This is a genomic window from Paractinoplanes globisporus DSM 43857, assembly GCF_000379645.1.
Lineage (GTDB): Bacteria > Actinomycetota > Actinomycetes > Mycobacteriales > Micromonosporaceae > Actinoplanes > Actinoplanes globisporus.
This window is the reverse complement of the sequence record NZ_KB903320.1, coordinates 1-55,778: the sequence shown is the minus strand read 5'-3', so window position 1 is coordinate 55,778 and position 55,778 is coordinate 1. Positions and strand designations below refer to the sequence as shown.

56 protein-coding genes and 2 riboswitches (1 of these 58 running past the window's edge) are annotated in these 55,778 nt (G+C 71.1%); of the genes, 33 read left to right on the top strand and 23 right to left on the bottom strand.

The window, feature by feature from the left end; genetic code table 11:
- The 4 genes in view from ligD (A3CQ_RS0133570) to A3CQ_RS57945 are tightly spaced (at most 34 nt apart) and all read left to right on the top strand, a layout consistent with a single transcriptional unit that may run on beyond the window.
- A protein-coding gene (ligD, locus tag A3CQ_RS0133570; RefSeq protein ID WP_026206498.1) for a non-homologous end-joining DNA ligase crosses the window boundary here: on the top strand, positions 1–918 show its 3' portion. 33 nt of this gene lie to the left of the window's left edge; only the last 918 of its 951 coding nucleotides appear in the window; its start codon lies beyond the left edge, outside the window; its stop codon occupies positions 916–918.
- Positions 908–1,813, top strand: coding sequence for a non-homologous end-joining DNA ligase (gene ligD / locus A3CQ_RS0133565; protein WP_020515333.1), 906 nt, complete (start codon positions 908–910; stop codon positions 1,811–1,813). Before ligD (A3CQ_RS0133570) ends, ligD (A3CQ_RS0133565) begins: the two co-directional genes overlap by 11 nt.
- A 34-nt stretch (positions 1,814–1,847) precedes the next feature.
- Positions 1,848–2,192: a PadR family transcriptional regulator gene (locus tag A3CQ_RS0133560; protein ID WP_020515332.1), complete on the top strand. Its 345-nt coding sequence runs from the start codon at positions 1,848–1,850 to the stop codon at positions 2,190–2,192.
- Positions 2,189–2,701: an HAAS signaling domain-containing protein gene (locus A3CQ_RS57945; RefSeq protein ID WP_020515331.1), complete on the top strand. Its 513-nt coding sequence runs from the start codon at positions 2,189–2,191 to the stop codon at positions 2,699–2,701. Before A3CQ_RS0133560 ends, A3CQ_RS57945 begins: the two co-directional genes overlap by 4 nt.
- A gap of 3 nt (positions 2,702–2,704) precedes the next feature.
- On the opposite strand, the gene A3CQ_RS0133550 is transcribed toward A3CQ_RS57945, so the two are convergent.
- Positions 2,705–4,366, bottom strand: a complete 1,662-nt coding sequence (locus tag A3CQ_RS0133550; protein WP_020515330.1) for a DNA repair helicase XPB — start codon at positions 4,364–4,366, stop codon at positions 2,705–2,707.
- 44 nt (positions 4,367–4,410) lie between these two features.
- The gene (locus A3CQ_RS0133545; RefSeq protein ID WP_020515329.1) at positions 4,411–6,840 is read right to left on the bottom strand and encodes a helicase-associated domain-containing protein; all 2,430 of its coding nucleotides are present in this window, start codon (positions 6,838–6,840) and stop codon (positions 4,411–4,413) included.
- Positions 6,841–6,935: 95 nt separating this feature from the next.
- Between A3CQ_RS0133545 and A3CQ_RS0133540 the strand changes: the two genes are divergently transcribed.
- From A3CQ_RS0133540 to A3CQ_RS0133530, 3 genes are all read left to right on the top strand, one after another.
- Positions 6,936–7,124 carry a hypothetical protein gene (locus A3CQ_RS0133540; protein ID WP_020515328.1) on the top strand — a complete coding sequence of 63 codons (189 nt, stop codon included), beginning with the start codon at positions 6,936–6,938 and terminating at the stop codon, positions 7,122–7,124.
- A complete protein-coding gene (locus A3CQ_RS0133535; RefSeq protein WP_020515327.1) occupies positions 7,124–7,735 on the top strand; it encodes an HAD family hydrolase in 612 nt (203 codons plus the stop codon). Before A3CQ_RS0133540 ends, A3CQ_RS0133535 begins: the two co-directional genes overlap by 1 nt.
- 63 nt (positions 7,736–7,798) lie before the next feature.
- Positions 7,799–8,185, top strand: coding sequence for a cold-shock protein (locus tag A3CQ_RS0133530; protein ID WP_026206497.1), 387 nt, complete (start codon positions 7,799–7,801; stop codon positions 8,183–8,185).
- On the opposite strand, the gene A3CQ_RS0133525 is transcribed toward A3CQ_RS0133530, so the two are convergent.
- Genes A3CQ_RS0133525 through A3CQ_RS0133515 form a run of 3 tightly spaced genes read right to left on the bottom strand, consistent with a single transcriptional unit; the run spans position 8,182 to position 11,637 of the window.
- Positions 8,182–9,051, bottom strand: a complete 870-nt coding sequence (locus A3CQ_RS0133525) for a 1,4-dihydroxy-6-naphtoate synthase (protein ID WP_370657633.1) — start codon at positions 9,049–9,051, stop codon at positions 8,182–8,184. The two genes, A3CQ_RS0133530 and A3CQ_RS0133525, sit on opposite strands and share 4 nt — an antisense overlap.
- 14 nt (positions 9,052–9,065) lie before the next feature.
- Positions 9,066–9,692, bottom strand: a complete 627-nt coding sequence (locus tag A3CQ_RS0133520) for a futalosine hydrolase (protein ID WP_020515324.1) — start codon at positions 9,690–9,692, stop codon at positions 9,066–9,068.
- Between the two features lie 19 nt (positions 9,693–9,711).
- Complete coding sequence (locus tag A3CQ_RS0133515; protein WP_020515323.1) at positions 9,712–11,637, bottom strand: MFS transporter; 1,926 nt, start codon at positions 11,635–11,637, stop codon at positions 9,712–9,714.
- A gap of 104 nt (positions 11,638–11,741) precedes the next feature.
- Here A3CQ_RS0133515 and A3CQ_RS0133510 point away from each other — a divergent pair, with 104 nt between their 5' ends.
- Positions 11,742–12,563 carry a DUF3027 domain-containing protein gene (locus A3CQ_RS0133510; protein WP_026206495.1) on the top strand — a complete coding sequence of 274 codons (822 nt, stop codon included), beginning with the start codon at positions 11,742–11,744 and terminating at the stop codon, positions 12,561–12,563.
- On the opposite strand, the gene A3CQ_RS0133505 is transcribed toward A3CQ_RS0133510, so the two are convergent.
- Entirely contained in the window at positions 12,560–12,763 is a 204-nt protein-coding gene (locus A3CQ_RS0133505) for a DUF2530 domain-containing protein (protein WP_051115436.1), read from the bottom strand. The genes A3CQ_RS0133510 and A3CQ_RS0133505 overlap by 4 nt on opposite strands.
- Before the next feature lie 165 nt (positions 12,764–12,928).
- Here A3CQ_RS0133505 and A3CQ_RS0133500 point away from each other — a divergent pair, with 165 nt between their 5' ends.
- The 3 genes from A3CQ_RS0133500 to A3CQ_RS0133490 all read left to right on the top strand — a co-directional run bounded on the left by A3CQ_RS0133500 (position 12,929) and on the right by A3CQ_RS0133490 (position 16,437).
- Complete coding sequence (locus tag A3CQ_RS0133500; RefSeq protein WP_020515320.1) at positions 12,929–14,374, top strand: NCS2 family permease; 1,446 nt, start codon at positions 12,929–12,931, stop codon at positions 14,372–14,374.
- 97 nt (positions 14,375–14,471) lie between these two features.
- Positions 14,472–14,918 carry a MarR family winged helix-turn-helix transcriptional regulator gene (locus tag A3CQ_RS0133495; protein ID WP_020515319.1) on the top strand — a complete coding sequence of 149 codons (447 nt, stop codon included), beginning with the start codon at positions 14,472–14,474 and terminating at the stop codon, positions 14,916–14,918.
- A 67-nt stretch (positions 14,919–14,985) separates the two neighbouring features.
- Entirely contained in the window at positions 14,986–16,437 is a 1,452-nt protein-coding gene (locus tag A3CQ_RS0133490; RefSeq protein WP_084699344.1) for an MFS transporter, read from the top strand.
- Here A3CQ_RS0133490 and A3CQ_RS0133485 read toward each other — a convergent pair.
- Positions 16,418–19,099: a DEAD/DEAH box helicase gene (locus tag A3CQ_RS0133485; protein WP_020515317.1), complete on the bottom strand. Its 2,682-nt coding sequence runs from the start codon at positions 19,097–19,099 to the stop codon at positions 16,418–16,420. The genes A3CQ_RS0133490 and A3CQ_RS0133485 overlap by 20 nt on opposite strands.
- A gap of 102 nt (positions 19,100–19,201) precedes the next feature.
- Here A3CQ_RS0133485 and A3CQ_RS0133480 point away from each other — a divergent pair, with 102 nt between their 5' ends.
- On the top strand, positions 19,202–19,657 hold the full coding sequence (locus tag A3CQ_RS0133480) for a hypothetical protein (protein ID WP_040433496.1): 456 nt from the start codon (positions 19,202–19,204) through the stop codon (positions 19,655–19,657).
- On the opposite strand, the gene A3CQ_RS0133475 is transcribed toward A3CQ_RS0133480, so the two are convergent.
- On the bottom strand, positions 19,654–19,992 hold the full coding sequence (locus A3CQ_RS0133475) for a cupin domain-containing protein (RefSeq protein WP_020515315.1): 339 nt from the start codon (positions 19,990–19,992) through the stop codon (positions 19,654–19,656). The two genes, A3CQ_RS0133480 and A3CQ_RS0133475, sit on opposite strands and share 4 nt — an antisense overlap.
- A gap of 60 nt (positions 19,993–20,052) precedes the next feature.
- On the opposite strand from A3CQ_RS0133475, the gene A3CQ_RS0133470 reads away from it, so the two are divergent.
- Entirely contained in the window at positions 20,053–20,655 is a 603-nt protein-coding gene (locus tag A3CQ_RS0133470) for a TetR/AcrR family transcriptional regulator (RefSeq protein ID WP_040433494.1), read from the top strand.
- Here the strand turns inward: A3CQ_RS0133470 and thpR are convergent.
- From thpR to A3CQ_RS0133445, 5 genes are all read right to left on the bottom strand, one after another.
- Positions 20,625–21,053 (bottom strand): RNA 2',3'-cyclic phosphodiesterase, encoded by a 429-nt coding sequence (gene thpR / locus A3CQ_RS59585; RefSeq protein ID WP_245577443.1) that lies wholly within the window; start codon positions 21,051–21,053, stop codon positions 20,625–20,627. The genes A3CQ_RS0133470 and thpR overlap by 31 nt on opposite strands.
- A gap of 47 nt (positions 21,054–21,100) precedes the next feature.
- The gene (sepH, locus tag A3CQ_RS0133460) at positions 21,101–22,171 is read right to left on the bottom strand and encodes a septation protein SepH (protein ID WP_020515312.1); all 1,071 of its coding nucleotides are present in this window, start codon (positions 22,169–22,171) and stop codon (positions 21,101–21,103) included.
- 99 nt (positions 22,172–22,270) lie between these two features.
- Positions 22,271–23,122: a dioxygenase family protein gene (locus tag A3CQ_RS0133455; RefSeq protein ID WP_020515311.1), complete on the bottom strand. Its 852-nt coding sequence runs from the start codon at positions 23,120–23,122 to the stop codon at positions 22,271–22,273.
- A gap of 33 nt (positions 23,123–23,155) precedes the next feature.
- A complete protein-coding gene (serC, locus tag A3CQ_RS0133450) occupies positions 23,156–24,283 on the bottom strand; it encodes a phosphoserine transaminase (RefSeq protein ID WP_020515310.1) in 1,128 nt (375 codons plus the stop codon).
- Positions 24,280–25,386, bottom strand: a complete 1,107-nt coding sequence (locus A3CQ_RS0133445; protein WP_026206493.1) for a citrate synthase 2 — start codon at positions 25,384–25,386, stop codon at positions 24,280–24,282. Before A3CQ_RS0133445 ends, serC begins: the two co-directional genes overlap by 4 nt.
- Positions 25,387–25,588: 202 nt before the next feature.
- Between A3CQ_RS0133445 and pdxH the strand changes: the two genes are divergently transcribed.
- The 7 genes from pdxH to A3CQ_RS0133410 are packed head-to-tail and all read left to right on the top strand — an operon-like array spanning position 25,589 to position 31,371.
- Positions 25,589–26,215, top strand: a complete 627-nt coding sequence (pdxH, locus tag A3CQ_RS0133440; protein ID WP_020515308.1) for a pyridoxamine 5'-phosphate oxidase — start codon at positions 25,589–25,591, stop codon at positions 26,213–26,215.
- Positions 26,212–27,501: an MFS transporter gene (locus tag A3CQ_RS0133435; RefSeq protein WP_020515307.1), complete on the top strand. Its 1,290-nt coding sequence runs from the start codon at positions 26,212–26,214 to the stop codon at positions 27,499–27,501. The genes pdxH and A3CQ_RS0133435 overlap by 4 nt, the downstream gene beginning before the upstream one ends.
- A 19-nt stretch (positions 27,502–27,520) precedes the next feature.
- Positions 27,521–28,441, top strand: coding sequence for an aldose 1-epimerase family protein (locus A3CQ_RS0133430; RefSeq protein ID WP_020515306.1), 921 nt, complete (start codon positions 27,521–27,523; stop codon positions 28,439–28,441).
- On the top strand, positions 28,441–29,061 hold the full coding sequence (locus A3CQ_RS0133425; protein ID WP_020515305.1) for a nitroreductase family protein: 621 nt from the start codon (positions 28,441–28,443) through the stop codon (positions 29,059–29,061). Before A3CQ_RS0133430 ends, A3CQ_RS0133425 begins: the two co-directional genes overlap by 1 nt.
- 55 nt (positions 29,062–29,116) lie before the next feature.
- Positions 29,117–29,413 carry a type II toxin-antitoxin system VapB family antitoxin gene (locus A3CQ_RS0133420; RefSeq protein WP_014687530.1) on the top strand — a complete coding sequence of 99 codons (297 nt, stop codon included), beginning with the start codon at positions 29,117–29,119 and terminating at the stop codon, positions 29,411–29,413.
- Positions 29,414–29,421: 8 nt separating this feature from the next.
- On the top strand, positions 29,422–30,588 hold the full coding sequence (locus tag A3CQ_RS0133415) for an acyl-CoA dehydrogenase family protein (protein ID WP_026206491.1): 1,167 nt from the start codon (positions 29,422–29,424) through the stop codon (positions 30,586–30,588).
- 39 nt (positions 30,589–30,627) lie between these two features.
- Entirely contained in the window at positions 30,628–31,371 is a 744-nt protein-coding gene (locus A3CQ_RS0133410) for a DUF4230 domain-containing protein (protein ID WP_020515303.1), read from the top strand.
- A 52-nt stretch (positions 31,372–31,423) separates the two neighbouring features.
- Here A3CQ_RS0133410 and A3CQ_RS0133405 read toward each other — a convergent pair whose 3' ends face one another.
- Positions 31,424–31,606, bottom strand: coding sequence for a PspC domain-containing protein (locus tag A3CQ_RS0133405; protein WP_026206490.1), 183 nt, complete (start codon positions 31,604–31,606; stop codon positions 31,424–31,426).
- A 180-nt stretch (positions 31,607–31,786) separates the two neighbouring features.
- Between A3CQ_RS0133405 and A3CQ_RS0133400 the strand changes: the two genes are divergently transcribed.
- The 6 genes from A3CQ_RS0133400 (at position 31,787) to A3CQ_RS0133375 (ending at position 41,031) form a co-directional block, all read left to right on the top strand.
- The gene (locus tag A3CQ_RS0133400) at positions 31,787–33,637 is read left to right on the top strand and encodes a CDP-alcohol phosphatidyltransferase family protein (protein WP_020515301.1); all 1,851 of its coding nucleotides are present in this window, start codon (positions 31,787–31,789) and stop codon (positions 33,635–33,637) included.
- Positions 33,634–35,787, top strand: a complete 2,154-nt coding sequence (locus A3CQ_RS0133395; RefSeq protein ID WP_020515300.1) for a bifunctional glycosyltransferase/CDP-glycerol:glycerophosphate glycerophosphotransferase — start codon at positions 33,634–33,636, stop codon at positions 35,785–35,787. The genes A3CQ_RS0133400 and A3CQ_RS0133395 overlap by 4 nt, the downstream gene beginning before the upstream one ends.
- Positions 35,788–35,931: 144 nt before the next feature.
- Positions 35,932–37,230 (top strand): ABC transporter ATP-binding protein, encoded by a 1,299-nt coding sequence (locus tag A3CQ_RS0133390; protein ID WP_020515299.1) that lies wholly within the window; start codon positions 35,932–35,934, stop codon positions 37,228–37,230.
- A gap of 84 nt (positions 37,231–37,314) precedes the next feature.
- Positions 37,315–37,773 carry an ATP-binding protein gene (locus A3CQ_RS0133385; RefSeq protein WP_020515298.1) on the top strand — a complete coding sequence of 153 codons (459 nt, stop codon included), beginning with the start codon at positions 37,315–37,317 and terminating at the stop codon, positions 37,771–37,773.
- Positions 37,774–37,864: 91 nt separating this feature from the next.
- Complete coding sequence (locus A3CQ_RS0133380; protein WP_026206489.1) at positions 37,865–38,605, top strand: beta-phosphoglucomutase family hydrolase; 741 nt, start codon at positions 37,865–37,867, stop codon at positions 38,603–38,605.
- A gap of 59 nt (positions 38,606–38,664) precedes the next feature.
- On the top strand, positions 38,665–41,031 hold the full coding sequence (locus A3CQ_RS0133375) for a glycoside hydrolase family 65 protein (protein WP_026206488.1): 2,367 nt from the start codon (positions 38,665–38,667) through the stop codon (positions 41,029–41,031).
- A 56-nt stretch (positions 41,032–41,087) separates the two neighbouring features.
- Here the strand turns inward: A3CQ_RS0133375 and A3CQ_RS0133370 are convergent, their stop codons facing one another.
- The gene (locus A3CQ_RS0133370) at positions 41,088–42,134 is read right to left on the bottom strand and encodes a coiled-coil domain-containing protein (RefSeq protein ID WP_020515295.1); all 1,047 of its coding nucleotides are present in this window, start codon (positions 42,132–42,134) and stop codon (positions 41,088–41,090) included.
- Positions 42,135–42,139: 5 nt separating this feature from the next.
- A riboswitch (cyclic di-AMP (ydaO/yuaA leader) is annotated at positions 42,140–42,273 on the bottom strand.
- A gap of 207 nt (positions 42,274–42,480) precedes the next feature.
- Positions 42,481–42,615: riboswitch (cyclic di-AMP (ydaO/yuaA leader) on the top strand.
- Positions 42,616–42,618: 3 nt separating this feature from the next.
- Between A3CQ_RS0133370 and A3CQ_RS0133365 the strand changes: the two genes are divergently transcribed.
- The gene (locus A3CQ_RS0133365) at positions 42,619–43,629 is read left to right on the top strand and encodes a coiled-coil domain-containing protein (RefSeq protein ID WP_051115428.1); all 1,011 of its coding nucleotides are present in this window, start codon (positions 42,619–42,621) and stop codon (positions 43,627–43,629) included.
- A 21-nt stretch (positions 43,630–43,650) separates the two neighbouring features.
- Here the strand turns inward: A3CQ_RS0133365 and A3CQ_RS0133360 are convergent, their stop codons facing one another.
- Together A3CQ_RS0133360 and A3CQ_RS0133355 are read right to left on the bottom strand one after the other, a co-directional pair.
- Entirely contained in the window at positions 43,651–44,427 is a 777-nt protein-coding gene (locus A3CQ_RS0133360; protein ID WP_020515293.1) for an ABC transporter ATP-binding protein, read from the bottom strand.
- Positions 44,420–45,316: an ABC transporter permease gene (locus tag A3CQ_RS0133355; protein WP_020515292.1), complete on the bottom strand. Its 897-nt coding sequence runs from the start codon at positions 45,314–45,316 to the stop codon at positions 44,420–44,422. Before A3CQ_RS0133355 ends, A3CQ_RS0133360 begins: the two co-directional genes overlap by 8 nt.
- Positions 45,317–45,495: 179 nt before the next feature.
- Between A3CQ_RS0133355 and A3CQ_RS0133350 the strand changes: the two genes are divergently transcribed.
- Together A3CQ_RS0133350 and A3CQ_RS0133345 are read left to right on the top strand one after the other, a co-directional pair.
- The gene (locus A3CQ_RS0133350; RefSeq protein WP_040433473.1) at positions 45,496–46,095 is read left to right on the top strand and encodes a TetR/AcrR family transcriptional regulator; all 600 of its coding nucleotides are present in this window, start codon (positions 45,496–45,498) and stop codon (positions 46,093–46,095) included.
- A gap of 117 nt (positions 46,096–46,212) precedes the next feature.
- On the top strand, positions 46,213–46,560 hold the full coding sequence (locus tag A3CQ_RS0133345) for an Atu4866 domain-containing protein (protein WP_020515290.1): 348 nt from the start codon (positions 46,213–46,215) through the stop codon (positions 46,558–46,560).
- A 7-nt stretch (positions 46,561–46,567) separates the two neighbouring features.
- Here A3CQ_RS0133345 and A3CQ_RS54965 read toward each other — a convergent pair whose 3' ends face one another.
- Complete coding sequence (locus tag A3CQ_RS54965; RefSeq protein ID WP_020515289.1) at positions 46,568–47,800, bottom strand: MFS transporter; 1,233 nt, start codon at positions 47,798–47,800, stop codon at positions 46,568–46,570.
- A 73-nt stretch (positions 47,801–47,873) separates the two neighbouring features.
- Between A3CQ_RS54965 and A3CQ_RS0133335 the strand changes: the two genes are divergently transcribed.
- Entirely contained in the window at positions 47,874–48,881 is a 1,008-nt protein-coding gene (locus A3CQ_RS0133335; RefSeq protein WP_020515288.1) for a LacI family DNA-binding transcriptional regulator, read from the top strand.
- Positions 48,882–48,922: 41 nt separating this feature from the next.
- Complete coding sequence (locus tag A3CQ_RS0133330; RefSeq protein ID WP_020515287.1) at positions 48,923–49,474, top strand: hypothetical protein; 552 nt, start codon at positions 48,923–48,925, stop codon at positions 49,472–49,474.
- 13 nt (positions 49,475–49,487) lie between these two features.
- Here A3CQ_RS0133330 and A3CQ_RS64275 read toward each other — a convergent pair whose 3' ends face one another.
- The 3 genes from A3CQ_RS64275 to A3CQ_RS0133310 form a co-directional block, all read right to left on the bottom strand.
- Positions 49,488–49,793: a helix-turn-helix domain-containing protein gene (locus tag A3CQ_RS64275; RefSeq protein ID WP_084699342.1), complete on the bottom strand. Its 306-nt coding sequence runs from the start codon at positions 49,791–49,793 to the stop codon at positions 49,488–49,490.
- 118 nt (positions 49,794–49,911) lie between these two features.
- Positions 49,912–51,447: a diguanylate cyclase gene (locus A3CQ_RS0133315; RefSeq protein WP_020515284.1), complete on the bottom strand. Its 1,536-nt coding sequence runs from the start codon at positions 51,445–51,447 to the stop codon at positions 49,912–49,914.
- Positions 51,448–51,529: 82 nt separating this feature from the next.
- Positions 51,530–52,243 carry a TetR/AcrR family transcriptional regulator gene (locus A3CQ_RS0133310; RefSeq protein ID WP_026206484.1) on the bottom strand — a complete coding sequence of 238 codons (714 nt, stop codon included), beginning with the start codon at positions 52,241–52,243 and terminating at the stop codon, positions 51,530–51,532.
- A gap of 84 nt (positions 52,244–52,327) precedes the next feature.
- On the opposite strand from A3CQ_RS0133310, the gene A3CQ_RS0133305 reads away from it, so the two are divergent.
- Positions 52,328–53,986 (top strand): MFS transporter, encoded by a 1,659-nt coding sequence (locus A3CQ_RS0133305; RefSeq protein WP_020515282.1) that lies wholly within the window; start codon positions 52,328–52,330, stop codon positions 53,984–53,986.
- Here A3CQ_RS0133305 and A3CQ_RS0133300 read toward each other — a convergent pair.
- Positions 53,983–54,390, bottom strand: coding sequence for a rhodanese-like domain-containing protein (locus A3CQ_RS0133300; protein ID WP_020515281.1), 408 nt, complete (start codon positions 54,388–54,390; stop codon positions 53,983–53,985). The two genes, A3CQ_RS0133305 and A3CQ_RS0133300, sit on opposite strands and share 4 nt — an antisense overlap.
- The gene (locus A3CQ_RS0133295) at positions 54,384–54,845 is read right to left on the bottom strand and encodes a cysteine dioxygenase (RefSeq protein ID WP_020515280.1); all 462 of its coding nucleotides are present in this window, start codon (positions 54,843–54,845) and stop codon (positions 54,384–54,386) included. The genes A3CQ_RS0133300 and A3CQ_RS0133295 overlap by 7 nt, the downstream gene beginning before the upstream one ends.
- A 354-nt stretch (positions 54,846–55,199) precedes the next feature.
- Between A3CQ_RS0133295 and A3CQ_RS0133290 the strand changes: the two genes are divergently transcribed.
- The coding region (locus A3CQ_RS0133290; protein WP_020515279.1) for a hypothetical protein at positions 55,200–55,778 on the top strand (579 nt) is incomplete at its 3' end.

Genomic DNA, 55,778 nt, shown 5'->3' with positions numbered 1-55,778 from the left:
ACCACCGGCGCGCTGCCGGTCGGGCCGGGCTGGAGCTACGAGTTCAAGTGGGACGGGGTGCGCGTTCTCGCCCTGTTCGCCGGCGGTCCGCCGGAGTTGTTCGCGCGCTCCGGAGCGGTGGTGACTGCCGCCTACCCGGAAATCGCCGACCTGCACCTTCCGGAGGGGACCCTGCTCGACGGCGAGATGGTGGTGCTCGACCAGAACGGGCGGCCGTCGTTCACGGCGCTGGCCGAGCGCATGCACGTCCGCGAGCGGGGGCGGGCGGCGCGACTGGCCGCGAGCCTGCCGGTCACGTACATGATCTTTGATCTTCTCTATCACGACGGCATGGATCTCACCGGGCTGCCGTACCTGGCCCGCCGGGAGCGGCTGGAGGAGCTCGACCTGGCCGGGCCACGCTGGATGGTGCCACCCTCGTTCGGCGACGGGGCGGCGACCGAGGCCGCGGCCCGGGAGAACAGCCTCGAGGGTGTGGTCGCCAAGCGCACCGACTCGGTCTACCTGCCCGGCACCCGCTCGCCCGACTGGATCAAGGTGAAGTTCGACCGCACCGGCGACTACGTGATCGGCGGCTGGCGTACGGGGGCGCGCAAGCTCGGCGGCCTGCTCGTGGGGGTGCCGACCGCGGACGGGCTGGCGTTCCGCGGGCGCGTCGGGGGTGGCATCGGCGCGGTGGCCGAGAAGGCGCTGCTCTCCCGGCTGGAACCGCTGGCCCGCAAGGACTCGCCGTTCGCGCCGGGCGCGGTGCCGCGGGAGGACGCGAAGGGCGCCCACTGGGTGGACCCGTCGCTGGTGGTCGAGGTCCGCTACGGCAACCGGACCCCGGACGGACGGTTGCGCTTCCCGCGCTTCCTGCGGTTACGTGACGACAAGACGCCCGAGGAATGCGCGGAGGAGGACCTGGATGCCTCGTGACCGGTTTCCCGTCTCGATCGATGGCCGTGATCTCGAGCTGTCCAACCTCGACAAGCTGATGTACCCGGCCGCGGGATTCACCAAGGGCGAGGTCATCGACTACTACACCCGGGTCGGGCCCGTGATCCTGCCGCACCTGGCCGACCGGGCCGTGACCCGCATCCGCTACCCGAACGGGGTCGAGGGCGCCCACTTCTTCGAGAAGAACAAACCGGGGGGTACGCCCGACTGGGTGCGCCTGGAGACGTTGCCGGTGCCGGGCTCGACGATGAGCCGGGAGACGATCGATTTCGTGGTCGTGGACGACCTGCCCACTCTGGTCTGGCTCGCGAACCTGGCCGCGCTCGAGCTGCACACCCCGCAGTGGCGGGTCGGGGCCGATCCCGACCTGCTGGTGGTCGACCTGGACCCGGGGGCGCCGGCCGGGCTGCGGGAGTGCAGCGCGGTGGCGGTGCTGATGCGCGACCGGCTGGCCGAGGACGGGGTGGCGGCGTACCCGAAGACCTCGGGGAAGAAAGGCATGCAGCTGTGCTGCCCGATCTCCGGGACGCAGAACGCGGAGATCGTCTCGGGGTACGCGAAACGGGTCGCCGAGGAGCTGGCCGCGATGGTTCCCGGGTCGATCACCGCGAAGATGGCGAAGGCGGTACGGCCCGGCAAGATCTTCATCGACTGGAGCCAGAACGCGGCGGCCAAGACGACCGTCACGCCGTACTCGCTGCGGGCGCAGGAGTATCCGACCGTGTCGACGCCGCTGACCTGGGACGAGGTGGAGGCGGTCGGCACCGGGGAGGCCGAGCCGCACCATTACCGGGCGGGCGAGGTGCTCGACCGGATCGAGGAGCACGGCGACCTGCTGGCCGATCTGCTGACCCCGGGGCCGGTGCTGCCCTAGCGCCTACCTTGCGTCGCAAGGTACCGTGTCAGGCATGCCAGACGACGGTCAGTTGGCGACCAGCCTGCGCCGCGGGACGCTCGAGTTCTGCGTGCTCGCCATGGTCGAGCTCGAGGACCGCTACGGCACCGAGATCGTCCGCCGCCTCGGCGACGAGCCCGGGCTGGCCGCGAGCGAGGGCACGATCTATCCGCTGCTTTCGCGCCTGCGCCGGGTCGGCTGGCTCGACAGCAAATGGGCCGAGTCACCGTCCGGGCCGCCCCGGCGCTACTACGGGCTCACCGCCGCCGGGCGGGCCGCGCTCGAGCACTTCCGCACCGAATGGGTTTCGTTTCGACAGACCGTCGACCGTCTCGTGGGAACCGGTGAGGCCGCATGATTACCCAGCACACCGACGTCGTCACCGAGTACCTGCGCGAGATCGACCTGCGCCTGACCGGGCTGCCCGTGCTGCAGCGCCGCGAGCTGCTCGCCGATCTGGCCGCCCACATCGAGAACGAGCGGGTCGAGCGCAACCTGCGGGGCGAGGCCGAGCTGATCGAGGTGCTCGAGCGGCTCGGCAGCCCCGAGTTGGTGGCCGCGGCGGCCTACGCCGAGGCCGGGCCGCTGCCCCCGGTCGTGGGGCCGCCTATGCCGCCGCCGCTCCCGCCACCGGCGCCGCCGCGCGAGCGGGCGTCGTGGGTCGTGCCGGTGGTCGGGGCCGGGGTCATCTTCCTGCTGATCGTGATGGCGCTCTGCGCGGGTTTCCTCGGTTTCTCGCGCGCCGGGAGCTCGCAGGCGCCGGCGATCGAGACGGCAAAGCCGGCCCCGCCGGCGCCGACGGCCAGTTTCGGCGTGCCGGCGCCGACGGCCAGTTTCGCCCCGCCGGCCCCGACCGCTACGCGGTAGCCGTCAGTCGATCTGGGGGAGCGGCGGCCCGAGCACGTCGTCCGCGTCCACGATGGTGTACGCGTACCCCTGCTCGGCCAGGAAGCGCTGCCGATGGGCCGCGTACTCGGTGTCGATCGTGTCGCGCGAGACCACCGTGTAGAAGTGCGCCTGCCGCCCGTCTGCCTTGGGCCGCAGCACCCGGCCCAGCCGCTGCGCCTCCTCCTGCCGGGAGCCGAACGTGCCGGACACCTGGATCGCCACCGCCGCCTCGGGCAGGTCGATCGAGAAGTTGCCGACCTTGGAGATCACCAGCGTCTTCAGGGAGCCGTCGCGGAACGCGTCGAACAGCCGCTCGCGCTCCTTGTTCGTCGTCGAGCCCTGAAGGATCGGGGCGTCCAGGTACTCGCCGAGCTCATGGAGCTGGTCGATGTACGCCCCGATGACGAGGATCTGCTCGCCGGGGTGCTTGTCGACCAGGGCGCGTACGACCGGCAGCTTGGTGCGCGCGGTGGCGGCGACCCGGTAGCGCTCCTCGGCGTCGGTCACGGCGTACGTCATCCGCTCGGCCTCGGTGAGCGTGACCCGCACCTCGACGCACTCGGCCGGCGCGATCCAGCCCTGGGCCTCGATGTCCTTCCACGGCGCGTCGTAGCGTTTCGGGCCGATCAGCGAGAAGACGTCGCCCTCGCGGCCGTCCTCGCGCACCAGCGTCGCGGTGAGGCCGAGCCGGCGGCGGGCCTGCAGGTCGGCGGTGAACCGGAAGATCGGCGCGGGCAGCAGGTGCACCTCGTCGTAGATGACCAGGCCCCAGTCGCGGGCGCCGAACAGGTCGAGGTGGGTGAACGCCCCGCCGCGGCGGGCCGTGAGCACCTGGTACGTCGCGATGGTGACCGGGCGGATCTCCTTGCGCTCGCCCGAATACTCCCCGATCTCCTCCTCGGTCAATGAGGTACGAGCGACCAGCTCGCGTTTCCACTGCCGGCCGGCCACGGTGTTCGTTACCAAGATCAAGGTCGTGGCGGAAGCCGTTGCCATCGCGGCCGCGCCGACGAGCGTCTTCCCGGCGCCACAGGGCAGCACGACCACGCCGGAGCCGCCGGCCCAGAAACCGTCGACCGCCTCCTGCTGGTAGGAGCGCAACGTCCATCCCTCCTGCCTGAGGGAGATGTCGTGCGCCTCACCGTCGACGTAACCGGCCAGGTCCTCCGCGGGCCAGCCGAGCTTGAGCAGGGCCTGCTTGAGGCGGCCACGCTCGGACGGGTGCACCAGGATGGTCTCGTCGTCGACCCGGGCGCCGAGCATGCCGGCCAGCTTCTTCGATTTCGCCACCTCGACCAGCACGATCTTGTCGAGGCCGCGCAGGACGAGCCCGTGGACCGGGTCGTTGAGCAGCTGGAGCCGGCCGTAGCGATCCATCGTCTCGGCCACGTCGACCAGCAGCGCGTTGGGCACCGGGTAACGCGAGAAGCGGATCAGCGAGTCGACCACGCTCTCGGCGTCGTGGCCGGCCGCCCGCGCGTTCCACAGGCCGAGCGGGGTCAGCCGGTAGGTGTGCACGTGCTCGGGGGAGCGCTCGAGCTCGGCGAACGGCGCGATCGCCATCCGGCACGCCCGCGCGTCCGGATGGTCGACCTCAAGCAGGAGAGTCTTGTCCGACTGCACGATCAGTGGTCCGCCGCTCACGGAAGCCCCTTAGCAATAGACGACCCTCCAGTCTGCCACGGCCGTCACTCCTCCTCGGGCACCGCCGCCGTGATCCGGTGCAGGGCGAAGGTGTGCAGCGTCTCGGTGCGCTCGTCCTCGGCCCGCAGATAACCGGCGCTCAGCGAGACCGGGCGCACCAGGCGGGAGAGCGTCGCGCCGTGCGAGTCGACGTAGCCCACCCAGACCCGGGCCCTCTCGCGGACCGCCTGCTGGAGGACGGCCATCGCCTCGCCGTGCCGCTGCACCGAGCTCAGGCCGGTCGTGCTCTGGCCGTTCGCGGCGCGCACGGTGACCGGGGCCCGGCGGGCGGCCCGGGTGGCGATGTCGCCCCGGCGGATCTGCTCGACCACCCCGGCCAGTCGGGGTCCGGCGAGGACGGGGGGTCCGGCCTGGTCGGCAAGTCGCGCCGCCAAGGAGGTACGGGTCGGAGCACGGCGAACCTTGGGCCGGGCGAGCACGGCCGCCCCGCCCGCGTCCTCGGCGACCGGGGCGAAGCCCGCATCGCGCAGTTGGGACAGCAGCCGGCTCGTCGGAGACGGGCTCACCAGCACGGTCGGCGCGATCTGGCGCAGCGCCAGCGGGATCAGCCGCTTGTCGGCGAGCACCTCGGCGATCAGCGCCTCGTCGTCGCTGCGCAGGTAGGACCCGGCCGAGCCGGTACGCAGGCCACCGTGCCGGCGGGCGGCGTCGTCGATCATGTACGTCAGGGTCTGCGGCACCGGGGTGCGCGAACGGCGCTTGAACAGCGCGTGCAGGTCGTTCGCCGTGTATCCGACGTCGAGCGCCCGGCGCACGCTGGCCGGCGTCACCCGGAACACGCTCGCGCCGCCCGCCGACTCGGGCTCGGCCACGACGTCGAGCTCGGCCGCGAGCTCGGGCTCGGGCGGCCCGGGCACCACCACCGAGAGATCGGCCTGCACCAGCACGTGATCGACCGGGGCCGGCAGCAGGCCGTCGAGCAGGCGGACCGAGTCGCTGGTCTGCTGCGCCGCCGCGGCACGCACCCCGAGCGGGTCACTCTCGTCGCCCTCGTCCGGGTCTTCCAAAATCAACCGGGCGTACGAGGTCAGCGCGCCGATCGCCGTCACGCCCAGCAGCGCGCCCCCGGCCAGCGCATCGCGGTGCGACGCCTCCCGGCCGCGGGCGCGTCTCGGCGCCTGCCACGACAGCAGCTCGAGCACCTCGTCGGCGCTGGGCGCGGCGCCCGGTGCGAGGTCGGCCAGCACGAGCAGCGCCTCCCGCCGGGCCTGCGGCGCGCCGGCCCGCTCGGCCTCGGGAGCCAGCGCGTTGATCGGCCGGTCCCGGTCGTCGCGGCCGCCGACCAGCCCGGGCAGGCGGGTCATCGACAGCCAGGCGCGGACCAGCGTGTGCCAGCGCTGGGCGATGCTCAGCGCCCGCCACAGGTCGTACGCCCCGGTGGGCAGGAAGATCTCGTCGACCGGGGCGCCGGCCCGGCTCACCGTCACCGAGCGGGACGAGCCGTGCGCGTCGGCCTCGCCGAGCAGGCCCGCCGCGTACACGATCTCCAGCAGAAGCGCCGCGCCCGGCTCGTCGAGGCCGGCCGAGCGGCTCAGCCGGCGCAGATCGCGCACGCCGAGGCCGCCGGCCCGCAGCACCGGAGCCGGCTCGGCGGCGAGCGCCTCGAGAAGTGCCTCCGCGCTGCGGACCGCCTCCATGACCTGCCCGGTGCCGGCCGAGTCGACCGATTTCGGGTCGCGCGGCGTCGTCTCGGGCAGCGGCGGGAACGGGCGCAGCTCGCCGAGCGGCCCGGTCTCCCGGCGCAGCAGTATGCCCACCTCGCGGGGGAGCTCGACCAGCTCGCCGTCCGGCCGTGGGGCGCGACCGGCCTCGGTGATCGGCACGAGCACGTGCTGCTCGACCAGCCAGCGCACCGGCTCGGCCATGGTGTCGCGGCTCAGCGCGCCGATCGGCGGCCCGGCGGCCAGCCGGTCGAGCACGGCGCGGGCGGCGGGCGCGGCGGCCAGCACGGTGCGGCGCAGCCGGGCCTTGTCGGCGACGAGCGCGGCGGTCTGCGGCTCGAGATAGTCGGCGGGACGGCCGAGGCCGGCCGGGTACGGCGAGGTGACCTCGTCGACGGCGCCGGTGACCTGCAACGCGTCCTCGGTGCCGTGCAGCAGGAAGCGCACCCGCAGCCGGTCGACCGCGACCCGCACGTCGTCGGCCTGCACCCCGGCGGCCAGCTCGAGGATCGCCGCCATCGAGGTCAGCGCCGTCTCGGCCGAGCGGCTGAGCCGGGCCGCGTCGAGAATCCGCAGGGTGAACTCGTCCAGGCCGTCGAGGCAGCGGGCGACCGACCCGCGGGACTGGGCGCGCACGGCCAGCGCCGAGATGTCGGCGGGCAGGGGCACGACGAGGTCGGGGCGCAGCTGAATGAGCGCGCCCAGCGCCTCGTCGCTGAGCGCACGGAGCTGATCGGCGAATGTGGTGGCCATCGTTCTCAACGCTAGCCGCCGTGGGACGATATTGAAGTGTCCGGGGATCTCCGGACGCCGCATCCGTACCAGTAGTGACACTGAAGGGGACATTCGTGGCCGCACAGAACAAGAAGCCGGGAACCGCCGCGCGCGAGGTGGCCAGGCCGGGTCCGGACCACGGCCCGCACGCCGTGTCGGAACTCGTGTCCGACCGGGCCGCGGCGCCCTCGCCGTTCGGTGATGACCAGACCTTCCCGCTTCCGCTCGAGCGCCTCACGTACATCTCGGCCGACAAGTTCTAGTGCGGCCGGCGGTCGGTTTCGACCTGGACATGACCCTGATCGACTCCCGGCCGGGGATCCACGCGGCATACCTCGCCCTGACCGCCCGGACCGGCGTCTTCGTCGACGCCGACCTGGCGATCACGCGACTCGGGCCGCCGCTGCGGGCCGAGCTGGCCGAATGGTTCCCGGCCGAGGACGTCGAGGAGGCGGTGACCACCTACCGGGCGCTCTACCCGGACTACGCGATCACACCGAGCGTGCCCACCCCGGGCGCCGTCGCGGCGCTGGCCGCCGTACGCGAGCTCGGCCTGCGGGTGATCGTGGTCACCTCGAAGCTGGGCCGGTTGGCCCACCTGCATCTCGACCATCTCGGCATGGTCGCGGACGGGGTGGCCGGCGACCTGTTCGCCGAGGGCAAGGCGGCCGCGCTGACCGAGCACGGCGTCCGCTGGTACGTGGGCGATCACGTGGCGGATATGGTTGCGGCCCGCACCGCGGGGGTACCCGGAATCGGCGTGGCCACGGGCCCGTGCTCGGCCGGCGAGCTGAGCGCGGCGGGCGCGGCGCACGTGCTACCGGATCTCACGGGCTTCCCGGCCCTGCTCCGCCAGATTGCAGTTGGGTACTAGCCCATGGCTTCAGTAGCCTTTGCGGTGAGCGGTTGTTTCCATTGAGTGAAGTTGAGGTCAGCGGTGCCCACGGGTCGAGTGAAGTGGTACGACGCGGCGAAGGGATTCGGGTTCGTCACCAGTGATGAGGGCGGTGACGTGTTCCTGCCCAAGGGTGCGCTGCCGGCCGGGGTGGCCGAGCTGAAAACCGGCCAGCGGATCGAGTTCGGCGTCGTGGACAGCCGCAAGGGCGCCCAGGCCATGGGCGTCAAGCTGATCGATGCGCCGCCCTCGCTGGCCGAGCTGCGCCGGCGCCCGGCCGACCAGCTGCACAGCATGATCGAAGACATGATCAAGGTGCTCGAGCAGCAGGTGCAGCCGGGCCTGTCCCGCGGCCGGTACCCCGACAAGAAGACGTCGGCCACGATCGCGCAGGTCGTGCACGCGGTCGCCCGCGAGTTCGAAAGCTAGATAAACGGTTTCACCTGAGGCGTCAGACCCGCCGCCGCCGAACGCTGCAACAGGGCGTCGGCGGCGGCGAGTCCGTCTCGGCCCAGGTCCAGGGTGAACTCGTTCACGTACAGGTCGATGTGCTGCTGGACGACCTCGGGCTCCATCTCCTGCGCATTGGCGAGGATGAAGTCGCGGCTGGCGTCGGGGTTGGCCCAGGCCATGCTCACCGACGTGCGGATCCATTCGGTGGCCGCGGCCGGGTCGACCACGCCCTTCTTGGCGAGGATCGCGCCGAGCGGGATCGGCAGGCCGGTGTCGCCCTCCCACCACTCGCCGAGGTCGGCCAGCGAGACCAGGCCGTGGCGCTGGTAGGTGAAGCGGGCCTCGTGGATGACCAGGCCGGCGTCGAACCGGCCCGCGGCCACGCCCGGCATGATCTCGTGGAACGGCACGACCTCGATGCGGGCCGGGCTCCGGTCGGCGGCCCAGAGGCGGAACAACAGGTACGCCGTGGTGCGGTCGCCGGGGACCGCCACCGTGGCGCCAGTCAGCTCCTGCGACGCGTCACGCGCCAGCACCAGCGGGCCGCAGCCGCGACCGAGCGCGCCGCCGGTCGGCAGCAGCTCGTAGTCGTCGAGCAGCCAGGGCAGCGCCGCGTAGCTCACCTTGACCAGATCGAACTCGCCGCGCTCGGCCGCCGTGTTGGTGACGTCGACGTCCGCGAAGGTCAGATCGACCTCGGGCGCGCCGGGGATGAGCCCGTGCACGAGGGCGTGAAAGACGAACGTGTCGTTGGGGCACGGCGACGCCGCGAGGGAAAGAGCCACGAAGTTCAAACTAGACCCGTCACCCGAGGCCCGCGCGTCGCGACAGCTGTCTACCATCCCACATGGTGAAGTTATCCACAGGCTGTCCACAGGGCGGCGGAAGCTGTGGACAACGCGGCGAAGGCCTCCTTGAGTCGCCAGGCGGCCCGGTCCCGCGGCCCGATCGGGTTGGAGATCGTGCGCAACTCGGCGAAGGGCAGACCGGCCGCGGCGACGGCCACCCCGAAGCCCTCCATCGCCTCGGCGACCGCCCCCGGGAACCGGGTCGCGAGCAGGTCGGCGGTCGCGCCCGTGCCGGTTACCGTGGCCAGCGTGAGCACATCCCCGACGACTGCTCCGGGCAGCGCGGCGGAGAGGCCCTTGAACAGCAGCGGGTCGGCCGGCAGCACGCTGGTGCCGAAGCCCAGCTCCTCGACCGGCAGGAAGCCGTCGGGCGACTCGGCACCGAGGTCGGCGGCGATGCTGCGGGCGCCGAGCACCGTCGCGCCGACCGGGGCCCGGCCGACAAAGCCGCCCGCGATGCCGGCGCTGATCACCGCGCGGTAGCGGCCCGTGGCGAGCAGCCTCGCCGTCCCGGCGGCGGCCGCCGCCGGACCGACGCCAACCGGCTCGACGACGACGTGCCCGCGGTCGGCCCCGGCGCGCACAGCCTCGGCCTCGGCGGCTACGGCGGTGACCACCAGCAGCGGGTACGTCATCAGCGGCGGTCCTCGGTGGTCAACGGTCGTCGTCCTCGGGGAGGTCGGACGCGCCTGGACTGGCGGCCGAGGTGGGGCGATAGACGTGGTAGCCCGGCGGCGCGAGGGCGGGGTCGGGCCTGGCCGGTTCGGGCGCCGGCGGGGGAGTCGCGGCGCGCGGGGCGGGCGGCGGAGCCGCGGGTTTCGGTGCCGGCGGCGTTTCTTTCCGGCGGCCGAATCCCCACTTCCGGCCCGCCCGCTTGCCCTCGCCGGATTTTTCGGAAATATCTGGAATGGCGGCTTCGCGCCGAGGGGGAGGAGTGCCGGTGTCGACGCGGGTGTGGTCGGCCTGGGCGGTGCGGCCGTCGGCGCTGGGATCGTCGCGGTTGCGGGTGGCTCCGCGGCCGTCGGCGGGGCTCGCGGCCCGGCGAGCGGGTGGCCGGGTCGCGGTGCGGGTGCCGCCGGCGGGTGGGTTCGGCTTGTTGCGGACGGGGACGGTGGGTGCCCCGGGCCACGGGTCGGTCGGCTCGGCGCCCGACGGGTCGGTGGTGGTCTCGGAATCGGCGGGCGTCTCGGTGGCGTCGGCCTCGGCGTCGGTTAGGTCGCCGGCTCGGCCGCTCAGGTGTTCGTTGTGCAGGCGGGCGGCCACCCAGCCCGCGCGCAGTGCCATGACGACCGCCAGGAGGGCCGCGATCGCCACGCCTAGGCGGCCGGGGAGCGGGATGATGCCGATCGCGCCGCCGGCCACCCAGGCGATCATCAGGACGGTTTCGGAGTGGGCGAAGGCGCTGGCGCGCAGCCGCTCGGGCACGCGCTCCTGGATGCTCGCGTCGATGGCCAGCTTGGAGATGCCGCTGAAGATGGCGGTGACCAGGGCGAGCAGCGCGACCGTCGCGAGGCTGTAGAAGATCGCGGCGAGCACGGCGACGCCGGCCGTGATGGTCAGGCCGGCCGACTGCAGCGCCAGCGGGCGGCGGATGCGCAGGCGGGTGCCGGCCGCGGTGGACAGGAACGTGCCGACGGCGAGCGCGCCGCCGACCACGCCGACCGCGCCCTGCCGGCCGACGTCGTGGCCGAGCAGGGTGGTGTCCAGCTGGTTCGCCATGATCACGAAGGCGAAGAACAGCAGCAGGAAGCCGTAGAGCAGGCGCAGGCTGGCACTGCCGATCAGAGTGGAGATCACCAGCTTGCCGGAGAGCGGGCGGTCGCCGTTGCGGCCCAGGCCCAGCGCTGTCCGCCAGGGCCGGGGGACCGCCTCGGGCGGGTCGGAGTCGGCGCGGGGCGGCAGGCGCAGCGAGATCACCATGCCGACCACGAAGATGATCGTCGCGACCCGTAGCGGCCACTGCGGACCGATCTTGAAGGCGAGCAGGCCGAGCGGCGCGACCACCGCCCCGGCGAAGGTGCCGTAGACGCTGGCCCGGGCGCCGACCTGGGACAGGCCGACCCCCTCGGGCAGCAGCCTTGGCACGGCCGCCGAGCGGGCTACGCCGTACGCCCGAGAAAGAGCGAGCACCCCGAAAGCCGCCGGATAGAGGCCCCAGCCGAAGAGGTGATCGGAGATCACGTAGGCCAGGAAGGCCCGGCCGAGCATGGTGGCGGCCAGGGCGTAGCGGCGGCCGTGCCGGAAGTGGTCGAGCAGCGGGCCGACCACGGGCGCCAGCAGCGCGAACGGGACCATCGTGATGAGCAGGTAGAGCGCGACCTTGCCGCGGGCCTCGCCGAGCGGCACGTTGAAGAAGATCGTGCCGGCCAGCCCGATCGCGATGAGCGTGTCGCCGGCGCAGGAGACCGCGTGCAGGTCGAAGAGGCGGATCATGCCGATCTCGTTGGCGGCGCCCCGGGCCCGCGCTGTGCCGACCCGGCGGGTCGCCCAGGCTCCGCCGCGCACGGAACCGCGCACCATCAGTCGGGCGGCCTTGATCCCGGTGCCGACGGTGCGTCCGATCGTGGGAAGCAGCGGCATAGGGTCCATCCTGACTGATCCGGGCTACCAGCGTCCTCCCCGGCACACGTGGAATTCGGGGGAGTCGCTGCGGCTCACGAGTCGCGGTAAGGGACAATGGATACGTGACGACCAGGACGACCGCGCGCGCCCCCCGCCTTGACCAGGTTTGTGCCGATGCTGTCGGGGTGGCTCGTGGTGCGATCACCGAGGTCGACGCGGCCGACATCGGTGAGCACCTCGAGGCCGTGGCCGAGGGCGACCGGGTCGTGACCCACTTCTTCGAGAGCCACCTCGCGGGCTATCGGGGCTGGCGCTGGGCGGTCACGGTGACCCGGGTCCCGCGTAGCCGGCACGTCACGATCTGTGAGACGGTGCTGCTGCCCGGCCCCGACGCGCTGCTCGCACCGACCTGGGTCCCGTGGAACGAGCGGCTTCAGCCCGGCGACCTCGGTGTGGGCGATCTCATGCCCACGGCGCCCGACGACGATCGCCTCGCCCAGGGGTACGTGCTGAGCGACGACTCCGCGGTCGAGGAGGTCAGCTGGGAGCTCGGTCTCGGCCGGTCCCGGGTGATGTCCCGCGAGGGCCGCATCGACACCGCCCAGCGGTGGTACGACGGCGACGCCGGCCCCGAGGCCGCGATCACGGTCGCCGCGCCGCGCAACGCCCGCTGCGGCACCTGCGGCTTCTACCTCCCGCTCGCCGGTTCGCTGCGCGCGATGTTCGGCGTCTGCGGCAACCTGTACGCCCCCGACGACGGCAGGGCGGTCAGCGCCGACCACGGTTGCGGCGCCCACTCCGAGGCCTTGCTCGGCACGGCGGAGCAGCCGGTCGAGGAGTTGCCGACGGTCTACGACGACAGCGAGGTCGAGTCGGTCGCGGTGAGCCGCGGTCACGGCTCGGTGGAGGACGAGGAGCCGGCCGAGGACTACGGCCACAGCTAGTTTTCGCGGAACGCCGCGTGCGTGATCGAGCGGCGGCGACGCCGGTTACGGTCGTGCACGATCATCGTGATCAGGCCGGGTATGCCCACGAGGAAGCCGGCTATGCAGGTGTCGAGCCAGGTGTCCGGACCGTTCGCCAGCCAGACGATCAGGCCGGCGATCGCGAAGGCGGCGAGGCCGGCGACCGCGAACGGGACCATCGGCGGGTCGAGCGGTTCGACCCGGGGCTTCGGCTGAGTCACATCCCACAGGGTACGTCCGCGGAGATCATCCGTGGGTCCGGGTGGCGTTCGGGCTTTTGCGCAGGTCATTGCTTCTGAGAGCATGCGCGCGTCGTAGTTTCCGACCTTTCCGGAGGAGCCTGCATGTCGACCGCTACTACCGATGCGGGCGTACGCAACGCTTTCGACCGATATTTCGAGATATCTGCGCGCGGATCGAACCTCAGTCGCGAGATCCGCGGCGGGTTCGCCACGTTCTTCACGATGGCCTACATCGTCGTTCTCAACCCGCTGATCCTCGGCGGGGGCGCGGACGGCGACGGCGGGAAGCTGCCGATCGCGGCGCTCGCCGCCGGCACCGCCCTGGTCGCCGGTGTGATGACCATCCTGATGGGCGTGGTGGCCCGGTTCCCGCTCGCGCTGGCGGCCGGGCTCGGCGTCAACGCGCTGGTCGCGTACGAGATCGCGCCGGAGATGACCTGGGCCGACGCCATGGGCCTGGTGGTGATCGAGGGTGTGCTGATCACGATCCTCGTGCTGACCGGCCTGCGCACGCTGGTCTTCCGGGCGGTGCCGACCCAGCTCAAGACCGCGATCGGCGTCGGCATCGGCCTGTTCCTGATGATCATCGGGCTGGTCGACGCCGGGTTCGTGCACCGCGTGCCGGACGCCGCGAACACCACGGTCCCGGTCGAGATGGGCCTCGGCGGAGCGCTGCTGACCTGGCCGTCGATGGTCTTCGTGGTCGGCCTGCTGTTCACGCTGGTGCTGTTCGTGCGCAAGGTGAAGGGCGCGATCCTGATCGGCATCCTGGTCAGCACGATCCTGGCGATCATCGTGGAGGCGATCGCCGGCGTGGGCTCCTCGGCCACCAACCCGCACGGCTGGTCGCTCAACGTGCCCAAGCTGCCGGAAAAGATCGTGAGCAAGCCCGATCTCTCGCTGATCGGCCACTTCAACGTGCTCGACTCCTGGTCGACGGCCGGCTGGCTGGTCTGCGTGATGTTCGTCTTCACGCTGCTGATCACCGACTTCTTCGACACCATGGGCACGATGGTCGCGATCGGCCAGGAGGCCGGGCTGCTCGACGAGTCCGGGGTGCCGCCGCGCACCCGGGAGATCCTGCTGGTCGACTCGCTCGCCGCGGCGGCGGGCGGCGCGGCCAGTGTGTCCAGCAACACGTCGTACATCGAGAGCGCGGCCGGCGTCGGCGAGGGCGCCCGCACCGGCGTCGCCAACCTGGTCACTGGCGTGCTGTTCCTGCTGGCCATGTTCCTGGCGCCGCTGGTGCAGGTGGTGCCGTTCGAGGCGGCGTCGACCGCGCTGGTGGTGGTCGGCTTCCTGATGATGACCGCGGTGCGGCAGATCGACTGGACCGACTACGCCATCGCGGTGCCGGCGTTCCTGACGATCACGATCATGCCGTTCACGTACTCGATCTCCAACGGCATCGGGGCCGGGGTCATCTCGTACGTGCTGCTCAAGGTCGCCGTCGGCAAGGCGCGGGAGATCCACCCCATCCTGTACGGGGTGGCGGCGCTGTTTGTCCTGTACTTCCTGCGTGGTCCCCTGGAAACCTGGATCCTGTGAGGTCGTGCCGGGCCCGCTCGCGGCGGGCCCGGTGACGGCGGTCATACGCGTTTTCGATGGTCGTTAGCCAAGCTCATTAGCTAGGCTAAGAATCGTGATGGAGTGGCCGGTGGCTGCGGAGCGAGGGACAGCGGACGAGCTGGCCAGGGCGCTGCGTGACGCCATTCAGCGGCTCAACCGGCGGGTCCGGCAGACCCGCCCGGTCGGCGATCTCACCTACGGCCAGCTCTCCGCCCTGACCAGCCTCCAACTGGCCGGCGCTCTGACCCCGCGCGAGCTCGCCGATGTCGAACGGGTCCAGCCTCCGACGATGACCAAGATCGTCGGAAAGCTGGAGGCGCGCGGGCTCGTGGTCCGCACCCCGCACCCGACCGACGGGCGGCAGGTCATCCTGGCGCCCACCGAGCAGGGCCGGGCGATGTACGCCCAGTTCGAGAAGCTGCGCAACGAGTGGCTGGCCGACCAGCTGGCCGCGCTCAGCGAAGAGGATCGGGACGTGCTCGTCCGGGCTGCGCAGATCCTGCAGCAGGTCGCCCGCGCCTGACCCTTTCCGGTCGCCGCGCTTCATCACGTGACGATGACGCGTACGACCGAGAAGGAGGCGCAGCCTAGTGCGGGCAGTGCTGAGTACCACGTTCCGGTCCCTGAGGGTTCGCAACTACCGGCTCTTCTCCACCGGCCAGCTCGTGAAGCTGGTCGGCGTGTGGATGATGTTCACCGCTCAGGACTGGTTGGTGCTCGACCTCTCCGGGAACTCGCCCGGCGCGCTCGGCACGGTCGCTTCCCTCCAGTTCCTCCCGGTGCTGGCACTCACCCTCTACAGCGGCCGGCTCGCCGACCGCTACGACAAGCGCAAGCTGCTGGTCGCCGCGAATGCCGTCTTTGCCGTCACCGCGGTCGTCTTCGCCGTGCTGGTCGCGGCCGGCGTCGTGCGCCTCTGGCACGTCTTCCTCTTCGCGGGCCTGCTCGGCATCGCCAACGCCATCGAGACCCCGGTCCGGCAGGCGTTCGTCTCCGAGCTGGTCGAGCATCGGCTGCTGCCGAACGCGCTGGCCCTGTCGGCCGCGACCTTCAACGTGGCACGCATCGGGGGCCCGGCCCTGGCCGGCGTGGCGCTGGCCGTCTTCAACACCGGGCCGGTCTTCCTGATCGCCACGGTGCTCGCGATCGCGCCGGTCTTCAGCTACACCCGGATGCGCCCGGCCGACCTGTACCGCAAGGACGCGGTGGCCAACAAGGACGCCCGGGTGGCGGACGGCCTGCACTACGTGCGCAAGCGGCCCGACCTGCTGCTGCCGATCTCGCTGATGGCGGTCGTCGGCATGATCGGCTTCAACTTCCCGGTCACGCTGGCCGCGCTCGCGAAAATCAACTTCCACGCCGGGCCGTCCTCGTTCGGCCTGCTCACCACGACGCTCGCGGCCGGCGCGCTCGTCGGCGCGCTGGCCGGCAGCGCGCGGCGGGCCCGGCCCGGGGTCTACCTGGTGCTCGGGTCGGCGATCGCTTTCGGTCTGCTGGAGTTCGCGGTCGGCTTCGCCCCGAGCTTCCTGGTGGCCATGCTGGTGCTGCTGCCGACCGGGTTCTTCTCGATCTTCCTGGCCCAGGCGGCCAACCACCGCGTGCAGATGGGCGTCGCCGGCGAGTACCGCGGCCGGGTGATGGCCCTCTACGTGCTGGTCTTCCTCGGGACGACACCGATCGGGGCGTCCCTGGTCGGCTGGTGGGGGCAGCATTTCGGGGTGCCGTCCAGCATCTGGGGCGCGGGGCTGGTGTGCTTCGTGGCCGGGGTGGTGGCGCTCGTCTGGCAGCTGAGGGTCAGTGGCGACCGGCTCGTGCTGCGGCTGCGGCCCTGGCCGCGGGTGCAGCTGGTGCGCCGGAGCCGCGAGGAGGCGCCGGCCGAGGATGTCTCGGTCGTCGCCATCGACGAGCCGCCGGTCGACGCGGTCGCCGGCGGCGGTGTGCCGATCCCGGCCACGGGTGAGGTCGCCGACGAGATCGAGGCCGCCGCGTCGCGCCGGGAGACCGGCCGGCCGTCGCCGGCGCTCAGCTCGCGGGCGCTGTGACCGGGCGCTGCGCCGCCGCTATCTCCAGGGCGGCGCGGCGCGGATCGGCGTCCCAGCGGCTGGCGAAGGCGTCGACCAACCGCCATCCGGCGAGGTGCAGGGCACGCTGGCGGTCGAGGTGCGCGTCGGCGCCGTCGGGATGCGGCCCGCACAGGACGCCGATCGGCTCCTCGCCGGTCCCCACGCACAGGTCGACCACCCACGGGCCGACCCGATAGCCGGCCCGCACGACGACCTCCAGGTGCGCAAGCTCGGCCGCGAGCTCCTCTATCCACTGGCCGGATAAATCGGAAACGTTCGATGACGCGGGCCGTGCGGCGGACGCGTAGTCCAGATAGTCACCGAGCAGGCCGTCGGCGGTGTCCAGGGCCGTGACTACGACCAGGCGCCGCCGGGCTCGGGTGATCATCACGTTGAAGAGGTGGGGGTCGGTGACGAAGCGCCGCCGGCCGGCCGGGTCGCCCGGCAGAAGCCCGAGCGAGACGACCACGACCTCGGCCTCGCTGCCCTGGAAGGCGTGCACCGTGCCGACCCGCAGGCCCAGCTCCTCGATCCGCTCCACGGGGTAGGCCGCCACCAGCGCCGCCTCCAGGGCCTCGGCCTGCGCCCGGAACGGGGAGATCACGCCGATCCCGCGCCGGTCCTCGGCGACCAGGTCGCCGACGACCTTCAGGACCGCGTCGACCTCGGCGGCAAGCGTCGCCACCGGAACCGTCACCACGTCGATGGCATCCGTGGCCTCAAGAGATGGTGTACGAGTCATCACCGCGATCCGGTCGGCGTAGAAGCGATGAGCCGAGAAGCCGATCAGGTGCGGCGCGCTGCGGTGATGCTCGGTCAGCCAGGTAGCCGGCGCCGACCCGGCGGCCAGGTCGTAGGTGCTCACCCGGCGCACGTCCAGCCGTTCGTCGGCGCCGTGCCGGTCGAGCACCTCGGCCACGTCGACATCGCTCACGAACGACACGAACCGCAGCTGCCGCGGATCCCCGACGATCAGCGCCCGGCGCGCCCGGGCCAGCACGGGGGCCGCCCGCACCTGGTCCACGTGCGACGCCTCGTCGATCACCACGAGGTCGAACATCCCGGGCGCGGCCGGCAGGAGGTCCTCCACGTCGGCCACCGTGCCGATCCACAGCGGCAGGGCCCGCACCAGCGGCGGCGCGTCCAGCTGGGCGAGCAGCTCGCGGCGGCGATTGCGACCGGCCCGCAGGGCGGCGGCCAGGGAGGACGCGCCGCGCCGGGCCTCGCGGTCCCATCGCTTCTCGCCGCGGGCGGCGTTGCGCATGGCGGTCCCGACCGCGTCGGCGAGCGCCGCCTCGGCCGCGTGCAGGGCGATCCAGCGCGGGCCCAGGTCGGTGCCGCCGGTCGCGGCGAGGTGGGCGGCGGCACGCTGCGCGGTGGCCGCCGCGATCGCGTCGGTCACGGTTTCCTCGGGTACGCCCCGGCGTGCGCGCAGCCGCCGTCGTGCCCACCAGCCCGCGAGGCCGCGCCGGGTCAGTCGCGCCGGGTCGAAGTGGAGGGCGAAGGCGCCCGGCACGTCCGCGGCCAGCGCCGGCAGTCGCGGTTCCCACTCCGGCAACCGCGCCGCCGCGTACTCCCGATCGAGCGAACTGCGAATGCCGGCGCGCTCCCGGCGTACGGAATCCTGGGAATGACGGACGGCCGCGAGGTCCGCTCGGAGCTCTCGCTCGCCCACGCCCTGTTCGGCGCCCGCCGTGAGCTCGGCCGCAAGGCTCTCCCGCCGGCCGGCGTCGCCGAAGAGCACCGGAGTCGGTCCCGGATAGCGGGCCAGCAGCGCCGCCAGCACCTCGGCCGCATGCGGGGACTGCGTCGCCACCAGTACCGACCCGCCCCGATGCACCACCTCGAGCGCGGCGGCCACGACCGTGTGGCTCTTGCCGTTGCCGGGCGGACCGGAGACCACCGTGATCGGCGCCGTCCGGGCCCGCGCGACCACTTCGGCCTGCGCCCCGGTCAACGGCAGCGGCGAGAGCACGGGCGACCGGTCGGGTCGATCGTCCGGGGCGTCGCCGTAGATCGCGGCGAGCGCCGTTCCGCTCAGGTCCCGCCCCGCCCAGCTGCGGAGACTGTCCTGCAGACCGCCGCCGAAGACGTCCCGCGCCACATACAGCGCGGCCCGCGCGACCAGCACCACGCGCTCGGCCGGGATGTGCTTGCCGTCCTCGACCAGCGCGTCGACCGGCAGGCCCGTCGCCGCGGCCGCCGAGCGCAGCCAGGCCTTGCTGCCGATCGCCTCCAGCCAGCCGGGCGCGGCCAGGCCGGGGGCGGCCTCCAGCGCGGCGGCCAGCTCACGGTCGGTGACCAGCGGGGTGACCTCGACGTCCCCGGCCGGGACGACGCGATAGCCGGTCAGGCCGCGCTCGAGGCGCATCGGCTGGCTCAGCAGCGGCACCCGGATCTTGCGGGCCTTGCCGTCCACCTCGGTGCGGCCGGCCAGGAAGCCCCAGCCGCGACGCAGCAGCCGCTCCTCGCGGTGCAGGGCGTCGAGCGCGGCGAGCCGGTCGATCTCCTTGCGGCGGCGGGTGCGGTCGGTGTCGTCGAGCCAGGCGAGCGACTGGCCGCCTCGGGTCACGTCGAGCACCCGATCGCCACCGGCCGGCGCCAGCTCGGCGAGGACGGCGAGGACGGTGGAGGGGTGCATGACGGCCGACAGTACCGTCTCCGCGCATCCGTCAGGATTTGGCAGATCGGCTCCGCCGAACGGTTATTCCGGCCCGGCTCGCGGTCACTTAGCGTCGTGTTCGTGGCCATCGCGCACATTGTCGTGCTCACGGCGGCGTTGCTGACGCTGGCGTGCTTGCCGTGCGTCGTGGCGGCCGTGGTCTGCGCCGACGACCCTGTCCGGCATCGCTGGTGGACGAGGCGGGGCCGGCGTGACCTGCGGGCGCTGCGGCGGCTCGACCGTGCCCTGCGCAAGGACGCGTCGCCGCTCGCGACGGCCGACACTCTGGACAAACCGTCGATCGAGCAGATCGCGTACGACCTGCGGCGCCTCGACCATCAGCGGCGCGCCGGGCCCACCCAGCAGTCGGAGAAATGGCAGGACGCGGTGCTGCGCGCCTATGACCAGCGGCTGTGCCTGGCCTGCCAGGCGCTCGGGCTCAAGGAGCACCTGGAACCGCTCGAGGGCATGGATCGCGAGCTCGAGCGGCTGCGGGTGGAGAGCGAGTTGCAGGCCGCCGGGCTGGCCCTGCGCTAGCCGCCGGTCGGGCCGAGGGTCGCCGCCGCCGGTGTCGGGGCGGGCTCCTTGAGCTCGACGAAGATGCTCACGGTCTCGGTGTCGCCGATGTTTTCCCCGGAGTGCTCCTGCGCGCCGACCCAGCGCACGTCGCCCTCGCCCAGCTCGACCTCGACGCTGCGGCCGCCCGCCGAGATGCGGCGGCGGAACGACGACAACGTGACCATGACCGAGTCGGGGTGGGTGTGCGGCCGCGTGCTGTCCCCGGGCTTGTCCCGATATTTCAGGACCCGCACCCGGTCGTTCTCGAAAACGGTCTGATACAGCTCCGGGCTGACCTCGACTGGATCCATCATTTCGCCCCCTGCTCTCGAGATGGGACTCGAGTCCCATGGGACGACGGTACCATTATGGCGATGCGAGTACCATATGAAGCGACCGGCCGCCGCGACCAGAAGGCCCGCACCCGCGAGGCCCTGGTCGACGCGACCCGCCGCCTGCTGGCCGACGGGGTGAATCCCACCGTCGAGCAGGCCGCCGTCGAGGCCCGCATCTCCCGCACCACGGCCTATCGCTATTTCCCCAGCCAGCGGGCGCTGCTCCTGGCGGCGTACCCGGAAATCACGCGGCGTTCCCTGCTCCCCGAGGACGCGCCCGACGACGTGCCCACCCGGCTCGATCTGGTGCTGGCCGCGTTCGCCCGGGTCAACCTCGACTGGGAGCCCCAGCTGCGCACCTCGCTGCGCCTGTCGCTGGAGCCGGGCGCCGAGCAGCCCGTGCTGCGCCAAGGCCGGGCGATCACCTGGATCGAGGAGGCGCTGGCCCCGCTGCGGTCCTCGCACCCCCGGGTCGACGTACGGCGGCTGGCGATCGCGATTCGGGCCACCACCGGCATCGAGTCGCTGATCTGGCTGACCGACATCGCCGGGCTGTCCCGTGCCGACGCGGTCGCGTTGATGCGTGACTCGGCCCAGGCCCTGCTGGCGTCCTACACCGGCCAGGAGCGCAACGGCCGGTAATCGCCGTCGTTGCTCTCGACCAGCACGAAATCGTCCACCGTCCACGGCGGACTCGCGTGCCCGGCCAGCGCCGCCCGTACCGCGCCGTCGCCGCGATAGGTCACGGTCAGATGCGGCTGGTAGGGCCGCGAGTCCGACGGAAAGCCGGCATCGGTCAGCGCCGCTCGGACCCGCTCGCGAAGGCGACCCAGTGCGTCAAGCTCTCCGTCCACGCCTGCCCACGCGGCCGACCCGAAACGTCCACCCCCGGACAGCCGCAGCGAAAAGCTCCCCGCCGCGGGTAGTGCGGAGAGGACGGACGCCACGGCATCGATCGGCGCCTCGCCGAGGAAGACCAGCGTGACGTGCCATTTCGAGGGTCGGGTCAGGCGAGCGCCCGGGGGAAGCGCGTCGTGCAGCGCTCGGACGACCGGCTCGGGCGGGAAGACCGCGACGAACAGGCGGCTCAGGACGACTCGCGGGCCGCCGGGCCGCCGCCGAAGAGGACGTCGTCCCAGCTGGGCAAGCGCTTGCGGGGCTTGGCCTCATCGGTCTCGCCGCCCTGCTGGCCGGCCTGGCCCACCGTGCGCCGCGGGCGCAGCACCGCGAGCGAGGGCACGGCCGGCACCTCCTTGGGCAGGTCGGCGTCGTCGTCGAAGGCCGAGCCCGAGCCGCCGCCGAGCAGCGCCGCGGCGCCACCGGCCACGGGGCGCCGGGGCTGGTCGCTCTCGAGGCTTCGGCCGCCGCCGAGCGGACGGTCGAGCGAGGCGAGCAGGGCGTCGCGGCCGGACCGGATCGGGTCGCGGGTCGGGCGCTGCGTCGGGGCCTCGGCCGCGGGCAGGGTGTGCCCGCCGCGCGCCGGCTCGGCCGTGCGGGCCGGACCGGGGAGCCCGTGGCCACCGCGCTGCTCGAGGAACGTGCGCTCGGGAACCGGTTCCTGGCCGAGAATCTGCGTGGGCCGCTCGGCGCAGAGGTATTGCGCCATGTCGTCGTGCGGGGAGACGACCTGGCGTCCCTTGTCGAGGTCCCAGATGGCCTGGGCGGTCGCCTTGCCGGACGGCCAGGTGGCGACGATGCGCCAGGTGCCGTCCTCGCGGCGGAACGCGTCCCACGAGATTTTCTCGGTGTCGATGCCGTGCTGGGCGAGGCGGCTGTCGACCACCTCGGCGAGCGGCGCGCCCGAGTCGGACGTCTTCAGCCTCGTGCGGCGCGCGTGCTGGGCGAGCATGGCTCGTTCCTGCAGCACCGGACCGGCGTAGCGCAGCACGCGATCGACCGGCACACCCGCGATGCGGGCGACGTCCTCGGCGGACTCGCCGGAGCGGATGCGGGCCTGGATGTCGCGCGGGGAGAGGGAGGGCGGCACCTCGGGGGTCGTCACGGCCATGGGTGAGCCCGGGGGCGACACGTGCGGTTCGTGGGTGACCGCGCTGTTGATCCGGTCGTCGAGGGGGAGGGCCAGGAGCCGGCCGACCTCATCAGCGAGCACCAGGGCCTGACCGTCCTCGGAGAGGGCGACGAAGCGTACCGGCCGCATGCGTTGCCTCCGTCCCGTGGGCCTGCGTCGGGACCACGGTACGCGTCCCGCCACATCAATGGGGGATGACGCGCCGGTTGAATAGGGTCCTCATGTTTGCTAGGGCCGCTTGCCGCCTGGCCCGCCGCCGGTTTCTTCGCCGGCCGGGTCGATGCTGATCGTCAGGGTTGCGCGGTAGCCGTCGGTGACGGTGCCGGTCACTGTGGCCAGTTCCGTCACGGCCTTGTCGTCGCCGAAGACGTTGTCGGTGGCCAGGCTCACCTGCTTCAGGTTGGTCACGCTCTGTGCGTACCCGGTGGTGGCGTAGACCGCGTCGGAGACGTCCTCCGGGAGGGCGATCTGCGACGTCTTCACGATCGGGCCGTCGCCGCTGGTCGCGTGCGCGACCGACGCGTACACCTCGAAGTGGATGTGTGGCCAGCGGCCGGAGTAGCAGGCCGGGAAGATGCTGGTGAAGGTCGCCGTGCCGGTCGCGTCGGTGGGTTGTATGCCGCGCAGGTAGTTCTGCTCGGTGACCCCCGTCGAGTACAGCGAGTAGTTGCCGCCCCGGTCGCAATGCCAGGCGTAGACGGCCGCGCCGCTGATCGGCCGGCCGGACCGGTCGTTCACCACGAGTGAGAATTCGAGCGGCACCCCGTCCGCCACGCCGGAGGCGGCGCCGCCGAACGTGGGCCGGATGTCCTTGCGCACGATCCCGTCGAGCGTGCGCACGTCCGGCCCGTTCGACCCGTCCGCCGGGTACGGTCCGGCGGTCTCCGACACGACCTCGGCCCGGCCCGACGAACCGGCGCCGGACGAGCCCGAGCCGGAGCCGGACGGCGAATCCGTGCAGGCGCCGAGGGCGGCCAGCGTGCCGGCGCCGCCCAGCATCGCGAGCAGCTGGCGCCGGTCGAACCGCAGCCCCTGGTCGTGGACGCGGCGCACGAACGCCGCGTTGTCCGGATCACCCATACGGACAGTGAAGCTCGTGGAGCTGTGCGGAGCCTATGAAAGGCGTTCGACCACGTAGTCGATGCAGGCCGTCAACGCGGTCACGTCCGTCGGGTCGACCGTGGGGTAGAGGGCTATCCGCAGCTGGTTGCGGCCGAGCTTCCGGTACGGCTCGGTGTCCACGATGTCGTTCGCCCGCAGCACCTTCGCGATCGCCACCGCGTCCACGCCCTCGTCGAAGTCGATAGTCGCCACGGCCGCCGAGCGGAGGGCCGGGTCGGTGACGAACGGGGTCGCGAACGAGGAGCGGTCGGCCCAGCCGTAGATCGCGGCCGCGCTCTCGGCGCTGCGCTTGACCGCCCAGGACAGCCCGCCCTGCGCGTTCATCCAGTCGAGCTGCTCGGCCGCGAGGAACACGGTGGCCAGTGCCGGAGTGTTGTAGGTCTGCTCGAGGCGGGACTGCTCGATGGCCGTGACCAGGTCGAGGAACTGCGGGATGTACCGGCCGCTCGCCTTGATCTCGTAGGCCCGGGCGATGGCGGCCGGGGACATCAGCGCGAGCCAGATGCCACCGTCCGAGCCGAGCGCCTTCTGCGGGGCCAGGTAGTACACGTCGGTCTCGCGCACGTCGACGTCGAGGCTGCCGCCGCCCGAGGTCGCGTCGGTGAGCAGCAGCGCACCCTCGTCGGCGCCCGCCACCCGGCGCACGGGCACGGCCACGCCGGTCGACGTCTCGTTCTGGACCGAGGCGTACACGTCGACGCCGGCCTCGGCGGTCAGGAACGCCGCCTGCCCGCCGGGCGCCTTGTGCACGGTCGGGTCGCTCAGGAACGGCGCGTCGGCCGCGGCCTTCGCGAACTTGGCGCCGAACTCGCCGAACTCGGCGAACTGGGCCTTGTCGCGGATCAGGCCGAAGGCGGCGACCTCCCAGAACGCGCTGGTGCCGCCGTTGGCCAGGATCACCTCGTAGCCCGCGGGGAGCGAGAAGAACTCGGCCAGCCCGCGGCGCAGGCGGGCGACCTGGTCCTTCACCGTGCGCTGCCGGTGGGACGTGCCGAGGTATGTGCGTGACACCGCGGACAGGGCCTCGACGCCCTCGGGTCGCACCTTGCTGGGGCCCGAGCCGAAGCGTCCGTCGACCGGCTTGATCTCGTCGGGAATGCGGATGTCAGTCACGGTCACCCATTATGCGCGAGCGCCGGCCAGCCCTCGACCTCGTTCGGTTTGCGCGGGGCCGGCCCGACGTACTGGAGGCTGGGCCGCAGGATCCGGCCGAGCCGCTTCTGCTCGAGGATGTGCGCGCTCCATCCGGCCACTCGGGCGCAGGTGAACATCGAGGTGAACATGTGCGCCGGCACCTCGGCGAAATCGAGCACGACGGCCGACCAGAACTCCACGTTGGTCGCGAGCACCCGGTCGGGTTTGCGCGCCCGCAGCTCGGCGAGCGCGGCCCGCTCGAGCGCCTCGGCGACCTCGTAACGCGGCGCGCCGAGCTCGCGGGCGATCTGCCGCAGCACCCGGGCGCGCGGGTCCTCGGCGCGGTAGACGCGGTGGCCGAAACCCATCAAGCGCTCGCCGCGGTCGAGGACGCCCTTCACGTACCCCTCGGCGTCGCCGCTGCGCTCGACCGCCTCGATCATGTGCAGCACCCGCGAGGGCGCGCCGCCGTGCAGCGGGCCGGAGAGGGCGCCGATGCCGGCCGAGATGCAGGCGGCCACGTCGGCGCCGACCGAGGCGGCGATGCGGCAGGTGAAGGTCGACGCGTTGAGCCCGTGCTCGGCGGCGGAGATGAAATAGGCGTCGACGGCCTTGACGTGCCGGGGGTCGGGCTCGCCCCGCCAGCGGCGCATGAACCGCTCGACGATCGTCTCGGCCTTGTCGATGTCCTTCTGCGGCACGGCCGGCAGGCCGAGCCCGCGGGCGGCCTGGGCGACGAAGGAGAGCGCGGTCACCGAGACCCGGGCGAGGTCGCGGCGGACCTGTTCGTCGTCGATGTCGAGCAGCTGGCGCAGCCCCCAGTACGGCGCGAGCATCGCGACGGCGGACTGCACGTCGACCCGGATGTCACCGGAGTGCACCGGCACCGGGAACGGCTCGGCCGGCGGCAGGCCGGGACCGAATTTCCCGTCGACCAGCAGGCCCCACACGTCGCCGAACGAGACCTGGCCGATCAGGTCCTCGATGTCGACGCCGCGATAGCGCAGGGAGCCCCCCGCCCGGTCGGGCTCGGCGATATCGGTCTCGAACACGATGACGCCCTCGAGGCCCGGCTTGAAATCGGACACGGAACTCAATTGAGACAGGGCTCCCCTGCGAAGAAACGCTATGAGTGTTTCATATTGCCCGCCTGATGGTGGCGATGCGATGTGCTCTGGACGACACCCATCCTTGCCGAGCTGACGTAAGGCCCGCTCGGACTTACGGTCGTTGTTGGCCGAAAGTCATCAGGGAGCGCTCGTGACCGTGGAACCCCCCTCGCCCGCATCGATGCGTCGCGACTACACCGAGCGTGGTGCGCTGCTCGAGGCCGATCTCGCGGCGAGCTGGACGGACCAGTTCGCGGCCTGGTTCGCCGACGCCGCCGCCTTCGGCCTGCCCGAGCCCAACGCCATGATCGTGGCGACCGCGAGTGGCGAGGGTCACCCGTCGGCGCGCACGGTCCTGCTCAAGGAGTACGACGAGCGCGGCTTCGTCTTCTTCACCAACTACGAGTCGCGGAAGGGTTCGGAACTTCGCGAGAACCCGTACGCCAGCCTGGTCTTCCCGTGGTTTCCGATGCAGCGCCAGGTGATCGTGGCCGGCGCCGTCGAGCGGGTGTCGCGGGCCGAGACCGAGGAGTACTTCGCCTCCCGGCCGCGTGGCTCGCAGCTCGGCGCGTGGGCGAGCCCGCAGTCGCGGGTGCTGGCCGGCCGGTCCGACGTCGAGGCGGGTCTGGCCGCGGCGGTCGAACGTTTCGGGGACGGACCGGTGCCCGCGCCGCCGCACTGGGGTGGCCTGCGGGTCCTCCCCGAGACCGTGGAGTTCTGGCAGGGGCGGGCCAGCCGCCTGCACGATCGACTTCGCTTCCGGCGTACGGCAAAGGGGTCTTGGGTTGTGGAAAGGCTGGCCCCGTGACGGAACTGGTCGTCGAGGAGGGTGAGCGCAAGTCCTGGATGATCGACGTCCGCCCGCTACGGGTCCCGGCCTATCGCCGCATGTGGATCGGCAACGGGGTGTCGTTCTTCGGGTTCCAGTTCACCTCGGTGGCGGTGCCGGTCCAGATGTACCAGGTCACGCACTCGTCGAGCTGGGTGGGCCTGCTCGGCGTGGCCGGCCTGATCCCGCTGCTGATCTTCGGGCTGTGGGGCGGCGCGGCGGCCGACGTGATCGACCGGCGCAAGCTGCTGATCGCCAGCTCGATCCTGGCCTGGGTGTCGACGCTCGGGCTGCTCGCCCAGGCCCTGATCGGGGTGCGCAGCGGCTGGCTGCTGCTCGCGCTGACCGCGCTGCAGTCGGCGGGCTTCGCGGTGAGCTCGCCGACCCGGCAGGCGATCGTGCCCCGGATCGTGCCGACCAGCATGGTTCCGTCGGCGAACACCCTGACCTACACGACGACGACCGCGGGCGGCGTGCTCGGCCCGCTCGCCGCCGGTCTGATCTTCGGCATCGCCACCACCAGCACCGGTGTGACCGTGGCCTACCTGGTCGACGCGGCGCTGTTCACGGTCTCGTTCTGGGCGACCTGGAAGCTGCCGCCGATCCCGCCGATCGTGCACCCCGAGGACGAGGACAAGCCCTCGGCCGGGATGCGCGGCATCATCGACGGCCTGCGGTTCCTGGTCACCCAGCCGGTGCTGCTGCTGTCGTTCGCGGTCGACATCATCGCGATGGTCTTCGCCATGCCGCGGGCCTTGTTCCCCGAGGTGGCGACCGACCGGTTCGGCGGCGGCGCGGCGATCGGCTGGCTGTACGCGGCGATCGCGATCGGCTCGGTCGTGGCCGGCCTGGCCTCGGGCTGGATCGGCCGGGTCAAGCGGCAGGGCGTCGCGCTGGTCGTGGCCGTGGTGGGCTGGGGCATCGCGATCGGCTTCTCGGGCCTGGCGCACCAGCTGTGGCTGATGGTGCTGCTGCTCGCCCTCGGTGGCGCGGCCGACCTGGTCAGCGCCGTCTACCGGCAGTCGATGTTGCAGACCTTCGCCCCGGACCGGATGCGCGGCCGGTTGCAGGGCGTCTTCATCGTCGTGGTGGCCGGTGGCCCGCGCCTCGGTGACCTGCGCGCGGGCGCCAGCGCGGCCCTGGTGGGAACCACCTTCGCGTGGGCCGGTGGCGGCTTCCTCGCGGCCGGCCTGGCACTGGGGCTGGCCGTGGCCTTCCCGGCGTTGATTCGTTACCGACCGCCAGTCCACCTAGAGGACCAATAGACCCGATAGTGTCCAAGCCATGACGAGTGTCGTGCCGGCGATTTCCGGAACTCAGTGGTCGATCGAGTCGGGCGGCGCCCGGGCGGTCGTGGTCGAGGTCGGTGGCGTGCTGCGCCACTACTCCGTCGGCGACGTGCAGGTGCTTGACGGTTTCGAGGCCGACGAGCTGTCGCCCGCCTCGGCCGGACAGATCCTGGCACCCTGGCCCAACCGGATCCGGGACGGCAAATACACGTTCGAGGGGCAGACCCACCAGCTGCCGCTGACCGAGCCGGCCCGGCACAACGCCATCCACGGCCTGACCAACTGGGCCCGCTGGACGCTGGTCGAGCAGGCCGCCGACGCGATCACCCTCGAGTACGAGCTGCCGGCCCAGGTCGGTTACCCGTGGTGGCTGACGCTGCGCACCCGCTGGCAGGTGTCGGCCGAGGGCCTGCGCTGCGAGCAGGAGGTCGTGAACAACAGCCCGACCGACGCGCCGTGGGGTTACTCGGTCCACCCGTACCTCCAGCTGCCCGGCGTCGCCGTGGACGACATCCTGCTGCACGTGCCGGCCAAGACCCGCATCGTGGCCGACGGCCGCCTGCTGCCGATCGGCGCGAAGAGCGTGGCCGGCACCGAGTACGACTTCACCGAGGCGCGCAAGATCGGCGACCTCGTGCTGGACACCACGTTCGGCGACATCGAGCACGACGCCGCCGGGATCACCGAGGTCACCATCGCCGACCCGTCCTCGCCGGCCAGGGTCGTGGTCTGGGCCGACGACAAGTTCAAGTACTGGCAGATCTTCTCCGGCGACACGCTGCACGACGACCGGTTCCGCCGCTCGGTGGCGATCGAGCCGATGACCTGCCCGCCCGACTCGTTCCGCACCGGCCGCGACCTCGTCGTGCTGGCCCCGGGCGAGAGCTGGACGGCCAGCTGGGGGATCAAGAGCTGATGGAGTTCGCCGAGGTCGTCCGCAAGCGGCGGATGGTGCGCACCTACGACCCCGACCGGCCCGTGCCGCGCGAGGTGGTCGACAAGATCGTCCAGCACGGGCTGCGCGCGCCGAGCGCCGGGTTCTCCCAGGGCTGGGGCTTCCTCGTGCTCACCGAGCCGGCCGACCGCGATCTCTACTGGGCGGTCACGACGGGCGGCGACGCCGAGCCGGTATGGCGCGGCGACTGGCTCACCCGGATGCGCAACGCCCCGGTGATCGTCGTGTGCCTCGCCAACAAGTCGGTCTACCTCGAGCGGTACGCCCAGCCGGACAAGGGCTGGACCGACCGGTCGGAGAGCCACTGGCCGGTGCCGTACTGGGACATCGACACCGGGTTCGCGGCGCTGCTCATGCACCTGAGCGCCGTCGACGAGGGCCTCGGCTCGTGCTTCTTCGGCATCCCGGTCGAGACGGTCGCCGACTTCAAGAAGGCGTTCGGGGTGCCCGGCGAGTTCAACCCGATCGGGACGCTCTCGATCGGCTACCGGGCGCCGGACAAGAGGTCTCCGTCACTGAAGAGGGGGCACCGCCCGGTAGACGAGGTAGTGCATCATGGCCGATGGGCCGGGCTAGGCTAGCCGGTAACTCGAGGTTCTCGGAGCAGGGTTTTTCGGAGAGGGGGCACAACCCGACGTGATTTTCAAAGCGGTCCGGGACGGGGCCCCGTACCCCGATCACCACACCACGCTCAAGGCCTGGGCCGAGATCCCGCCCCGGCCGATCCGCCTGGCCGATCTGATCACCACCAAGCGCGAGCTCGCGCTGGACAAGCTGCTCGCCGAGGACTCGACGTTCTACGGCGACCTGTTCCCGCACGTCGTGGAGTACCAGGGCGCTCTCTACCTCGAGGACGGCCTGCACCGCGCGCTGCGGGCGGCCCTCCAGCAGCGAAACCAGATCCACGCCCGGGTCCTGGTCGTCGAGGGCTGACCATGGCCGTGGCCCCGCTCGACCTGCTCGATCTCGACACCCTGCTGACCGACGAGGAACGCGACATCCGGGCGCTCAGCCGCCGGGTCGCCGACGACCGGGTCCGGCCGTACGTCGCCGAGTGGTTCGAGAGCGGCGCCACGCCCGTACGAGATCTGGCGCTTGAATTCGGGAAACTCGGCCTGCTCGGCATGCATCTGACCGGGTACGGCTGCGCCGGCGCGTCCGCGGTCTGCTACGGCCTGGCCTGCATGGAGCTGGAGGCGGCCGACTCGGGTGTCCGCTCGCTGGTCAGCGTGCAGGGCTCGCTGGCGATGTACGCGATCTGGAAATACGGCTCCGAGGAGCAGAAACAGCGCTGGCTGCCGGGGATGGCGGCCGGCGAGCTGCTCGGCTGCTTCGGGCTCACCGAGCCCGACCACGGCTCCGACCCGGCGAACATGGCGACCCGGGCCCGTCGCGACGGCGCGGACTGGGTGCTCACCGGCGGCAAGATGTGGATCACCAACGCCCCGCTCGCGGACGTCGCGGTGATCTGGGCGCGTTCTCCGGAAGGCGTGATCGGGTTCGCGGTGCCGACCGATACGCCCGGATTCTCCGCCCGGGAGATCAAGCACAAGATGTCGCTGCGGGCCTCGTCGACCGGCGAGATCACGCTGGATGAGGTACGTCTCCCGGCCGATGCCCAGCTTCCCTCGGCGGCCGGCCTGAAGGCGCCGCTCTCCTGCCTCACCGAGGCCCGATTCGGCATCATCTGGGGGGCCTTGGGCGCGGCTCGTGACTGCCTGTCGACCGCGCTCGACTACGCGGGCTCTCGCGAGCAGTTCGGCCGCCCGATCGCCGGCTTCCAGCTGACCCAGGCCAAGCTGGCCGACATGGCCCTCGAGCTGCAGAAGGGCTTCCTGCTCGCGCTGCACCTGGGCCGGCTGCGCGACTCGACCGGCGCGCTGCGGCCCGAGCAGGTGAGCGCCGGCAAGCTCAACAACGTGCGCGAGGCGATCAAGATCGCCCGGCAATGCCGCACGATCCTGGGCGGGAACGGCATCAGCGGGGAGTACCCGATCATGCGGCACGCCGCGAACCTGGAGAGCGTGCTCACGTACGAGGGAACTTCGGAGATCCACCAGCTGGTGATAGGCGAGAAATTGACCGGTTTGAGCGCCTTCGCGGGCTGAGCGGATGCGGGTGTCGTACCCCCCTCGTACCGTGTGGGTATGGCCCAGTCACCGGATGTCGATGAACCCACACGGGAGTACCCGTCGGTTCCCGATGAGTCCCCGCCGGCTGTCTCCCCGGACCCCGACCCCCCACAGAAGAGCATCGTCGCCCGCGTCCTGATCTTCTTCGGCGTGGTCTTCGCGGTGATCGTCGCGGCCTGCTTCGGGCTGCGCTCGCTGAACGTGCTGCCCTCCTTCGACAACCCGTTCGACAAGCAGACGACCGACCGCAGCCAGCCCGTGCTGCTGCAGTCCATGCGCGACCTGAGCCGTTACGTCGCGGCCGACGGCACCTTCCAGGTGATCGTCGACCTGCAGGACGACCGGAAATACGTCCCCGACTGGCTGATCAACCGGCGCATCCTGTTCGTCGGCTCCGGCACCGTCGAGGAGTACGTCGACTTCTCCGCCCTCTCCGACAAGGCGCTCGAGGTCGACAACGAGAAAAAGACGATCAAGCTGACGCTGCCGCCGCCGCAGCAGGGCGACGCCGCCCTCGACCTGCAGAAAAGCTACGTCGTCGAGGAGGACCGCGGCCTGCTGACCAGCATCGGTGACGCGTTCAAGAGCGATACCGACAAGCAGCAGCGGGTCTATCAGCTGGCCCAGCAGCGCATCACCGAGGCGGCCCGCGGCAGCGGCCTCGACCAGCGGGCGAGAGACAACACCCAGCACATGCTGGAAAGCCTGTTCACCCGTCTCGGCTACACGTCGGTGACGGTCACGTTCACCACGCCTTGAGCCGTCGCCGGCTCGCGCCCCGATCAACGGGACGCGAGCCGGTCGGCGGGCCTCACTCGTTGGGCATGAGGGCCCAGAGGATGAGGTAGATGACGAATTGCGGCCCGGGCAGCAGGCAGGAGAGCACGAAGATCAGGCGAACCACGCCGGACGAGAGTCCGAAGCGGCGGCCCAGTCCGGAGCAGACCCCGGCGATCCAGCGGTCGTCGCGGGGGCGGGCGAGGCGGCGGGTCACGATCACTCACTCCTTCACTTGCTGTCGTTTCCTTGACGGTAGGGGCGCCGCGATCCGCTTCCCTCGGCCCCGAGAGGGAGATGGGCCACTCGATTCCCGTAAGGGTGACCCGTACCCGAACGACACTCGCTGTTAACCTGGACGCCGATTACGGACCCCTGGCAAGGCGGTGATAGTTCCGTGACGCTGGCCGTCCTCTCCGCCGGCAGCGGCAATGCTCTCGACCCGAGTGACGCCACCCGGCTGGAGAACGACCTGGTCACCGCACTGCGGGCGGCCGGCGCCTCCGAGGTCGAGCGACTCGGCGACCCCGTGCGCCTGCGCGAGATCTCGCGCCGCGCGCACGACGCCAACCAGCGGGTCCTGATCTGCGCCGACAACCTGGTCGCCCACCCCAGCCTCCTGCGCACGCTGGCGACCGAGCCGGGCGGCCGCAGCACCGCGCTGGTCATCGCCGATCCGGCCGGTGACCTGCGCGACGAGCGCGGCAAGCTGGCGCCGGCCGAGCCCGGCGCCGGCACGGTCCGTTACCTGGGCGCCCTCTGCGTCGCCCCGGCCGACCTGCCCAGCCTGGAAAAGGTCGCGGACCGCCCCGACCTGCTGGCCGCCCTGCTCGACGCGGGCGTGGTGCCGGTCGCCACCTCCGTGCGGCTGCTGCGCGCCACCCAGGTGCACAACCATCAGGAGCTGCGGGCGGCCGAGGCCGAGCTCGCCGCCGTCGACGAGGACGCGGCCCGGCTGCGCCTGGCGGTCAAGGAGAAGGACGACTTCTTCACCACGTACGCGGTGAGCTCGTGGTCGCCGGTCGTCACCCGCGCCGCGGCCCGGCTCGGCCTGTCGCCGACCGCGGTCACCTGGCTGTCGGTGCTGCTCGCGGGCCTGGCCGCGCTCGCCTTCTGGCAGGCGTCGCGCCCCGCGATGATCGCCGGCGGCGTGCTGCTCTACCTCGGCTTCGTGCTCGACTGCGTGGACGGCCAGCTCGCTCGCTACACCCGCACGTTCGGCGCCTTCGGCGGCTGGCTCGACACGATGGCCGACCGCGCGAAGGAGTACGCCGTGTACGCCGGGCTCGCGGCCGGCGCCGAGCGCGTCGGCCTGCCGTACGCCTGGCCGCTGGCGATCACCGCGATCGTGCTGCAGACCGTCCGGCACATGACCGACACCTGGTACGGCGCGCTGCACGACGAGGCCGCCTCCCGGCCGCGTCCGCAGGCGACCGGCGGGGTCGGCGCCCGGCTCAGTGCCGCCTCGACCCGGGTGCAGGGCGAGACCGGCTCGGCGGCGTACTGGCTGAAGCGGATCGTGGTCTTCCCGATCGGCGAGCGGTGGGCGCTGCTCGCCGTGCTCGCGATGCTGACCAACGGGCGGGTCGCGCTCGCGGCCCTGGTCGGCGTGGGGTTGCTCGCGTTCGTGTACACCCTGGCCCTGCGCTCCCTGCGCTCGCTCTCGATGCGGGTCGGCGTGCTCGACAAGGTCGACACCCTCCGGTACCGGGACGACGGCCCGCTCGTGCGTCACCTGCTCGCCCCGGCTTCACCGATCCTGCGGGCGCCGCTGGCGTTCGCCGCGCTCGCGGCCGTGGCCGCGCTGGCCCTCGTCGTCTCGCTGCTGCTGGGCTGGATCGACGCCCCCGCGCCGGCCGCCGTCGGCGTCGTCGCGCTGCTGATCCTCGCGGCCGGCATCCCGGCCCGCGCCCGGCACGACGGCCCGCTCGACTGGCTGGTCCCGGCCGCCCTGCGCGCCGCGGAGTACCTCTTCGTCGTGGCGGTCGGCCTGATCGGCTCGGTTCCGCCGCCGGTCGTGTTCCTGCTTTTGTTCACGCTGGCGCTGCGGCACTACGACCTGACCGCCCGGATGGAGAAGAGTGCTCCGGGCGCCCAGCGCGCCGCGCTGTTCGGCTGGGACGTGCGGATCGTGGTGCTCGCCGGGTTCGCTCTCGGCGGGCACGCGACCCTCGGCGAGGCGGTCCTCGCCGCCGTGGTGGGTGGCTCGTTCCTGGTGACCGCAATAGTGGACTGGCGTCGATCGTGACCTTTCTGAGCATCGTTCTGCCGGTCTACCGGGTGCAGGGCTACCTGCGGCAGTGCCTCGACTCGGTGCTGGAGCAGTCCTTCGACGACTTCGAGATCGTGGCGGTGGACGACCGCTCGCCCGACTACAGCGGCGCGATCCTGGCCGAGTACGCGACCCGCGACCCGCGGGTCCGCGTGGTCACCTCGCCGGAGAACGTCGGCCTCGGCCGGGCCCGCAACCTGGGCCTGTCGCAGGCGCGGGGCGAGTACGTCTGGTTCCTCGACAGCGACGACTGGCTCGCCACCGGCGCGCTCGCCGCGGTCGCGGCCCGGCTGCGCGCCACCGACGCGGACGTGCTGGTGGTGGGCTGGGACCGGGTGCATTGGGACGGCCCGGTGCAGAAGGGCTCAGCCAGGACGCTGCTCGCCGACGCGCCTCCGGTCTTCTCGGTCGACGAGTGGCCGCAGGTGCTCGACGTCCTGCACGTGGCGTGGAACCGGGTGATCCGGCGGGACCTGCTCGAGCGGCTCGGCCTGTCCTTCGAGGCCGGCTGGTACGAGGACGTCTCGTTCACGTTCCCGCTGATGCTGGCCGCTCCGCGGATAAGCGGGCTGCCGCGCACCTGCGTGCATTACCGGCAGCGGCGCACCGGGGCGATCACCAGGACCGTCGGCGACCGGCACTTCGAGGTCTTCGAGCACTGGGAGCACGCGCTCACGCTCTGCGCCAAGTACGCGCAGACCAGCGACAAGGTCCGCGGGCTGCTGTTCCGCCGGATGCTCTGGCACCTCATGCGGGTGCTGCGGCACGACACCCGGGTCCTGCCCGCGTCGCGCCGCCGCTTCTTCGCCCAGATGTCCGAGATGTATCAGCGGCACCTGCCGCCGGCGGGCTTCCCGTCGCCGGGCGGCGGCGAGGGTCTGCGCTACCGCCTCGTGGCCCGCGGGTCGTACCGGACGTTCCGCCTCGCCGAGTTCGCCATGCAGGCGGTCCGCGGGGTCCAGGGCGCGCTGGGCCGGCCGCGCCGCACCTTCGCCCGGCGGTCCCGGCAGGCGGCCGGCCGGCTCTACTACCGGTTCCAGCGGCTTCTCCCGGTCGATCGGTCGCTCGCGCTGTACGCCGCGTACTGGTATCGGGGGGTCGCCTGCAACCCGGCGGCGGTCGCCGCCAAGGCCGCCGAGCTCGTGCCGCAGGTGCGCGGGGTGTGGGTGATCGACCCGTCCCGGGTCGGCGCGGTACCGCCCGGCGTCGACTACGTGGTGGCCGGAACGCCGGCCTACTACCGCGCGCTGGCCCGTGCGCGCTATCTGATCAACAACGTCAATTGGCCGAATATGATGGTCAAGCGGCGCGCCACCACGCACGTGATGACCCACCACGGCACCCCACTGAAGGTGATGGGGATCGACCAGGTCGACTATCCGGCCGCGGTCCGCGACTCCGACTTCGCGGGCCAGATGCGCCGGGCCGACCGGTGGGACTTCAGCGTCACGGCCAACGCTCACACCACGATCGCCTGGGAGCGGGCGTACCCGTGCGGGTACGAGACGCTCGAGGTCGGCTATCCCCGCAACGACCGGCTCGCCACCGCGACGCCCGAGGAGACCGCCGCGATCCGCGAGGGGCTGGGCATCCGCCCCGGCCGCCGGGTCGTGCTCTACGTGCCGACTCTCCGCGAGTGGCTGCCGACGGGCGCCGAGGTGCTCGACGTGGAGCGGCTCGCCGACGCGCTCGGCCCCGACACCGTGCTGCTGGTCCGGAGGCACTACCTGGCCGTCGGCGACGATGAGGCCGATCAGACGCCGAGCGGCCCGGCCCGGATCGTCGACGTCTCCGGCCATCCGGTCGTCGAGGATCTCTACCTGGCCGCCGACGTGCTGCTGACCGACTACTCGTCGGCGATGTTCGACTTCGCGGTGCTCGACCGTCCACTGGTGATCTACGCGCCCGACTGGGCGGTCTACCGCGAGCTGCGCGGCGTCTACTTCGATCTGATCGCGTCGCCGCCCGGCCCGGTCGCCACCGAGTTCGACGGGCTCACCAAGATCTTCCGGGACGAGCGCTGGGACGACGAGGCGCGGGCCGCGTTCCGGGCGAGGTTTTGTTCCCTGGATGACGGTGGTGCGGCCGAACGCGTGGTTCGCCGGGTCTTTCTCGACCAGCGATAATCTGCCGTAATCGGTCCGCTACTGTGCGCAAATGGCACGTTCACCCGATGGCGGCATATCGATACTCCTCGTCAAAGTGAGCTAGATCGCCGGCCATCGTGGGATCGGGATCATTGCCAGCTTTCCCGGCAGGAGGTAGAGACGGTGTCCACCGTCTTGCTGAAGGACGTCACCAAGATTTGGCCCGATGGCACGGTTGCCGTCAATCACGTGAGTCTCGACGTGGACGACGGGGAGTTTCTCGTGCTCCTGGGCCCGTCCGGCTGCGGGAAATCGACGATTTTACGTATGATCGCCGGTCTTGAGGATCCCTCCGAAGGGGACATTCTGCTCAACGGCGACCCGGTGCTCGAATTGGCGCCGCGGGATCGCAGCATCGCCATGGTTTTCCAGGACTTCGCTCTTTATCCGCACATGTCGGTCAGCGACAACATCGGCTTTCCGCTGCGTTTGTCCGGTATGGAGACTGGTAACCGAATCGAGCGAGTTGGCGATGTGGCAAGCGCTCTCGGCATCGGCGACGTGCTCGGCCGCAAGCCCAGCCAGCTCTCCGGCGGCCAGCGCCAGCGCGTCGCCATGGGCCGCGCCATCGTGCGCCGCCCCGGGCTGTTCCTGATGGACGAGCCGCTGTCCAACCTCGACAGCGGGCTGCGCGCCGAGCTGCGCGCCGAGATCACCGGCCTCACCCGCGAGCTCGGCGTCACCACGATGTACGTGACGCACGACCAGGCCGAGGCGCTCACCATGGCCGACCGGGTCGCGATCATGCGCAAGGGCGTCCTGCAGGACGTCGGCACCCCCACCGAGGTGTACGGCCGACCGGCCACCCTCTACGTGGCCGCGTTCCTCGGCGCCCCGCGGATGAACCTGCTCGAGGCGTCCGTCTACGTCCACCTCGACCAGTACGTCGCGCTGAACTTCGGCGAGCAGGCGCTGTACCTGCCGTGGAACGACCTGCGCGCCCGTGCCGTCTCGCACTACCACGGCGAGCGCATCGTGGTCGGCATGCGAGCCGAGGCGCTCACCCCGGTCTCGCCGGACGTGCAGGGCGACATCCTCCGCGGCCGGATCCGCTACCTCGAGCACCACGGGCACGAGTCGCTGGCGTTCCTCGACATCGGGGCGACCGCGATCGTCGTGGACGAGATGGGCACCGGCAAGCCCGACCCCGAGCCGAGCGGCACGCTGCGGCGCTTCGGCGGCGCCCTGTCGCGGCTCACCGGCCGCAGTGCTACCGGCGGCACGACGGCGCTGCAGGCCCCCGAGGAGCGCACCAGCGTGCTCGACCCGGGCCGGCACCACCGCCGCCCGGCCGAGCTGGCCGTCCGCCTGGCGCCCTATCCGGCCGTCACGCCCGGACATCCGCTGGCCGTCGCGGTGCGGATGGACATGCTGCACTTCTTCGACGAGCGCGGCGATCGCATCGACGTCGGCTGGAGGTGACGCATCTCTTCTGAGGTGCCCGGTGCCACCGGACGAGCACACCGCGTAGGCTGCACCACGGTGGAGGAGAGATTGGGCCAAAGCGTGCGTTCGGCTCCCGGTGCGGAGCCGATCGTGTTGTCCGCCTCGCCCCCCGACGCTTCCCGGCTCCTCGACCGGCGCTTCGGCCGGGACGAGATCGCCGTGGTGCGGCACGAGGTGTCCGGCCGGCTGGCCGCGGCGGGCCTCACCGGCGACCGGCTGCAGGGCTTCGTGCTCGCGGTCAACGAGGTGATCACCAACGTCGTGCTGCACGCCGGCGGGCAGGGCCGGGTGGTGCTCTGGCTGGCCGGCGGCTCGGCGTGGTGCACGGTGACCGACTCCGGCCCCGGCATCCCCGCGCACTATCTGCGGCAGCCCGAGGTGCCGGAGGCGTTCGAGGTGGGCGGGCGGGGCATCTGGCTCGCGCATCAGCTCTGCGACGAGGTGACGGTGGCGACCGGCCCGATCGGTACCACGATCGGCCTGCGGATCGTGCTGCCACGCCGGGCTTCATCAACTTGAAACAGCCGTTTTAACAGGGCGTAAAGCCCGCAGAAAATGTGAAGGCGCCCTTCGGGGCTCGCGGCGAGCCTCATGCGACTACATTGGGCGCGTGCTCGGACTACCTCCGCATGTGACTGCATGCCTTTTTGATCTTGATGGCGTGCTCACGCAGACCGCGCTGGTGCACAATGCCGCGTGGAAACAGACGTTCGACACGTTCCTTGAGACGTGGTCGTCACAGCACGGGCTTCCGTTCGTGCCGTTCGACTCCGGCGCCGACTATCACGACTACGTCGACGGCCGGCCACGTGCCGATGGTGTCCGCACCTTCCTCGCCTCTCGCGGTATCACCCTTCCCGAGGGCAGCCCGGACGACGGTCCCGACCAGCAGACCGTGAACGGCATCGGCAACAAGAAGAACGTCCTCGTCCTGCAGAAGATCAAAGAGGGCGCCGTCCAGGTCTATGAGGGCTCGGTGGAGTACCTCAAGGCCGCACGCGACGCGGGGCTCCGCCGCGCGGTCGTCTCGGCGAGCGCCAACTGCAAGGACGTGCTGGAGGCGGCGCACATCACCGAATTCATCGAGGAGCGCGTGGACGGTGTGACCGCCCGCGAGCAAAACTTGCCGGGCAAGCCGGCACCCGACACTTTCCTGTACGCGGCAAAACTGCTGGGCCTTCCTCCGGAGGCGTGCGCCGTCTTCGAGGACGCTCAGGCAGGTGTCGCCGCAGGTCGGGCCGGTGGATTCGGGATCGTGGTCGGCGTTGACCGCGTCGGGCAACGTGACGCTTTGTTGGAGCACGGGGCCGACATCGTTGTCACGGACCTGTCCGAACTCCTGAAGCGCTGAGCCACGATTCAGCGTTTATATCTTCACGACCTTCTCTTTCTCATTCGAGAGGCACCACCGTGATCCGTGAACGGGCATATCCCGTGGACCCCTGGCACATCCGGGAGACCCGACTGGACCTGGACCTGCTGGCCCAGTCCGAGTCGGTGTTCGCGCTGGCCAACGGGCACATCGGGATACGCGGGAACCTGGACGAGGGCGAGCCGCACGGCTTGCCGGGTACGTATCTGAACTCGTTCTACGAGCTTCGCCCGCTGCCGTACGCCGAGGCCGGATATGGATTCCCCGAGTCCGGCCAGACGATGATCAACGTGACCAACGCCAAGCTCATGCGGCTGCTGGTCGACGACGAGCCGTTCGACGTGCGGTACGGCGAGCTCCGCTCCCACGAGCGCGTGCTCGACCTGCGGGCCGGCACGCTCGAGCGCATCGTCGAGTGGGTCTCCCCGTCCGGGCAGGCGATCCGGGTACGCACCGTCCGGCTGGTCTCGTTCACCCAGCGCGCCGTGGTCGCCTTCCTCTACGAGGTGGAGCCGCTGGACGCCTCGGCCCGGCTGATCCTGCAGTCCGAGCTGGTGGCCAACGAGCAGCTGCCGCCGATGAGCAAGGACCCGCGGGTCGCCGCCGTGCTCGACCACCCGCTGCAGGCCGAGGAGATGCTCGAGCAGCGCACCGGCGGCCTGCTGGTGCACCGCACCAAGGCCAGCGACCTGCGGATGGCCGCGGCGATGGAGCACCTGATCGAGGCGCCCGGCAAGCACGCGATCACCACCGAGGGACACCCCGACTGGCTGCGCACCACGGTGGCCACCAAGCTCGAGCCCGGCCAGAAGCTGCGGGTGGTCAAGCTCGCCGCGTACGGGTGGTCCGGCAGCCGTTCGCTTCCCGCCATCCGCGACCAGGTGGGCGCGGCGCTCGCCAGCGCCCGGCTGGACGGCTGGGAGGGCCTCGTGGAGGCTCAGCGGGAATACCTCGACGCCTTCTGGGACCACTCCGACGTCAAGGTCGAGGGTGACCCCGAGGTGCAGCAGGCGGTGCGCTTCGGCCTGTTCCACACGCTCCAGGCCGGCGCGCGGGCCGAGCAGCGCCCGATCGGCTCCAAGGGCCTCACCGGCCCCGGCTACGACGGCCACACGTTCTGGGACGCCGAGACGTTCGTGCTGCCCGCGCTGACCTACACGCAGCCCTCGGCGGCCGCCGACGTGCTGCGCTGGCGGCACTCGACGCTCGACCTGGCCCGGGAGCGGGCGCAGACGCTGGGGCTGCAGGGTGCCGCCTTCCCGTGGCGGACCATCCGCGGGCAGGAGTGCTCGGCGTACTGGCCGGCCGGCACCGCGGGCTTCCACATCGGCGCCGACATCGCCGACGCGGTCCGCCGCTACGTGCAGGCCACCGGCGACTACGACTTCGAGCGCGAGGTCGGCCTCGAACTGCTGATCGAGACCGCCCGGCTGTGGCGCTCGCTCGGCCACCACGATCGGCACGGCCGCTTTCACATCGACGGGGTGACCGGCCCCGACGAGTACACGGCCGTGGTGGACGACAACGTCTACACCAACCTGATGGCCCAGCAGAACATGTTCACCGCGGTGGAGGCGGCCAAGCGTCACCCCGACCTGGCCCGCGCGCTCGGCGTCGACGACGAGGAGATGGCCTCCTGGCGGGACGCGGCGGCGGCCGTGCACATCCCGTACGACCGGGAGCTGCAGGTGCACCAGCAGTCGGAGGGCTTCACCCGGCTGCAGGAGTGGGACTTCGAGAACACGCCGCCGGAGGCCTACCCGCTGCTGCTCAACTACCCGTACTTCGACCTGTACCGCAAGCAGGTGGTCAAGCAGGCCGACCTGGTGATGGCGATGTTCATCCGCGGGGACGCGTTCACGCCGGAGGAGAAGGCGCGCAACTTCGCCTACTACGACGCCCGGACCGTCCGGGACTCGTCGCTGTCGGCGTGCATCCAGGCCGTCATGGCGGCCGAGGTGGGCCAACTCGAACTGGCCCACGACTATCTGGGCGAGGCCGCCCTGATGGACCTGCACGACCTGCACCAGAACTCGCGGGACGGCGTGCACGTCGCGTCGCTGGCCGGCACGTGGATCTCGCTGGTGGCCGGCCTCGGCGGCATGCGCGATTTCAACGGCCAGCTGTCGTTCGCGCCGCGCCTGCCCAGCCGGATCAACAACCTCGAGTTCTCGCTGCTGTGGCGGGGCCTGCGGCTGCGGGTGAACGTGACGGCCGACGACGTGACCTACTCGCTGCGCAACGGCGGCGGCTCGGCCCGGCTGGTGCTGATGCACCACGGCAAGGACGTCGAGGTGACCCAGGTGAAGCCGGTGACCGTGCCGATCCCGCCGGCCGGTCCGGTCGGCCCGTCGCCGTCCCAGCCGGCCGGTCGCGCCCCGGTGCGCCGGGCGCCCACCGAATGACCGTTAATGAATGAAGCCCCCGCGGATGACCGCGGGGGCTTCTTCGTTCGAGAGGGTTAAAGCATCGAGACGTGTACGTGGTCCTTGTGACTGCTGGCGCCGTGATAGGTGTGCCAGCCGGTCGCCGGGAACCAGATCTGCTGGAACCAGATGACGTAGTAGATGCCCAACCGGTCGGCGTTACGCACCAGGAACGCCATGAGGTTGTTGCCGTAGTTCTTCATGTCGGCGTTGTGCGCGACCGAGAACCCGCTCTTCTGCAGCGACCAGTCGCAGGCCCGGCCCTTGGGATGCTCGAACGGCCCGCCGTTGCGGTGACAGCCGACGAATCTATTGAAGCCCGCCTTCTTCACCTCTTGGTACATGTGCAATGTACGGGCGGTGATGCAACCGCTTGTCGTCGGATCGTCCACCGTGCATTTCTCGGGGGAGAAACCGCCGTCAGCGTTGCGCGGGGCCGGCGCCGCAATCTTGGACACCGCGTCGACCGAGCCGCCGGTGAGGCTTGTGCCACCGACCAGCGCGAGCGCCTTGTCGGCCGTGTCCTTCTGCTTCTTCATCGCGATCAGGTTGGTCTGCTGCTGCTTCACCTCGGCGTCGAGCGCGGCTTTTTTCGCGCTTACCTCGTCGATCGCCTCGTTGAGCTCGTGCAGCTTGCGGTCGTGCAGGGCGTTGATCTCCTCGAGCGAGACCGCCTTGGCCAGGAAGTCGTCCGACCCGTTGCTGCCGAGCAGGAAACTGGCCGTGCCGAGGTGGCCGGTCTGGTACTGCTGGGCGGCGATCGCGTTGACCTCGGGGATCAGCACGTTGCGCTTGGCCTCGGCCAGGTTGATCTGGACGGCCAGCTGCTTCTGGGTCGTGGTCGATTTCGCGACCGCGGCCTTGGCCTGCACAAACTTGCGGTTCGACGACTCGAGCACGTCGTTGAGCGTGGCGTTGGCCTCGATCTCGTCGCCCTTCTCGTCGGGCGTGGCCGACGACGACGAGGACGACGACGGGTCGTCGGGATCGGCGCTCGCGGGGGCGGCGGGCGCCGCCAGGAACGATGCAGCCACGAGCGGCGCCAGGGCGAGGGTCAGCCACCGGCGGGGGCGAACGGTCATCCAGGTTCCTTCCGGGTTACCGCCGACCGGGTTAGCTGACGGGTTCGGGACGGAAGCGATCCCTACCGCTCGCGCGGATTCACCCCAGAGAGACCATGGGTCCCCGGCTCGCCTCGCGGCGATTAGGCGGTGGTCTGCCGGCGCCTCGGGGGCGGCGCCTAGGTGGCAGAGCCGACGGAGAGTTTACCCGAGGTCCCGCGCGGCTTCAGGACTCAACGAATGCGAATGCGGTGATCCTTCGGCGACGTTCCGTAAGAAAGTGACGGCGGGTCATTGCGGAATTGCGCTGAGTACGAGAGCTGTCAATCAATCGATGTCATGGGTATCGTCGGTCGCGGTCCCCACCCGGGGATCGCCGCCTAATCGCCTTCGGGCGAGCCGGGGAACCATCGTTCTCCATTGGGGTGAATCCGCGCGAGCGGTAGGGAACTTCCGTCCCGAACCCGTCAGCTAACTCGGTCGGCGGCCGACGGAAGGAACTGTTGTGCGGAACATTTCTGTCCGCCGGCGATTAGTGGCAGCGCTTGCCCTGATCGTGGCCACCGCCGGCCTGGCCGTCACGGTCGCCGCCCCGGCGAGCGCCGCGCCCGGTGACACCGGCGACGATGGCGAGGGTGGCTCCAAGTCCCTGATCGAGCAGGTCGAGGCGGCCTCCAAGGGCTGGCTCGAGGCCAAGGCCGCGCTCGCCGGCAGCAAGAAGAAGCAGACCGAGCTGACCGCCAAGCTCAAGCAGCTGGACGCCGATCTCGGGCCTCAGCAGGCCGCGTTCGACGAGATCGTCCAGCAGTCGTACAAGACCGGCCGCCTCGGCCCGATGAGCGCGCTGATCACCGCGGGCTCGGCCGGTGGCTTCCTGGACCGGGCCGAGACGCTCGAGACGGTCGCGATGAAGCAGAAGCAGGTCATGGGCGACCTCCAGGCCACCCGCGACGGGCAGGCGACGGCGAAGGCCGCCATCGACGCCACCGTGCGTGACCAGCAGAAGCAGGTCAACCTCATGGCCAAGCGCAAGGCGCAGGCCGAGAACGCGCTGAAGGCCGCCAACGCCGGTCAGGACGACCCGCAGCCGAGCGACGGCGGCAGCAGCAAGGGCGCGTCCGCGTTCCAGGGTGGCAGCGGCATGGTGGACGACCCGACCAGCGGCGGCCAGATCACCCTGCGCATGCTCCACGCCATGCAGCAGGCCAAGGCGGCCGGCTTCACCCACTACGTGCACTGCTGGCGCGAGCAGAACAGCGGCGAGCATCCGAAGGGCCGGGCCTGCGACTTCGCGGCCGACACGGACGGCTTCGGCGGGGTCGCGACCGGCAGCAGCAAGACGTACGGCAACAACCTGGCCAACTACTTCATCAACAACTCGAGCAAGCTGGGCGTGCTCTACGTCATCTGGTTCAAACGCATCTGGCTGCCCAGCAGCGGCTGGAAGTCGTACAGCGGGGGCAACGGCGACCCGTCCAGCGACCACACCAACCACGTGCACCTGTCGGTGATCTGAGGCCCGGGAGGAGTACGGGAGCTACTTCTTCACGTAGCTCTCGTACTCCTTCATCACGTCCTCGGTCGGGCCGTCGGCCTTGATCACGCCGCTCTCGAGCCAGATGCTCCGCTCGCAGGTGTCGCGGATCGACTGCTCGCTGTGGCTGACCAGGAAGACCGTGCCGGCCTCCTCGCGCAGGTCGCGGACCCGCTGCTCGCTGCGCTTGCGGAATTTCGCGTCGCCGGTGGCCAGCGCCTCGTCGATGAGCAGCACGTCGTGCTTCTTGGCCGCGGCGATCGCGAAGCGCAGCCGGGCGCCCATGCCGGACGAGTACGTCCGCATCGGCAGCGAGCTGAAATCGCCCCGCTCGTTGATGCCGGAGAACTCGATGATGTCCTGCACCTGCGCCTTGACCTCGGCCGGGGTCATGCCCATGGCCAGGCAGCCGAGCGTCACGTTGCGCTCGCCGGAGAGGTCGTTCATCAGGGCCGCGTTCACGCCCAGCAGCGACGGCTGGCCGGCCGCGTAGATCGCGCCGCCCGGCTCCACCGGCAGCAGGCCGGCGATCGCCCGCAGCAGCGTCGACTTGCCCGAGCCGTTGGTGCCGATCAGCCCGATGGCCTCGCCCTTGTACGCCACGAAGCTGACGCCCTTGACCGCGTGCACCTCGCGGACCGCCGCGCTCTTGGTGCGGGTGACCAGGCGCTTGAAGCTGCTCACCGGCGAGTTCTGCGCGGCCGACACCGACCCGTGGATGCGGTAGATGATGTGCGCGTTGTGCGCGATGACGGTGGGGACCCGCTCCTCGTCAGCCACGGCCGTAACCCTTCTCTCCACGCCAGAAGTACGCGTACCCGCCGATGCCCATGACAATCGCCCAGAAGATCGCCAGGGTCCACAGCCGCATCGGCGTGCCGGCCAGCGTCACGTTCTCCATCAGCGCATGTCGCATCAGTTCGATGTAGACCAGCATCGGGTTCGCCTCGACCAGGGCCAGTTTCCACCCGTGCAGGTGCGCGGTGAACTGGGTGACCGGGTACAGAACGGCCGAGCTGTACATCCAGACCCGCATGATGAACGGGATGAGCTGGCGCAGGTCGTGCAGCGTGGAGCCGAGCCGGCCGACCAGCATCGCGAAGCCCGCGTTGAAGATCGTCTGGAGGATCAGGGCCGGGACAAGCAGCAGCCACTCCCAGGTGAGCGGCTCACCGGTGACCAGCACGATGGTGACCAGCACCGCCATCGAGGCGATCATGTTGCGCGCCTCGACCAGCGTGATCGAGAGCGGCAGGCTGGCCCGCGGGAAGTGCAGCGCCCGGATCAGCCCGAGGTTGCCGCTGATCGCCTGCACGCCGGCCTGCACCACCGACTGGGTGTAGCCGAAGATGAAGACGCCGGTGCACAGGTACGGGATGAAGTTGTTGACCCCGTGCTTCGTGTTCAGCAGCACGCCGAAGATCACGTAGTAGACGCCGGCGTTGAACAGCGGAGTCAGGACCTGCCAGATCATGCCCAGGCGGGTGGTGCCCAGCGAGGCGGCGACCTTGGCGCCGGCGAACTCCCAGATGAAATGCCGGTAGGACCAGATCTCCCGGGTGTACTCCGGCAGGCTGGGCAGTCGTCCGGCGGCGCCTAGTCCATGCTTCCGGGCCAGCTCCTGCGGGGAGGGCCCGGTGTAGGACTCGACGACAGTCGTCTGAGCCATGGGGTGGTGCTCCGATCTCGTCGGCCCGACGGGGGAATCGGGTCCTGGTGCTTTCCGCGAGAACACAACATTCAGCATGCCAAGCCGTTGCCGATGAAACGGGTTCGTATCGACGTGCCGTGAGATTATCCGACCAAACGGCGGAACGCAACCGTTACGTCCTGGCGTATAGTGACCGCGTGGCGACAGTGAAGCGTGCACCAGCCGGGGCCGCCGTGCTCCGTGGCGACATCACCGTGGCGATCCGCAACGCGGTCATGCAGGAGCTGGCCGATGTGGGCTATGGCCGACTCTCGATCGAGGCCGTGGCCCGTCGGGCGGGAGTGGGCAAGACCGCGATCTACCGGCGCTGGAGCAACAAGCTCGAAATGGTACTCGAGATTGTCTCCGACGTGGCGGGTCGCAGCGTCCCGCTGCCCGACACCGGCAGCTTCGCCGGTGACCTCCAGCTGCTCATGCTGATCGTAAGCAAGGCGCTCCAGCATCGGATCGCCTCCCAGATCATCCCGGACCTGATGGCCGAGGCCTCACGGAACCCGCAGATCGCCGAGACTCTCCAGAAGGCGTTGCGCACCCACCAGCAGGCGGTCGGCGACAAACTGATCGGCCAGGCGATCGCCCGCGGTGAGCTGCCCGAGGGCACCGACCCGGAGGTGGCGGTCGACCTGATCCTCGGCCCGCTCTACTGGCGGCTCGCCGTCGCCCGCACCCCGCTCGGCGACGACTACCTGGAGAAACTCATCACAGCGGTGGCCGGCGCCCTGCGGGCATCAAGCTGATCATCCGCGCGTTGCATCGCAGTAGCAGCAACCCAGCCGCAACCGGGACGCACTCGGTGATCGCCAGTCGCTGCCGAAGGTAGGGGCCATCGCCTGCCCCCGGACCCAGGAGCCGCCATGCGCCAGCACGCCGACGACCGCACCGTCCTGGACGCCACCGCCCTGCTCAAGCGTGTGATGGGTGGCAGGCCGGCCGAGCGCGGCGGGCATTCGCCCGCCAAGGTCAGAACCACGGCGCCGGTGGGGGTCTGGCTGAGCGAGGGCGGCACGGTCCGTCTCGACATCTTCGAGGACGGCACGTACGACGGACAGGTCGCCGGGCGTAAGCGCCACGCGCACGGCACCTATCACATCGACGGCTCGCTGATGACCCTGAGCGACGACTCGGGCCTGTTCACCCCCGTGACCCTCGGCGAGGGCGAGCTGGAGATGGCCGGGTACCACCTCAACCCGGCCGCCCGCTAGCTGATAGCTAGACGAGGGCCGGCGCCGCGCGCTCGGCGGTTCTCGCGGCCCGGGTCTCGAGGCGGAAGCTCACGACGGCGAGAGCCAGGCCGATCACGGCCAGCGCCACGCCGATCCAGGCCGAGGCGAGGTAGCCCCAGCCGGCCGCGATGGCCGCACCGCCCAGCGCGGCCCCGATGCTGTTGGAGACGTTGCTCGCCGACTGGTTGACCGCGGCGCCCATCAGCTGGGCGCCGGGCGCGACCGCGATCAGCCGGGCCTGCAGCGCCGGGCCGCTGAACAGGGTGGCCGCGCCGACCAGGAACGCACCGGCGATCAGGCCGGCCGGGTGGCGGGCGGCGAGGCCGAAGAACGCCACCGCGGCGATGATGGCGGCGAAGCCGAGCAGCACGCTGCGCTTGAGGTTGCGGTCGGCCGCGATGCCGCCGATCGCGTTGCCGACGGTCATGCCCACCCCCATCACCGCTAGCACCCATGGCACCGCCGAGGCGCTCAGGCCGGTCACGTGCGTGGTGATCGGCGCGATGTAGCTGTTCACCGCGAAGAAGCCGCCGAAGCCGATCGCGGCGACCAGCGCCGCCAGCCAGACCTGGGGGAGCCGGAAGGCCGCGAGCTCGTCGCGTGGGGAACCACCCGGCGCGGCGGCCACCTCGGGCACCACCGCCAGCACCGCGAGCAGGGTGATCGCGAAGACCGCGGCCACCGCGAGGTACGCGATGCGCCAGCCTGCCGCCTGACCGAGGCCGGTGATCAGCGGGACGCCGAAGATGTTGGCCGCGGTCAGGCCGCCCAGCACGATCGCGAAGCCGCGGCCCGCGCTGCCCGGGCCGAGCATGGCCGCGGCGAGCAGGCCGGCCGCGCCGAAGTAGGCGCCGTGGGCCAGCCCGGCGACGAACCGGCCGGCGAGCACGAGCCCGAAGGTGGGCGCGAGCGCGGACGCCACCGTGCCGATCACGAACAGCCCGAGCAGGCCCACCACCAGGCGACGGCGCGGCATCCGGGCGGTGAGCGCCGCGATGGTGGGCGCGCCCACGACCACCCCGAGGGCGTAGCTGGTGATCATCCAGCCGGCCTTGGCGACGGCGTCGGCGCTGGAGTGCGCGTACTCCGCCGGGAGCAGGTCGTGGGCCATGTCGGGCAGCAGGCCCATGGCCACGAACTCGGTGAGGCCGAGCCCGAAGCCGCCGAGGGCGAGCGCGAGCAGGGCGGCCCAGCGGCGGCCGGCGGTGAGCTTCTCCACGTCCTCGACTCTAGAACGTTCTAGGCCGTCGCGTTGTAGAACGTTCTAGTGATCACCGGTAAACTTCCCGGGCATGCGGGCAGGGGATCGGCGACCCACACTGGCCGACGTCGCCGCGGCGGCGGATGTCTCGATCGCGCTCGTGTCGATCGTGATGCGCGATGCCCCGGGCGCCAGCGCGGCGACCCGGCAGCGGGTCCTCGAGGTGGCCCGCCGTCTCGACTACCAGCCCGACAGCCGGGCCCGGCTGCTGCGCAGCGGCGAGAGCCGGCTGCTCGGCGTGGTCTTCGCCGTGCAGCATCCGTTCCACGACGACATGCTCACCGGCCTCTACGACGCGGCCGACAAGATCGGGTACGAGCTGACGCTCAGCGCCGTCACCCCGCGCCGCGACGAGCGCACCGCCATCGGCGGACTCCTGCAGGACCGGTGCGCCGCGCTGGTGCTGCTCGGCCCGCAGATCCCGGCGGCCGAGCTGGCCACGCTCGCGACCCGGCTGCCGGTGGTGTCGATGATGCGCGGGGTGCGGCACAGCGCGGTCGACGTGGTGCGCACCGACGACGCCCGCGGGCTGCACCTGGCGGTCGACCATCTCGTCGCGCTCGGCCACACACGGATCGCGCACGTGGACGGCGGGCGCATGGTCGCCTCGGCCGAACGGCGGCAGGGCTTTCGCGATGCGATGCGGCGACACGGCCTCGAGGCGTACGGGAAAGTGGTTGTGGGGGGTTATGGCGAGGAGGACGGCGCCCGCGCGGCCCGGGAACTGCTGATCGACCCGCCGACGGCGGTGACCACCTTCAACGACCTGAGCGCCACCGGGCTGCTGGACGGTCTGCGCCGGGGCGGCCTCGACGTGCCCGGAGACATCAGCGTGGTGGGGTACGACGACAGCAGTTTCAGCCGGCTCGCCCACATCGATCTCACCACGGTCGCCCAGGACATCGACACGATGGCCACGCTCGCGGTCTCCCGGGCCGTCGACCGGATCGCCGCCGCGCCGGTCGCTCATCGCGAGATCGTCATACCGCCCCGCCTGGTCGTCCGCGGCACCACGGCCCCACCGCCCCTCCCTCCCTAAGCACGTCCCTCCGCTTGCCGAACGGAAGAGGGGGTGGTCGGATGCGAGGCCGGGCGTTCGTGCTGGCGCTGGCACTTCCGTTCGGGCTGGTCGGCTGCGGCAGCACGCCGTCTCCGACCGCCAGCTCGTCGCCGACCCCGACCGGCGGGCCGTGGGTGCTCTTCCAGTCCGGAAGCCCGACGCCGAGCCCGCGCGGCTCCTGGTTCAACGGCACCCCGCCGGCCGGCCTGCCGTCGGTGTCGTTCCTGTCCACCAGTTCGGCGTGCACGATCGGCTGGCCCGACTCCGGCCAGGTGCTGATCCCGATGAACATCACGCCGGTGAGCGGGGGCTTCAAGGTCGAGTGGCCCTCCGCGTACGGCTCGTACTACCGCATCACGGCCGTGCCGCAGGGCCTGGTCGCCGGCCCCCAGCCCGAGCCCACCTGGCAAACCGTCACGGCCGGCTCCGGCTGCACCACCTCGGCCACGATCACCGGGCTGACGTCGGGCGCGCCGTACATCATCTGGCTGGACGCCCCGGACACCCCACGCGGGGCCGACGGCACCCGAAGCCTCTACAGCGGCAAATCCGGCGTCGTCAAACCCCTCTGACCGGGCCGGCCGATCAGGCGATCGCCGCGATGTCCCCGTCGTCGAAGTAGATGGCCTGATGGAGCCGACCGCCCAACGCCTCGGCGTAGCGTGCGATCACGTCCTGCCCGGAAACCTTGCCCTGCTCGATCTGTGACACGCGGCCCTTGGTGATGCCCATCCGCTCGGCGACCTGCTGATCGCCTGCACGCCGGCCTGCACCACCGACTGGGTGTAGCCGAAGATGAAGACGCCGGTGCACAGGTACGGGATGAAGTTGTTCCGCACGGTGCCCGGCCGCAGTTCCTTGAGGTTGGCCAGGGACGAGCCATCGATCCACTCCCTGACCTCGGCAACGACGTAGATGTCCCACTCGGTGCTAGTCACCAGGCAAGCGTAGGCACTGAGCAAGTGTAGGAAAAGCTATACCCAAGATTGGCTGGGCCCTGGTGGGTGTGTCAGGAGGCGATGGTGTTGCGGCCGCTGAATTTGGCGGCGTACAGGCGGTCGTCGGTGGCTCGGAAGAGGGCCTCGCCGGTCATGTTGGGGGTCAGGGTGGCCAGGCCAACGCTCACGGTGAGGCGGACGCCGGGGATTATGTCGGAGCGGGCCACGGCGGCGCGGATGCGTTCGGCTACCTCGCGGCCGACCTGGAGGTCGCCGCGGAGGAAGACCGTGAACTCGTCGCCGGCGTAGCGGACCGGGACGTCCTCGGCGCGGCAGTGGGCGCGCAGGATGCGGGCCACCTCGCGGAGCGCGCGGTCGCCGACCGAGTGGGAGTAGGCGTCGTTCACCGCCTTGAAATGGTCGACGTCGACCAGCAGGAGCACCAGCGGTGCGGTCAGGCGGCCGTTGTCGATGCGGTCGAGCAGAAGGTCGAAGCGGCGGCGGTTGCCGAGTCCGGTGAGCGGGTCGCGGAGCACCTCGCGCTCGGCCCGGACGCGGGCCGCGTCGGCCTCCTCCTGCTGGCGGGCCTGGCGCAGCATCGAGACGCGCTGCAGGCGCATCCGCCACAGCTCGCGGGTCTGGCCCTCGACCGCGTCGAACAGGTCGCGGCAGGCCTGGCCGCCGTCGATCGCCAGGGCGGTGAGGGCCAGCTCGAAGCGGATGATCGGTTTCTCGTCGGGGCGGCCGCCGAACGCGCACAGCTCGCCGGCCGCGACGATCTCGGTGCGGGCCTCGGCCAGGGCGCCCTGGGCGCGCAGGCTGATGCCGAGCGCCAGGTGGGCCATCCGGGCGTACTGGTAGCTCTCGGCCGCGCGCAGCGGCAGGATGGCGTCGCGGGCGATCTTTTCCGCGGGGATCACGTCGCCCAGCTTGGCCAGGGCGAGCGCCAGCATCGCGGCCGCGCCCACGTCGTCCGGGCGCTGGTCGGTGTACCGGCGGGTGATCTCGGCGCTGCGGCGCAGCCGTTCGCCGGCCTCGTCGTGCCGGCCGACGTGCTCGAGGCGCAGGCCCCAGTAGAGCAGCGTCATCGCGTGGACCAGGTCGAACGCGCTGGTGGCCTCGCTCAGCTGCTCGTAGCTCGCGGACGCGTTCTCGTACATCTCGGCCGCGGTGGCCGCCTCGGCGAACGAGCAGAGTGCGGAGATCCGCCGGTCGCGGCCGGGGTACGGGGCGTCCAGCAGCACGGCGGCCCGGGCCAGGTTGCGCATGGCGTCGACGTAGCGGGACCGGAGGACGTCGAAATGGGCGAGGTCGCACAGGGTCTTCGCCTCGGCCAGAGCGGAACCGGAGGCGCGGTGGATCAGCAGCAGTTCCTCGGCGAGCTCGGCGCCCTCGGAGTAGCGGCCCATGTGCAGGTGGGCGTACATCTTGCCCTGCATCAGGAAGGGGATGCTCTTGCGGTCGCCGCTGAGGCGGGCCAGCGTCAGGTACGCGTCGGCGGCCGCGATCGCCTCATGCCCGCGGCCGGTGTTCGCGAGGCGGTGCACCCGCAGCACGTACAGGTGCAATGGACCGAACGCGGTGACCGGGACCGGCAGGCCTTCCATGCGACCCAGTATCAACACATCCGGTCAGATCAACTACGGGTGGTGGCCGGTCCGTGTCGATGTTGAAGACATCGTTGATCGCTCATTTCGTGACATATTTGTCGAGGCCGTCCACCAGCATGGCGAGACCGAGCTCGAAACGCGCGTCGGCGTCGCCGCTGACCATCTCCCGGGCGTACTTGCGGATGTTGGGGTAAAGGTCGGCGGGAACCTGCTCGAAGTACGCCACGAGGTCGGTGTCGAGCTGGGCCACGAATGACTCCCGGTCGGTGCCGGACTCGGTGACCGCGCCGCGCCAGATCGACATCTCGTACGCGTCGGCGGTGATGTAGAGGAAGATCCGGTCCATCGCCCAGGCCGCGATCTGCGGCGGGACGCCGCCGGCCAGCATCATGCCGATCATGGCGTCCGAGGCACGAAGAGCGTTCGGCCCGGTGGGAATGGTGGCGAGCGCGGTCCGGGCCAGATCGTAGTGGTCGAGCAGGATCCGGTGGCTCTCGCGGGCCATCCAGAGAACCTGTTCCTTCCAGCGCGGAGCGTCCAGCGCGGGGATTTCGATCATGCCGCAGACCTCGTCGAACATGAGCTGGAGCAGCTCGTCCTTGTTCGTGACGTGGGCGTAGAGGCTGGACGGGCCCGTGTCGAACTCGGCCGCGATGCGCCGCATGCTGACCCCGTCGATGCCCTCGGTCTTCACGATCCGCAGGGCGGCCTGCACGATCTGGTCGCGGCCGAGCGGGTTCTTGGCGGGGCGCTGGGGGTTCATCGCCCGCCGGAGGAACGGCGACTCTTTCATCGTCGGATAACTTACTTGACGCGAACGGTGTTCGCCAGTAGAACAGTGTTCGTAGACGACGAACACTGTTCAGGGGGGACACCGATGGAAGCCGTACTCGACAAGACGGCCACCGCGCCCACCGCGTACCGATATCGGTGGGTGGCACTCTTCGTGATCCTGGCCGTCGAGGTCATGGACCTGCTCGACGCCCTGGTCACCAACATCGCCGGCCCGTCGATCCGCGCCGAGCTCGGCGGGTCGTACAGCCTGATCCAGTGGCTCGGCGCGTCGTACACGCTGGCCATGGCGATCGGCCTGCTCACCGGCGGCCGTCTCGGCGACATCTTCGGCCGCCGCCGGATGTTCCTGATCGGCGCGGCCGGTTTCACGCTCGCCTCGCTGGCGTGCGGGCTCGCCCAGACGCCCGCCCAGCTGATCGTCGGCCGGGCCGTGCAGGGCCTGTTCGGCGCCGTGATGCTGCCCCAGGGCCTCGGCATGATCAAGCAGATGTTCTCCCAGGAGGAGCAGGCCAAGGCGTTCGGCGCGTTCGGGCCGGTGATGGGCCTGTCCTCGGTGGGTGGCCCGATCCTGGCCGGCTGGCTGGTCGACGCCAACTACTTCGACTCCGGCTGGCGGATGATCTTCTTCATCAACCTGCCGCTCGGCCTGTTCGCGGTCTTCGGCGCGATCCGGTTCCTGCCCGAATTCAAGAGCGACAACCCGCCGCGCCTCGACATCCTCGGCGTGTTGCTCGCCGCGGTCGGCGCGTTCCTGCTGCTCTACCCGCTGGTGCAGGGCCGCGAGCTGGACTGGCCGGTCTGGTGCTTCGTGCTGCTGGCCGTCGGCATCATCGTCTTCGGCCTGTTCGCGCGGTACGAGACCCGTCGCGAGCGGCGGCGGCTCGACCCGCTGGTCACGCCCAGCCTGTTCCGCAAGCGCGCGTTCACCGGCGGCCTCGCGGTCGGCCTGGTCTTCTTCGCCTCGCTGATCGGCACCGGTCTGGTCTTCACGTTCTACCTGCAGATCGGGCTGGAGTACTCGCCGCTGAAGGCCGGCCTCACCACGCTGCCGCAGGCGCTGGGCACGGTCGCCGGCTTCATCGCGGCGGGCGCCGGTCTCGCCGAGAAGCTGGGTCGCAAGCTGCTGCTGTTCGGCACGTTTGTGATGATCGTCGGCACGGCGGGCTTCGCGCTGACCGTGCGGCTCGCGGGGGCCGGCATCACGCCGTACCACATGATCCCGTCGATGGTGGTGCTCGGCGCCGGCATGGGCCTGGCCATGGCGCCGTTCTTCAACATCGTGCTGGCCGGCGTCGACAACGAGGAGACCGGCTCGGCGGCCGGGGCGCTCACCTCGGTGCAGCAGTTGGGCGGCGCGTTCGGCATCGCGGTGCTCGGCACGATCTTCTTCGCGATCCTGCCGGGCCAGGTGGCGTCGCACGTGGACAACTCCTCGGCCGAGCTGCGTACGGTGCTCACGACCTCGGGCGTGCCGTCAGATGTCCAGCCGGCCGTCTCGACCGGGCTGCGTGACTGCCTGCGCGACCGCACCGCCGAGAACGACCCGGACGTGGTGCCGGCCAGCTGCCAGGGTGCGGGCGCACCGTCGCCGGAGGTTCAGGCGTACGCCGAGGAGCAGGTGCGCGCCGGATTCCAGGACGCGACGCTCCGGACCACCGGAGTGACGTTGATTCTGCTGATCCTCGCCTTCGGGCTGTCCTTCCTGCTCCCGAAGAAGGCACGGCCAGAAACCGAGGGCTAGGTCACCGGCAGGCCGGCGGCTCGCCAGGCGGCGAAGCCGCCGGCCAGGTCGGTGGCCCGGTGCAGCCCGAGATCCTGCAGCGCCGCCGCGGCCAGGCTGCTCGTGTAGCCCTCCTGGCAGGTCACGATCACCTCGAGGTCGTAGCTGTCGGCGAACGGCAGGCGGGCGTCGCTGCGCGGGTCGAGCCGCCACTCGAGGACGTTGCGCTCGATGATGACGGCGCCCGGGATCTCGCCGAACTCGGCCCGCTGCGCGGCCGGCCGGATGTCGATGAGGACCGCGCCACGACGCAGGGCGGCGGCCGTCTCGTGCGGGTCGACGCGGCGCAGGCGGGCGCGCGCGTCGGCCAGGATCTCGGCGATTCCGGCCGAGCCGGGCGGCGGCGTGAGCACGGAGGTCACCACTGCACCCCCGCCTTCTCGACAGTGAGCACCTCGAGGCCGCCCAGGCCGACGCGGTACCGCGTCATCGTGGACAGGGCCGGGCCGTACACGTGAATGCTGATGGCCGGCCGGGACGAGCGGTTGGTGATCCGGTGGATGTGGTGGCTGCCGAACCGGCGGCCGGACCCCTCGCCGAGCTCGCGACTTCTGAGACCCGCCGGGGCGATGACGGTGTCTTCGGTGAGCGTGCCGGTCAGGACGTGGAACGCGCCGCTCGAGCCGCCGTGGTCGTGCAGGTCGGTGCCTTGACCGGGCAGCCAGGTGAGCAGCCAGACCTCGTGGTCGTCGGCGACGTGGAGACGGTGGTACCACCGGTCGACCGGGTTGAAGCGCGGCGCCACGGGCCATTCCTCGGGCTCGGCGGCGTATCGGGTCGCGAGAGCGAGATGGTCGAGGCGAAGGTCGACGGCGGTCACGGCGAAGCTCCTCGGTCAGACTGCGTTGGTTAACCTATATTGCCTATCAGGCCTATAGGTTTACCGCAGAACGAGCCGCGCGGCTAGTGTGTTGGACACAAACGTTCAGCGGGTTGACCTGGAGTCCGTCTCGCGTAAACTTGGCGTGTGCCTAGATGTCGGGGCGTTAGAGCCGGCCCGGTCGTGCATCGCACCGGTCGGATCGGCCTTCGGTTGACCCGCGCCCAGCGGCAGCGCTGCTTCGATCTACTGCGTTCCGCCGGTGATGTCTGGGCGTGTGTGCTAGAGGTCAACTGGTGGCGACAGCATCGTGGTGACCGGCCGGCAGCGGGGTATCAAGAGTTGTGCCGGCTGTTGGCGGAGTCCGGGCCGGGCACGTTCGGGGAACTCGACAATGTGGGTGCTCGGTCGGTGCTGCGCCGCTACTCCGATGCCTGGTTCTCCGCGGCCGCCCGCCGCAAGGCCGGCGCCGCCGAGGTCAGGTTCCCGCGGCGACGGCGAGGACTAGTGCCGGTCCGCTGGTATCACGGCACCTTCACCGTCACCGGCCGCTGCCTGCGCCTGCCGGCCGCGCGTGGCTGCCCGCCGTTGCTGGTCCGCCTGGACCAGGTAGTGCCATACCCGGCGGGCACGGTGCGGTCGGTGACGCTGCTGCTCGCCGACGGCCGGCTCTGTATCGATGTCACCGCGGAACTGCCGGTCACCACCTACCCGGTCGGGCAGGCACCCGACCCCGGCCGGGTGGCCGGCGTTGATCTCGGGATCATTCATCCGTTCGCCGTCGCCGGTCCCGGCGGTGCAGGCCTGCTGGTGTCCGGGCGGGCGATCCGGGCCGAGCACAGGCTGCACCTGGCCGACACCAAACGCCGCCAACGAGCGACCGCCGACCGCGCCCCTTCGCGTGGTCAGCACGGGTCACGACGATGGCGCAAG

Coding starts and splice junctions, on each gene's coding strand:
- A3CQ_RS0133305 (WP_020515282.1), top strand. CDS start 52,328: ATGGAAGCCGTACTCGACAAGACGGCCACCGCGCCCACCGCGTACCGA.
- A3CQ_RS57945 (WP_020515331.1), top strand. CDS start 2,189: ATGATTACCCAGCACACCGACGTCGTCACCGAGTACCTGCGCGAGATC.
- A3CQ_RS0133425 (WP_020515305.1), top strand. CDS start 28,441: ATGGAGTTCGCCGAGGTCGTCCGCAAGCGGCGGATGGTGCGCACCTAC.
- A3CQ_RS0133430 (WP_020515306.1), top strand. CDS start 27,521: ATGACGAGTGTCGTGCCGGCGATTTCCGGAACTCAGTGGTCGATCGAG.
- A3CQ_RS0133560 (WP_020515332.1), top strand. CDS start 1,848: ATGCCAGACGACGGTCAGTTGGCGACCAGCCTGCGCCGCGGGACGCTC.
- A3CQ_RS0133470 (WP_040433494.1), top strand. CDS start 20,053: ATGCGAGTACCATATGAAGCGACCGGCCGCCGCGACCAGAAGGCCCGC.
- A3CQ_RS0133410 (WP_020515303.1), top strand. CDS start 30,628: ATGGCCCAGTCACCGGATGTCGATGAACCCACACGGGAGTACCCGTCG.
- A3CQ_RS0133515 (WP_020515323.1), bottom strand. CDS start 11,637: ATGCCGCTGCTTCCCACGATCGGACGCACCGTCGGCACCGGGATCAAG.
- sepH (WP_020515312.1), bottom strand. CDS start 22,171: ATGCGGCCGGTACGCTTCGTCGCCCTCTCCGAGGACGGTCAGGCCCTG.
- A3CQ_RS0133475 (WP_020515315.1), bottom strand. CDS start 19,992: ATGATGGATCCAGTCGAGGTCAGCCCGGAGCTGTATCAGACCGTTTTC.
- A3CQ_RS0133545 (WP_020515329.1), bottom strand. CDS start 6,840: ATGGCCACCACATTCGCCGATCAGCTCCGTGCGCTCAGCGACGAGGCG.
- A3CQ_RS0133355 (WP_020515292.1), bottom strand. CDS start 45,316: ATGGCTCAGACGACTGTCGTCGAGTCCTACACCGGGCCCTCCCCGCAG.
- A3CQ_RS0133335 (WP_020515288.1), top strand. CDS start 47,874: ATGCGGGCAGGGGATCGGCGACCCACACTGGCCGACGTCGCCGCGGCG.
- A3CQ_RS0133525 (WP_370657633.1), bottom strand. CDS start 9,051: ATGGTAGACAGCTGTCGCGACGCGCGGGCCTCGGGTGACGGGTCTAGT.
- pdxH (WP_020515308.1), top strand. CDS start 25,589: ATGCGTCGCGACTACACCGAGCGTGGTGCGCTGCTCGAGGCCGATCTC.
- A3CQ_RS0133455 (WP_020515311.1), bottom strand. CDS start 23,122: ATGGGTGATCCGGACAACGCGGCGTTCGTGCGCCGCGTCCACGACCAG.
- ligD (WP_020515333.1), top strand. CDS start 908: ATGCCTCGTGACCGGTTTCCCGTCTCGATCGATGGCCGTGATCTCGAG.
- A3CQ_RS0133485 (WP_020515317.1), bottom strand. CDS start 19,099: ATGCACCCCTCCACCGTCCTCGCCGTCCTCGCCGAGCTGGCGCCGGCC.
- A3CQ_RS0133310 (WP_026206484.1), bottom strand. CDS start 52,243: ATGAAAGAGTCGCCGTTCCTCCGGCGGGCGATGAACCCCCAGCGCCCC.
- A3CQ_RS0133495 (WP_020515319.1), top strand. CDS start 14,472: ATGGAGTGGCCGGTGGCTGCGGAGCGAGGGACAGCGGACGAGCTGGCC.
- A3CQ_RS0133370 (WP_020515295.1), bottom strand. CDS start 42,134: ATGACCGTTCGCCCCCGCCGGTGGCTGACCCTCGCCCTGGCGCCGCTC.
- A3CQ_RS0133345 (WP_020515290.1), top strand. CDS start 46,213: ATGCGCCAGCACGCCGACGACCGCACCGTCCTGGACGCCACCGCCCTG.
- A3CQ_RS0133315 (WP_020515284.1), bottom strand. CDS start 51,447: ATGGAAGGCCTGCCGGTCCCGGTCACCGCGTTCGGTCCATTGCACCTG.
- A3CQ_RS0133520 (WP_020515324.1), bottom strand. CDS start 9,692: ATGACGTACCCGCTGCTGGTGGTCACCGCCGTAGCCGCCGAGGCCGAG.
- A3CQ_RS0133330 (WP_020515287.1), top strand. CDS start 48,923: ATGCGAGGCCGGGCGTTCGTGCTGGCGCTGGCACTTCCGTTCGGGCTG.
- A3CQ_RS0133500 (WP_020515320.1), top strand. CDS start 12,929: ATGTCGACCGCTACTACCGATGCGGGCGTACGCAACGCTTTCGACCGA.
- A3CQ_RS0133505 (WP_051115436.1), bottom strand. CDS start 12,763: ATGGTCCCGTTCGCGGTCGCCGGCCTCGCCGCCTTCGCGATCGCCGGC.